General features: G+C 61.8%; 45 protein-coding genes (2 of these 45 running past the window's edge). 20 read left to right on the forward strand and 25 right to left on the reverse strand.

What is annotated here, in order from left to right:
- Positions 1-956, forward strand: partial view of an SLC13 family permease gene (locus AERO9A_RS15270; RefSeq protein ID WP_159972794.1) — the 3' portion only. It extends 346 nt beyond the left edge of the window; only the last 956 of its 1,302 coding nucleotides appear in the window; the start codon falls outside the window, past its left edge; it ends in the stop codon at positions 954-956.
- A gap of 45 nt (positions 957-1,001) precedes the next feature.
- Here AERO9A_RS15270 and AERO9A_RS15275 read toward each other — a convergent pair whose 3' ends face one another.
- The 3 genes from AERO9A_RS15275 to AERO9A_RS15285 form a co-directional block, all read right to left on the reverse strand.
- On the reverse strand, positions 1,002-1,559 hold the full coding sequence (locus AERO9A_RS15275) for a hypothetical protein (protein WP_159972795.1): 558 nt from the start codon (positions 1,557-1,559) through the stop codon (positions 1,002-1,004).
- A 64-nt stretch (positions 1,560-1,623) separates the two neighbouring features.
- Positions 1,624-2,823, reverse strand: coding sequence for an MFS transporter (locus tag AERO9A_RS15280; RefSeq protein WP_159972796.1), 1,200 nt, complete (start codon positions 2,821-2,823; stop codon positions 1,624-1,626).
- A gap of 84 nt (positions 2,824-2,907) precedes the next feature.
- Positions 2,908-3,816: a LysR family transcriptional regulator gene (locus AERO9A_RS15285; RefSeq protein WP_159972797.1), complete on the reverse strand. Its 909-nt coding sequence runs from the start codon at positions 3,814-3,816 to the stop codon at positions 2,908-2,910.
- 442 nt (positions 3,817-4,258) lie between these two features.
- On the opposite strand from AERO9A_RS15285, the gene AERO9A_RS15290 reads away from it, so the two are divergent.
- Together AERO9A_RS15290 and AERO9A_RS15295 are read left to right on the forward strand one after the other, a co-directional pair.
- Positions 4,259-5,311, forward strand: coding sequence for an SDR family oxidoreductase (locus AERO9A_RS15290; RefSeq protein ID WP_159972798.1), 1,053 nt, complete (start codon positions 4,259-4,261; stop codon positions 5,309-5,311).
- A gap of 45 nt (positions 5,312-5,356) precedes the next feature.
- Positions 5,357-6,667 carry an NTP/NDP exchange transporter gene (locus AERO9A_RS15295; protein WP_159972799.1) on the forward strand — a complete coding sequence of 437 codons (1,311 nt, stop codon included), beginning with the start codon at positions 5,357-5,359 and terminating at the stop codon, positions 6,665-6,667.
- A gap of 43 nt (positions 6,668-6,710) precedes the next feature.
- On the opposite strand, the gene AERO9A_RS15300 is transcribed toward AERO9A_RS15295, so the two are convergent.
- The gene (locus AERO9A_RS15300) at positions 6,711-7,412 is read right to left on the reverse strand and encodes a glutathione S-transferase N-terminal domain-containing protein (RefSeq protein WP_159972800.1); all 702 of its coding nucleotides are present in this window, start codon (positions 7,410-7,412) and stop codon (positions 6,711-6,713) included.
- A 105-nt stretch (positions 7,413-7,517) separates the two neighbouring features.
- On the opposite strand from AERO9A_RS15300, the gene AERO9A_RS15305 reads away from it, so the two are divergent.
- A complete protein-coding gene (locus AERO9A_RS15305) occupies positions 7,518-7,955 on the forward strand; it encodes an HIT family protein (protein ID WP_159972801.1) in 438 nt (145 codons plus the stop codon).
- 39 nt (positions 7,956-7,994) lie between these two features.
- On the opposite strand, the gene AERO9A_RS15310 is transcribed toward AERO9A_RS15305, so the two are convergent.
- Positions 7,995-8,261 carry a DUF2790 domain-containing protein gene (locus AERO9A_RS15310; protein ID WP_159972802.1) on the reverse strand — a complete coding sequence of 89 codons (267 nt, stop codon included), beginning with the start codon at positions 8,259-8,261 and terminating at the stop codon, positions 7,995-7,997.
- 190 nt (positions 8,262-8,451) lie between these two features.
- Here AERO9A_RS15310 and AERO9A_RS15315 point away from each other — a divergent pair, with 190 nt between their 5' ends.
- Positions 8,452-8,886, forward strand: coding sequence for a 3-isopropylmalate dehydratase (locus AERO9A_RS15315; protein ID WP_159972803.1), 435 nt, complete (start codon positions 8,452-8,454; stop codon positions 8,884-8,886).
- Here AERO9A_RS15315 and AERO9A_RS15320 read toward each other — a convergent pair.
- Positions 8,883-9,527 carry a TetR/AcrR family transcriptional regulator gene (locus tag AERO9A_RS15320; protein WP_159972804.1) on the reverse strand — a complete coding sequence of 215 codons (645 nt, stop codon included), beginning with the start codon at positions 9,525-9,527 and terminating at the stop codon, positions 8,883-8,885. The genes AERO9A_RS15315 and AERO9A_RS15320 overlap by 4 nt on opposite strands.
- Positions 9,528-9,741: 214 nt before the next feature.
- Here AERO9A_RS15320 and moaA point away from each other — a divergent pair, with 214 nt between their 5' ends.
- Complete coding sequence (gene moaA / locus AERO9A_RS15325) at positions 9,742-10,737, forward strand: GTP 3',8-cyclase MoaA (RefSeq protein ID WP_159972805.1); 996 nt, start codon at positions 9,742-9,744, stop codon at positions 10,735-10,737.
- A 32-nt stretch (positions 10,738-10,769) separates the two neighbouring features.
- On the opposite strand, the gene AERO9A_RS15330 is transcribed toward moaA, so the two are convergent.
- The 8 genes from AERO9A_RS15330 to AERO9A_RS15365 form a co-directional block, all read right to left on the reverse strand.
- Complete coding sequence (locus AERO9A_RS15330) at positions 10,770-12,236, reverse strand: NCS1 family nucleobase:cation symporter-1 (protein WP_159972806.1); 1,467 nt, start codon at positions 12,234-12,236, stop codon at positions 10,770-10,772.
- Between the two features lie 314 nt (positions 12,237-12,550).
- A complete protein-coding gene (locus AERO9A_RS15335) occupies positions 12,551-14,242 on the reverse strand; it encodes a BatD family protein (RefSeq protein WP_159972807.1) in 1,692 nt (563 codons plus the stop codon).
- On the reverse strand, positions 14,239-15,999 hold the full coding sequence (locus tag AERO9A_RS15340; RefSeq protein ID WP_159972808.1) for a VWA domain-containing protein: 1,761 nt from the start codon (positions 15,997-15,999) through the stop codon (positions 14,239-14,241). Before AERO9A_RS15340 ends, AERO9A_RS15335 begins: the two co-directional genes overlap by 4 nt.
- Complete coding sequence (locus AERO9A_RS15345) at positions 15,996-17,003, reverse strand: VWA domain-containing protein (RefSeq protein ID WP_159972809.1); 1,008 nt, start codon at positions 17,001-17,003, stop codon at positions 15,996-15,998. Before AERO9A_RS15345 ends, AERO9A_RS15340 begins: the two co-directional genes overlap by 4 nt.
- On the reverse strand, positions 16,996-17,490 hold the full coding sequence (locus AERO9A_RS15350; RefSeq protein WP_159972810.1) for a DUF4381 domain-containing protein: 495 nt from the start codon (positions 17,488-17,490) through the stop codon (positions 16,996-16,998). The genes AERO9A_RS15345 and AERO9A_RS15350 overlap by 8 nt, the downstream gene beginning before the upstream one ends.
- Entirely contained in the window at positions 17,487-18,446 is a 960-nt protein-coding gene (locus AERO9A_RS15355) for a DUF58 domain-containing protein (protein WP_159972811.1), read from the reverse strand. The genes AERO9A_RS15350 and AERO9A_RS15355 overlap by 4 nt, the downstream gene beginning before the upstream one ends.
- Complete coding sequence (locus tag AERO9A_RS15360) at positions 18,447-19,406, reverse strand: MoxR family ATPase (protein ID WP_159972812.1); 960 nt, start codon at positions 19,404-19,406, stop codon at positions 18,447-18,449.
- 241 nt (positions 19,407-19,647) lie between these two features.
- Positions 19,648-21,531 (reverse strand): methyl-accepting chemotaxis protein, encoded by a 1,884-nt coding sequence (locus AERO9A_RS15365; RefSeq protein ID WP_159972813.1) that lies wholly within the window; start codon positions 21,529-21,531, stop codon positions 19,648-19,650.
- 532 nt (positions 21,532-22,063) lie between these two features.
- Between AERO9A_RS15365 and AERO9A_RS15370 the strand changes: the two genes are divergently transcribed.
- A complete protein-coding gene (locus AERO9A_RS15370) occupies positions 22,064-26,905 on the forward strand; it encodes an NAD-glutamate dehydrogenase (RefSeq protein ID WP_159972814.1) in 4,842 nt (1,613 codons plus the stop codon).
- A 70-nt stretch (positions 26,906-26,975) separates the two neighbouring features.
- Here the strand turns inward: AERO9A_RS15370 and AERO9A_RS15375 are convergent, their stop codons facing one another.
- Genes AERO9A_RS15375 through puuE form a run of 4 tightly spaced genes read right to left on the reverse strand, consistent with a single transcriptional unit; the run spans position 26,976 to position 30,283 of the window.
- Positions 26,976-28,250, reverse strand: coding sequence for a urate hydroxylase PuuD (locus AERO9A_RS15375; protein ID WP_159972815.1), 1,275 nt, complete (start codon positions 28,248-28,250; stop codon positions 26,976-26,978).
- Positions 28,251-28,295: 45 nt separating this feature from the next.
- The gene (locus tag AERO9A_RS15380; RefSeq protein ID WP_159972816.1) at positions 28,296-28,799 is read right to left on the reverse strand and encodes an ureidoglycolate lyase; all 504 of its coding nucleotides are present in this window, start codon (positions 28,797-28,799) and stop codon (positions 28,296-28,298) included.
- Between the two features lie 39 nt (positions 28,800-28,838).
- Positions 28,839-29,354, reverse strand: a complete 516-nt coding sequence (uraD, locus tag AERO9A_RS15385) for a 2-oxo-4-hydroxy-4-carboxy-5-ureidoimidazoline decarboxylase (protein ID WP_159972817.1) — start codon at positions 29,352-29,354, stop codon at positions 28,839-28,841.
- Positions 29,351-30,283, reverse strand: coding sequence for an allantoinase PuuE (gene puuE / locus AERO9A_RS15390; protein ID WP_159972818.1), 933 nt, complete (start codon positions 30,281-30,283; stop codon positions 29,351-29,353). Before puuE ends, uraD begins: the two co-directional genes overlap by 4 nt.
- Before the next feature lie 347 nt (positions 30,284-30,630).
- Between puuE and uraH the strand changes: the two genes are divergently transcribed.
- Together uraH and AERO9A_RS15400 are read left to right on the forward strand one after the other, a co-directional pair.
- A complete protein-coding gene (gene uraH, locus AERO9A_RS15395; protein WP_159972819.1) occupies positions 30,631-30,984 on the forward strand; it encodes a hydroxyisourate hydrolase in 354 nt (117 codons plus the stop codon).
- 250 nt (positions 30,985-31,234) lie between these two features.
- Positions 31,235-31,996, forward strand: coding sequence for a GntR family transcriptional regulator (locus AERO9A_RS15400; protein ID WP_159972820.1), 762 nt, complete (start codon positions 31,235-31,237; stop codon positions 31,994-31,996).
- 27 nt (positions 31,997-32,023) lie between these two features.
- Here AERO9A_RS15400 and guaD read toward each other — a convergent pair whose 3' ends face one another.
- The 4 genes from guaD to xdhA form a co-directional block, all read right to left on the reverse strand.
- Complete coding sequence (gene guaD, locus AERO9A_RS15405) at positions 32,024-33,322, reverse strand: guanine deaminase (RefSeq protein WP_159972821.1); 1,299 nt, start codon at positions 33,320-33,322, stop codon at positions 32,024-32,026.
- Between the two features lie 12 nt (positions 33,323-33,334).
- The gene (gene xdhC / locus AERO9A_RS15410; RefSeq protein ID WP_159972822.1) at positions 33,335-34,159 is read right to left on the reverse strand and encodes a xanthine dehydrogenase accessory protein XdhC; all 825 of its coding nucleotides are present in this window, start codon (positions 34,157-34,159) and stop codon (positions 33,335-33,337) included.
- Between the two features lie 173 nt (positions 34,160-34,332).
- Positions 34,333-36,696 (reverse strand): xanthine dehydrogenase molybdopterin binding subunit, encoded by a 2,364-nt coding sequence (xdhB, locus tag AERO9A_RS15415; RefSeq protein ID WP_159972823.1) that lies wholly within the window; start codon positions 36,694-36,696, stop codon positions 34,333-34,335.
- Between the two features lie 25 nt (positions 36,697-36,721).
- A complete protein-coding gene (gene xdhA / locus AERO9A_RS15420) occupies positions 36,722-38,161 on the reverse strand; it encodes a xanthine dehydrogenase small subunit (protein WP_159972824.1) in 1,440 nt (479 codons plus the stop codon).
- A 395-nt stretch (positions 38,162-38,556) separates the two neighbouring features.
- On the opposite strand from xdhA, the gene AERO9A_RS15425 reads away from it, so the two are divergent.
- From AERO9A_RS15425 to AERO9A_RS15445, 5 genes are all read left to right on the forward strand, one after another.
- A complete protein-coding gene (locus AERO9A_RS15425; RefSeq protein ID WP_159972825.1) occupies positions 38,557-39,216 on the forward strand; it encodes a GntR family transcriptional regulator in 660 nt (219 codons plus the stop codon).
- A gap of 6 nt (positions 39,217-39,222) precedes the next feature.
- Complete coding sequence (gene smc, locus AERO9A_RS15430; RefSeq protein WP_159972826.1) at positions 39,223-42,711, forward strand: chromosome segregation protein SMC; 3,489 nt, start codon at positions 39,223-39,225, stop codon at positions 42,709-42,711.
- A gap of 210 nt (positions 42,712-42,921) precedes the next feature.
- A complete protein-coding gene (zipA, locus tag AERO9A_RS15435) occupies positions 42,922-43,740 on the forward strand; it encodes a cell division protein ZipA (protein WP_159972827.1) in 819 nt (272 codons plus the stop codon).
- Between the two features lie 271 nt (positions 43,741-44,011).
- Positions 44,012-46,405: an NAD-dependent DNA ligase LigA gene (ligA, locus tag AERO9A_RS15440; RefSeq protein WP_159972828.1), complete on the forward strand. Its 2,394-nt coding sequence runs from the start codon at positions 44,012-44,014 to the stop codon at positions 46,403-46,405.
- A 262-nt stretch (positions 46,406-46,667) separates the two neighbouring features.
- Positions 46,668-47,009 (forward strand): tryptophan synthase subunit beta, encoded by a 342-nt coding sequence (locus AERO9A_RS15445; RefSeq protein ID WP_159972829.1) that lies wholly within the window; start codon positions 46,668-46,670, stop codon positions 47,007-47,009.
- A 48-nt stretch (positions 47,010-47,057) separates the two neighbouring features.
- On the opposite strand, the gene AERO9A_RS15450 is transcribed toward AERO9A_RS15445, so the two are convergent.
- Complete coding sequence (locus AERO9A_RS15450; RefSeq protein WP_159972830.1) at positions 47,058-47,456, reverse strand: YbaN family protein; 399 nt, start codon at positions 47,454-47,456, stop codon at positions 47,058-47,060.
- A 16-nt stretch (positions 47,457-47,472) separates the two neighbouring features.
- Positions 47,473-48,057: a YecA family protein gene (locus AERO9A_RS15455; protein WP_159972831.1), complete on the reverse strand. Its 585-nt coding sequence runs from the start codon at positions 48,055-48,057 to the stop codon at positions 47,473-47,475.
- A 191-nt stretch (positions 48,058-48,248) separates the two neighbouring features.
- On the opposite strand from AERO9A_RS15455, the gene recQ reads away from it, so the two are divergent.
- The 4 genes from recQ (at position 48,249) to AERO9A_RS15475 (ending at position 54,623) form a co-directional block, all read left to right on the forward strand.
- The gene (recQ, locus tag AERO9A_RS15460) at positions 48,249-50,387 is read left to right on the forward strand and encodes a DNA helicase RecQ (RefSeq protein ID WP_159972832.1); all 2,139 of its coding nucleotides are present in this window, start codon (positions 48,249-48,251) and stop codon (positions 50,385-50,387) included.
- A 65-nt stretch (positions 50,388-50,452) separates the two neighbouring features.
- Positions 50,453-51,610 carry a diguanylate cyclase gene (locus AERO9A_RS15465; protein ID WP_159972833.1) on the forward strand — a complete coding sequence of 386 codons (1,158 nt, stop codon included), beginning with the start codon at positions 50,453-50,455 and terminating at the stop codon, positions 51,608-51,610.
- Positions 51,611-51,707: 97 nt separating this feature from the next.
- A complete protein-coding gene (locus tag AERO9A_RS15470) occupies positions 51,708-52,139 on the forward strand; it encodes a MarR family transcriptional regulator (protein WP_159972834.1) in 432 nt (143 codons plus the stop codon).
- Positions 52,140-52,418: 279 nt separating this feature from the next.
- Positions 52,419-54,623: a FimV/HubP family polar landmark protein gene (locus tag AERO9A_RS15475; RefSeq protein ID WP_218580145.1), complete on the forward strand. Its 2,205-nt coding sequence runs from the start codon at positions 52,419-52,421 to the stop codon at positions 54,621-54,623.
- A gap of 55 nt (positions 54,624-54,678) precedes the next feature.
- On the opposite strand, the gene AERO9A_RS15480 is transcribed toward AERO9A_RS15475, so the two are convergent.
- A complete protein-coding gene (locus tag AERO9A_RS15480) occupies positions 54,679-56,865 on the reverse strand; it encodes a patatin-like phospholipase family protein (RefSeq protein ID WP_159972836.1) in 2,187 nt (728 codons plus the stop codon).
- Between the two features lie 71 nt (positions 56,866-56,936).
- Between AERO9A_RS15480 and AERO9A_RS15485 the strand changes: the two genes are divergently transcribed.
- Together AERO9A_RS15485 and AERO9A_RS15490 are read left to right on the forward strand one after the other, a co-directional pair.
- Entirely contained in the window at positions 56,937-57,221 is a 285-nt protein-coding gene (locus AERO9A_RS15485) for a SelT/SelW/SelH family protein (RefSeq protein ID WP_159972837.1), read from the forward strand.
- 145 nt (positions 57,222-57,366) lie between these two features.
- Positions 57,367-57,671: the start of a UDP-2,3-diacylglucosamine diphosphatase gene (locus AERO9A_RS15490; protein ID WP_159972838.1), read on the forward strand. Its footprint extends 517 nt past the window's final position; the window shows 305 of its 822 coding nt (coding positions 1-305); the start codon lies at positions 57,367-57,369; the stop codon falls past the right edge of the window.

Genomic DNA, 57,671 nt, shown 5'->3' on the forward strand with positions numbered 1-57,671 from the left:
CATTCATGGCGCCGCTGACCCTGCTGCTGTGCCAGCGCACCGGCATGAGCATGATTCTCGGCGGCATGGCGGTGAACTACGGTGCTCTGGCCGGCGCCAACTTCGTCTCCAGCCAGAGCGGCATCATCTTCCGTGGCCTGATGACCAGCGCCGGCATGCCTGAAAGCGAAGCCTTCATCAATGCGCTGGCGATCTTCGCCAGTACGGCGATCATTCCGCTGCTGGTGATTAGTGCTTTCGTTTTCCTCGGTGGCCATGGCCGCAACCTGAAGAATGCGGTGCTCAACGCCGATTTGCCGGAGGCCTTCAACCGTGAGCAGAAACTGACTCTGTTGCTGACCGTGCTGATGATGTTGCTGGTACTGGCTGCGCCGCTGGCGCTGCTGGCGTTCCCGGACAACGCCACGGTCAAGTTCATCAACAGCAAGGTGGATATCGGCCTGATCGCCAGCGTGTTCTCGGTGATCGCGCTGCTGCTCAAGCTCGGTGACGAGCGCAAGGCCATCGCCTCCGTGCCATGGGCCACGCTGATCATGATTTGTGGTGTCGGCATGCTGATTACTGTCGCCATCAAAGCGGGCACCATCGCCGCGCTGTCGTCCTGGATCAGCGGCAACATTGCGCCCGTGATGATCCCGGTGGCCTTCGGTGTGGTCGCGGCGCTGATGTCGATTTTCGCCAGCACACTGGGCGTGGTCACGCCAGCGTTGTTCCCGATGGTGTTGCCGCTGTCGGCCTCAATGTCGATCGACCCGATGATCCTGTTCGTCGCCATCGTGGTCGGTGCCCAGGCTACCTCGATCTCGCCGTTCTCCTCCGGTGGCAGCCTGCTGCTGGGTTCCTGCACGGGAGAGAAGGCACGTGCCACGCTGTTCTCGCAACTGCTGCTGCGCGCCGCGCCTATCGGCTTCGTCGCCGCCATGCTGTTCAACCTGGCGCTGACTTTCCTGTACTGATGTCGCCGCCCGACTGGCTTGCCAGTCGGGCGGCTCGCTACTGCCTCATTTCAAGCGATAGCGCGCCAAATCGTCTTGGCTCAGCAGGTGCAGGCGGCCTTCCGGTACGCGGTAAATGGCTTCGGCCAGGCTGACATTGACGCCCATCTCACGGAAATAGTTGGCCGGGCTCAGAGGTGCACGTGGGCTGGCTACTTGAGCCAGTGCCGAGTCGCCATTGGCGAAGGGCGGGCGACGCAGCGCCACGGCGCCTTTTACCGTGCGCTTGCTACCGGCTGCCAGCAGGTAAATGCAACTGCCCTGGCACAGGCCGTTGGACGGTACCAGTGCTTCGAAGCCGGTTTCACGCAGCAGCCGCCCCATTCGCATGGCTTCGGGCATGCTGCCGCCGAGGCTGTCGAGCAGCATGATCTTGCGCGTGAACTTGCCTGGGTGGGCGCGCAGTGCCTTGAGCAGTGCCTCGTAATCGCCCGGCACGATCTCTTCGGACACCTTTGCCGCCAGCAAGCCATCGTGCACTTCGACCTCCACCTTGGCCGTGGCGTCGATGGCGGTAAGCAGGGCGGTAGCGATCAGGGCGAAGCGCAGCAGTTGGGCGATCATCGAGGGATTCGTGGCAGTGGCTCGGGAGGCAGAAGATACCTGTCGGCGCACTGCCACGCACCTCTCACGTTCGTGGGGTCTTCTGCTGCACGTGCCAGGCCCAGGCGAACAGTGCCAATCCGCACAATGCCGTCGCGGCGCCGATGTAGCCGGTGATCGTCCAGCCCATGCCGGCGCTGATGGCTAGGCCACCGAGCCAGGGACCAAGGGCATTGGCGACATTGAAGGCGGCGTGGTTGGATGCTGCCGCCAGGGTTTGCGCGCCGGTGGCGACATCCATCAGGTGAGTTTGCAGGGCTGGGCCGAGGGCGATCATGGTGCCGAGGACGAAAATCGCCGGCAGGATCGTCCACAGGTTATTGGCCGCCAGGGGGAAGAGCAGTAGAACCAGTGTGCTCCAGGCCAGGATCCAGGCGACTGCACGTAATTGCAGGCGGTCGAACAGCCAGCCGCCAGCACTGTTGCCGATGATGCAGCCGGCACCGAACACGCCCATGGCCAGCGGGATCCAGCCTGCGCTGACCCGAGTGACTTCCAGCAGGGTTGGCGCCATGTAACTGAACACGCAAAACATCCCGGCGAAACCAATCGCACCGATAGCCAGGGCCAGCCAGATTGGCGCGCGGTTGAAGGCGCGCAACTCACCCATCGGGCTGCTGCGTACTTCATCGGGGTCTTTCGGCAGGAAGATCGCCACCATGGCGATGGTGGTGATGGCAATGATGCCGACCAGGGCAAAGGCGTAGCGCCAGCTCATGAACTGGCCGAGCCAGGTGGCCAGCGGGTTGCCGATCAGGATGGCCACGGTCAGACCAGCCAGTACCCGGCTCACGGCTTTGGCGCGTTTGTGTGGTGGCGCCATGGAGGCGGCCAGCAGCATGGCGATGCCGAAGTAGGCACCGTGCGGCAGGCCTGCAATGAAGCGGAAGATCAACAGAGGCTCGTAGCTGGGGGCCAGGGCGCTGGCGAAGTTGCCGAGGGCGAAGCAGCCCATCAACAGCAGAAGCAGGGTGCGCCTGGGCAAGCGCGCGCCGAGCAGGGCCAGTAAGGGGGCGCCGACCACCACGCCGAGGGCGTAGGCGCTGATCACATGGCCGACTTGTGGTTCGCTGACGCCAAGATCAGCAGCGACGTTGGGCATCAGGCCCATGATGGCGAACTCACCGGTGCCGATGGCAAAGCCGCCAAGCGCCAGTGCAAGTTGAATGAGTAAGATCGCGCCAGGCGACAGGGCTGTGGCGGCGCTGGGAGAGTGCTGGTTCATGAAGGACCTGGAGGGAAAAACAGGCGGCGCATTATATTCCCCCAGGCCTGTGCGTTGGTATCGCCAAGCCTTGTGTTGCGGGCTTTATGACGAGTGGTGGGCGTGATTGAAGGCTTTGATGTAATCGACGAATGCGCGCAGTGGCGCCGGTACATGGCGCCGGTTGTGGTAGTAGAGGTAGGGCCCTTCGAAATGCTTCCACCAGTCCTGCAAGAAGGGCTGCAGCTCGCCGCTTTCCAGTTGTGGGCGGATGTACTCTTCGAAGGTGTAAAGAATGCCATGGCCCGCGCATGCGGCAGCGAGCAGCAAATCCGGCGAAGAGCTGATCAGCGGCCCCTTGGGGGTGATGCGCAAGGCATCGTCACCTTGCACGAATACCCAGGTCGCGAGTTTGCCGCTGGCAAAGCGGTTACCGAGCAGTCGATGTGCGTTGAGTTCGCTCGGGTGCTGCGGCGTGCCATGGCGCTCCAGGTAGGAGGGCGCGGCAACGGCCATGAAGCACTGCCGACGCGGCCCGATGGCAATGGCGATCATGTCCTTGTCCAGGCTTTCCTCATAGCGAATCCCGGCGTCATAACCGGCCGCGACCACGTCGACGAAGGTGTTGTCCAGGTTGATTTCCAGGGTGACGCCCGGGTAACGGGTGAGAAAACCATCCAGTAGCGTTGGCAGGATGTGCCGGGCGATGCCTGGTACGTGCAGGCGCAGCGAGCCTACCGGGTGTTGGGGGTCTTCCTGCAGGTCGTTGAGCGCGCTATTGATTTCATCCAGTGCCGGGCGCAGCCGCTCCAGCAGCCGCGCGCCAACCTCGGTGGGGGTCAGGCTGCGGGTGGTACGGTTGAGTAGGCGCACGTCCAGTTCCTCCTCCAGCCTGCGGATGCCGTCGCTCAGTGATGATGGCGACATGCCCAGGCGTTTGGCCGCTCTGCGGAAGCCACCGGCTTCGACCACTGCGGCGAACAGGGCAATATCGGAGAGATTGGGCTGGCGCATGGAGGTGAACCGATTGATGAGCAAACGCCCGATGATGCGTGGCGGTAATCTGTTTGCCAAGCCAGAGGGCACGGTGGCCGACGTGCATGTGTTGCATAACAAGTCGGCGCAATAAGCTTGGGTAATCGTGATGGTGATTTTGCGCTGCACGGGGTTTGTATGCGTGCCTATTGGCTTAGCGCGATTGCCGCGCAGCATCACCGATTGCTTACAAGGCCCCGTGCTCTGTCGCAGCCAGTGCAGCGCATCCGCCAGTGAACTCCAGGGCTGTGTAATGTGAGCGCTGGTTGGGGCGTTGTGTAATACCCGGTAACTGTCCGCCTGAACGTATGCACTGTTCGGTTGGGGGTGGCTTATCCAAAAAAGTTTCTGTCCGCACCTTATATCCCGGCGTCGGCGTTTGGCTCGGCGCAACGAGCTAACGGATATGAGGAAATCCCCGATGAGTAAACACCATGAGAGCAGACAAGGGCATACGCGTCGCGAGACTTTGAAGCTGTTTGGGGTAGTAGGTGGCGGGCTGGCTCTGCACGGTGTGATGGGCGCAATACCGTCGCTGGCCTGGGCAAGTGAAGGTGATATTGCAAACTGGCAAGCTGCGGATATGCCGTCGCTCAAGGGTAAGCGGATGCTGGTCACTGGTGGCAGCAGTGGTATTGGCTTTGAAACCGCACTGGGGCTGAGCCGCGCCAGTGCGCAGGTGATTATCGCGGCACGTAACCCGCAGCGTGGTGCGCAGAGCATCGAGCAGATCCGCGCGCAGGTGCCGGGTGCCAACCTGCGTTTCGAGCCGTTGGATCTGGCCGACTTGGCGTCGGTGCGGGCATTGGCGCAGCGCCTGAACGACGAAGGCGAGCCTATTGATGTGTTGGTCAATAACGCCGCGATCATGGCGGTGCCGCAGCGTGAGGTGTCGCGTGATGGCTTCGAGATGCAGTTGGCAACCAACTATCTCGGTCATTTTGCGCTGACTGGGCAGCTTCTGCCGACACTGCGCAAGTCTTCCGATGCGCGTGTGGTGAGCCTGGCCAGTATTGCCGTGCACCGTGGGCGTATGGACTTCTCTGACTTGCAGGCTGAACGCAACTACAACCCGCTTGCTGTCTATGCCCAATCGAAGTTGGCTTGCCTGATGATGGCCATGGAACTGCAGCGGCGTAGCACCGCCAATAATTGGGGCGTGCTCAGTGTCGCTGCGCATCCGGGGGTGGCGGTGACTGAACTGGTCGAGCGTGGCCCAGGGTTGGAGAGTGAGTTCGGCCGTCAGTGGGCGAAGGATCTTGAGGTCTATCATTCCGCTGCGCAGGGGGCATTGTCGTCGCTGTACACGGCGTCGATGCCAGGTGTTGAGGGTGGTCGCTACTATGGCCCGACCGGTGCCGATGAAAAACGTGGCCCTCTGGGGCTGGCCAAGGTGCCAGCGACGGCCAATGCTGATGACGCTGCCCGCTTGTGGGCAGAGGCAGAGCGCCTGACCGGCGTTCGTTACGGCTGAGTGTGACGGTGCGCCGTCAAGGCGCACCCCTTTGAGGTAGTTCTGATGTCATCGTTGACCCTGTCGCAGCGTGTGGCCATAGCCATCAACGCGCAAGGCCACGAGCTATGGCCGGCTATTGCCGGCTTTGGCTTGTTCTTCAGCCTGTTCTCAGGCTATTTCATGCTGCGACCGATTCGTGAGTCGATGGGCATTATGGCCGGGGTGGAACACCTGCAGTGGTTGTTCACCGCGACCTTCGTGGTGATGCTGCTGGCGGTTCCGCTGTTCGCCTGGCTCAACTCGCGGGTGCCGCGTCTGCATTTCATTGACTGGGTGTACGGTTTTTTCGCCCTGAATCTGCTGCTCTTCGCTGTCTTGTTTCTCGCTCGTGATGAGAGCGTATGGCTCGCGCGCGGCTTCTATGTGTGGATTTCGGTCTACAACCTGTTCGTGGTTTCGGTGGCCTGGAGTTTGATGGCCGATGTCTTCGACAGTGAGCAGTCCAAGCGTCTGTTCGCCTTCATCGCTGCGGGCGCCAGTGTCGGTGGTCTGGCCGGGCCTGCGCTCAGTGCGCTGCTGGTAGGCGTAGTTGGCCCCTCGGGTTTGATGTTGCTGGCAGCACTTTTGCTGGCTGCGGCATTGCTGCTCAAGCAGGTGTTGATGCGCTGGCGCGAGCAGGGCGGTGCTGGGCGTGCAGGTGCTGCGCGTACAGAAAGCCCACGGCAACCGGTGCCGGGCAATCCCTTCAGTGGTATGACCCGTGTACTGGCCTCGCCGTACCTGTTGGGCATCGCTGGTTTCGTGATTTTGTTGGCCACGGCCAGCACCTTTCTCTACTTCGAGCAGGCGCGTCTGGTCGCCGAGTTGTTCCCGCAGCGCGATGATCAGGTGCGTGTATTTGGCGTGATCGATTTCGTGGTGCAGGCCGGTGCGTTGTTGTCACAGTTATTCATCACCGGGCGTATTGCCCGGCGCATGGGGATCCGGGTGCTACTGGCCTGTGTGCCGCTGTTGGTGTGCGTGGGCTTTGTCGGTTTGGCGCTGATGCCGACCTTCGCCATGCTGGCTGCGCTGATGATCGTGCGTCGGGTGGGGGAATATGCCTTCGTCCGTCCTGGACGCGAGATGCTATTCGCCCCGCTGGATGCCGAGAGTAAATACAAGGCGAAGAACTTCATCGATACCGTGGTCTATCGCGCTGGCGATGCCATGAGCGGCTGGCTCAAGAGTCTGCTGGACATGGTGGCCCAAGGCGCCTGGTTGGTGGCGCTGGTTGGCGCCGCGTGCGCGGCGCTGTGGGGGTTGCTTGGCTGGTATCTGGGCGCTCAGGCCGATGACAAGGCCAGCGCCCGGCAGGGTGTCGCACAAACCTAGTCAAAAGGCGCAGGAGCGAAGTGTTCGGCTCCTGCGCGGGCGTTCAGGTGCGGGCGGGGATGTTCAGCCCGCGCTGTACCGCCGGGCGGGCGAGGAAAGCATCGAGCACGCGGCGTACATTGCCGAAGCGTTCGAACTGCACCAACTCGTCGGCTTTGTAGAAATCCACCAGGCAACGTACCCAGGGCAGCACGGCGATATCGGCGATGCTGTAGTCACCCATGATCCAGTCGCGGCCCTGCAGGCGCTGATCGAGTACGCCGAGCAGGCGCGCCGATTCGGCGACATAGCGATCACGCGGGCGCTTGTCCTCGTATTCGGCACCGGCGAATTTATGGAAGAAGCCCAACTGGCCGAACATCGGCCCGACTCCGCCCATCTGCCACATCAGCCACTGCAGGGTTTCGTAGCGTGCCGCTGGTTCTTCGGCGAGCAACTGGCCGGTTTTCTCCGCCAGGTAGACGAGGATGGCACCTGACTCGAACAGCGCCAGCGGCTGACCGCCGGGGCCGTTCGGATCGAGGATGGCGGGAATTTTGTTGTTCGGCGTCAGCGAGAGAAATTCCGGGCTGAACTGCTCGTTGCGCTCGAAACTGACCAGATGCGGCTCGTAGGCCAGGCCGGTTTCCTCAAGCATGATCGAAACCTTGACCCCATTGGGTGTCGGCAGCGAGTAGAGCTGCAGGCGTTCGGGATCGGTTGCTGGCCATTTGTGGGTGATGGGGTAGCTGGAGAGATCGGTCATGGGATGTCCTTGAGTGCAGTTTCGCTTAACTATGGGGGCAGTGGCGTTGTCGGTTCCCATCGGGGTATGTTGCGCCCCTCAGAACCACGCACAGGGAGCGCCTTCATGAGCCTGATCGGCCAGTACGATACCGACAACATCTTCGCCAAGATCATCCGTGGCGAAGCGCCCTGCTTCAAGATCTATGAGGACGAAGACGTTTTGGCGTTCCTCGACCTGTTTCCGCAATCCTATGGCCATAGCCTGGTGATTCCCAAGCGCGCTGCGGCACGCAACATTCTCGAAATCGACTCGGACAATCTGGCCAAGGTCACAGCAGCGGTGCAGAAGGTGGCGCGCGCGCTGGTCGACGAGCTGCAGCCGGCCGGTGTTCAGGTGGCGCAGTTCAACGGTGCGCCGGCTGGGCAGACCGTCTTTCACCTGCACATGCATGTGATCCCGCGCTTCGACGGCGAGGGGCTCGGCATTCATGCGGCGAACAAGGCCGACCCGGTAGAGTTGGAAAAACTTCAGGCGCGCCTGAGCAAGCGACTCCAGGGTTAAATGGAACGGGCGCCTTTTAAGGCGCCCGTTTCATTCGGCTCAACCATTCTGGCTGCTCTTGCCGCCCCATTCGAGATAACGCACTTTGTGCAGTTCGCCTTGGCTGTCGCGGTACACCATGATGGTCGGCACTACACCGCTCTTGCCGGAGTTGTCGGTACGTTCCAGTACGCTGGCGACATCCAGTTGCATGCCGTAGTGATAGTTCTCCACGGGGATACCGTGGCCAGCCTTGCCGACGTCTTCGGCAAACGCCATGGGAGCCAAGCTGGAAATGACAGCGGAAACGACGGTTGCGATTTTCATGAGTGAGACTCCAATCGATTACGCCGCGGTCTTGGGTGTGCGGCGGGTACGGGACAGATGAAACCACCGCGTTGCACAGGGCAGAAATCGAAGCGCCTGCTAGTTGGCATCAGTGACATCGATGGCACTTGCTCTGTGCATTGCGTACGCCAATACTCAGGGCGCACTTGAGATGCCCTTGGAGGGCTACATGCGTTCCTTTCTTTTCGCTGTACCGCTGCTGCTGTTGGCGGGTTGTTCTTCGTTTCGCGCCGACCCTGAGCATGTTCGCCCCGTGCCGGAAGATCGCCTGCTGGCTTTCCAGCAGGCTGAGGCAAGTGGCGCGCATATCGTGGTTACGCGTGATTTTGGTCTGATGGGTGGCGGCTGCTATGTCGCCATCGAGGTCGACCGCAAGGTCGCCGCGCGTATCGGGGTTGGCGAAGAGGCGCGCTTTGAGGTGCCGCCGGGTACGCGCGTGGTCGGTATTACCCCTGATCGCATGGATGACACCCTGTGTGGCATGGGGCGTCTGCTGCGTGAGGTGGCCGTACCGATTGAGGCTGGGCAAACCCAGCAATTGCGAATCGTCAGCCAGAACAAGGGCGGTTTCGACATCCTGCTCGATGACCCGAGCAAGCGCTAGTCGCCGCTGACCCGCTCGCTGTGTGGGGCGCTGATGGGCGCCACTTCGCAGCCTTTGAGCACCAGACGGATGATGGTCTGTGCGGCGGTTTCGTAGTCGGCGTCATCCAGTGTGGCCTTGCCGGTGACTGCGGAAATCTGCCAGTCGAAGTCGGCGTAGGTCTGCGTCGCCGCCCAGATGCTGAACAGCAGATGGTGTGGATCAACCTTGGCCATCAGGCCCTGGTCGATCCAGCGCTGGATGCACGCAATGTTGTGGCTGGCCTGCGCGTTCAATTGCTCGGTTTGTTGTGCCGAGAGGTGCGGTGCGCCGTGCATGATTTCGCTGGCGAAGACCTTGGAGGCATGTGGCAATTCACGGGAAATGCGGATCTTGGTGCGGATATAGGCGGTAAGCACCTCAGCCGGATGGCCGGGCGAGTTGAATGGCGCGGAGGCGGCGAGCAAGGGCTCGACGATGCTTTCCAGCACCTCGCGGTAGAGGTTTTCCTTGGACTTAAAGTAGTAATAGACGTTGGGCTTGGGCAGGCCTGCCTTGGCGGCAATATCGCTGGTCTTGCTGGCGGCGAAGCCTTTGTCGGCGAATTCTTCGCTGGCTGCGCGTAGAATCAGCTCTTTGTTACGCTCGCGAATACTGGTCATAAGCCCTTGCGTGTCGATCTGCCATCCGCCGGTCAGCGAAGGGTCGGCATGGTAGCACCGGCCTCGCGCGCCGCTCAAGCGAGCGGCCATGGGGCTTTGGCGGCTTCTTTGACCTTTGGGTCAGATGCCGATGTACAGGAAATCGCATTTCTGTTTCCATCGCACATTTTGCCGTGCGTGCGCGCTAGGCCTTCGAACCGAACGGAGATTTTTCATGACCACCCCCCAGCTTGTCGATCCGTTCGGCCGCCACATCACGTACTTGCGTTTATCGGTTACCGATCGTTGTGATTTTCGCTGCACCTACTGCATGAGCGAGGACATGGTGTTCGCCCCGCGTGCGCAGATCCTCAGCTTGGAAGAGCTCTATACCGTGGCCGATGCCTTTATCGGCCTGGGTGTGAAGCGTATTCGTGTCACTGGTGGTGAGCCTTTGGTGCGCAAGAACCTGCTCAGCCTGCTGCAGCGTCTGGGGCAGCGTGAAGAGCTGGAGGATCTGGCCATTACCACCAATGGTTCGCAGTTGGCCGAGCTGGCGCCGCAGTTGCGTGCTGCGGGGGTCAAGCGGCTGAACATCAGCCTGGACTCTTTGCAGCGTGAGCGCTTCGCCGCGTTCACCCGTCGCGATCGCCTGGATCAGGTGCTGGCCGGTATCGAGGCGGCGCGTACGGCGGGCTTTGCCCGGATCAAGCTCAACTGCGTGGTGCAGAGCGGGCGCAACGATGATGAAGTGCTGGATATGGTCGAGTTCGCCATGGCGCGCGGCTTGGATGTCAGCTTTATCGAAGAGATGCCCCTGGGTGGCGTGGTCAGTCATAGCCGCGAGCAAACCTTCTGCAGCAGCGACGAAGTGCGTCAGCGTATCGAGCAGCGTCATGCACTGGTGCGTAGCAGCGCCACCACAGGCGGCCCGTCGCGTTATTGGCAGGTGGCTGGCAGCGATACGCGTATCGGGTTCATCTCACCGCACAGCCATAACTTCTGTGGCGACTGCAACCGGGTGCGGGTCACCGCCGAGGGTAAACTAGTGCTGTGCCTGGGGCATGACGACGCGCTGGATCTCAAACGTCTGCTGCGCGCTCATCCGGGCGATACCGAGCGCCTGCGTCAGGCGTTGATTGATGCACTGCGTCTCAAGCCGCAGCAGCACCACTTCTCTACCGACGAACAGGTGCAGGTGGTGCGCTTCATGAGTGTGACCGGCGGCTGAGGCAGCCGCCGCTTGCGCGTCGGTGCTTGGTTTTACACCGTGGCATCAGCGCCTTTCAGCGCTCGTGCCTGGCCACGCATCAGACCATAGTGCAGCAGCGCGCCGAGCAGTGCGCCGAGTAGCCAGGCATAGCCAGACAGTTGGCCGAGTGCCGGTACCCAGACGGTGGCAACGGAAAACACCGAGGCGATGACGAAGGCCAGCAGTGCCTTGCGGTTCCAGCCGCCATCGAAGTAGTAGGCGCTGCCGACTTCGGCACTGAACAGTTGCTGCAGATCGAGCTGGCGGCGACGTACCAGGTAGTAGTCGGCGACGATGATGCCGTACAGCGGCGCAAGCACGGCGCCCAGGGTGTCGACGAAGGCGGCGATGCCGACGTTGCTGATGAAGGCTACCCACAGCGCGCCGATGAAAAAGGCGATGGCAGCCGTGATGAAGCCGCCGGTGCGAGCGCTGATATGCGCCGGTGCCAGATTGGCCAGGTCATAGGCTGGCGGAATGAAGTTGGCCACCAGATTGATGCCCACGGTGGCGGCGAAGAAGGTCAGTGCGGCGATGATGGTCAGGCTCAGGTTATCCACGCGCGCCACGATATCGGTGGGATTGGTCAGCGTCTCGCCGAATACCACCACGGTGCCGGCAGTGATGACCAGGGCGATCAGCGAGAAGAACGCCAGGCTTACCGGCAGGCCGAGAAAGTTGCCGATGGTCATTTGCTTTTCGCTTTTGACGAAGCGGGCAAAGTCGCCGTAGTTGATCACCACTGCTGCGAAGTAGGCCACCATGGTGCCGACCACGGCGAAGAACGCGGCCACTGGGCCGGCCTTGTACTCACCCGTACCGCTGAAGATATTGCCCAGCTCACTGAGCAGGCTCGGCCCGGCCTGATACCAGATGATGCCCATGAGCGCGATCATCACCACGTACACCAGTGGCCCGGCCCAGTTGAGGAAGCGGGTGATCCAGCTCATGCCGCAGATGAACAGCCCGACTTGAAACAGGCAGACCAGTGCATACGACAGCCAGCCGATGGCGGTCAGGCCCAGGTATAGCTGCGGTGCTTCGGGTTGCAGCAGCGAATTAAGCAAGAGGGCGACGGCGGTTGAGGCGAAGTAGGTCTGCACGCCGTACCAGAAAATAGCGACGATGCCGCGTACCAGGGCTGGGAAGTTGGCGCCGCGTACGCCCATGCTGGCGCGAGCGAAGACGGGGAAGGGAATGCCGTACTTGACGCTCGGTTTACCGGTCAGTTGCACCAGACCCATGACGATGAAGCCGGCCAGGATGATGCCCGCCAGCACCGCCCAGCCATTGAGGCCGTAAGAGATGAACAAGGTTGCAGCGAGGGTGTAGCCGAACAGGCTCTGGATGTCGTTGGACCAGACGTTGAAGATCTCGAACCAGCCCCAGGTGCGTTTTTCCGGCGCCAGGGGAGCGAGATCTTCGTTATGCAGCGTAGGGTCGATGTGCGTGATGCGAAACTCTTCGGCGGTGGACATAGACAGCTCCCTGATGGCTCTTGTGCCGCAACGGCGTGAGGAGCTTTGGTTGCAGGTTTTGTTCCATTTGTTGTGAGTCATTGAATTTTTGTTTGTATACAATTTTTATGGCGTATGAAGAGCAATAAACTTCTGTATTTGATGCAGTTTCTCTGCTCACACGTGCGGCTGGCAGACTGCGCTGCACATCATTTGGCAGGCGGGATGGGTGTTACGGAGAGCATTTTTGCGCTTTTACGGAGCACAGCAGGTGTTACTGCATCCGGCTAGTGCAGGCTGGATGCCCGCACCATGAGGTACGGGCAGGCGGGGGGTCAGCGGGGGTAGAGCGGTGGCAGCGGCGTGCTTTCCTGAGGTGTGCTGCTGGGCTCCTGCGCGGTGGGCAGGCTGCGGATCGCCTTCCACAGTTCCTCTCCTTGCCACTGCTGGCTGGTTTCGCTGTATAGCGCGCCGTTGAGGCCATCGAGGGCATCGGACAGCGGCACGTAGCGAGCCGCCATGTCGGCCAGGGTTTCCGGCTGCTGGCGAGCCCAGGCATCGAGGGCATGGCGGGTGGCCTGGGCATCACCGGCCAGGCAGGCGCGTTTGAGATCGTCGAGCAGGGTGCGTGGGCTAGGGCCGCTCTGTGCGGCGCGTTGAATGGCCGGTTGCCGCCGTGCATGCCACCACAGGCCGAAGCCGAGAAGGGTAGTCAGAGCAAGCAGGGCTGAGGTCAGTTGCCATGGCCACAGTAGCGGACTTTCAGCTTGATCGTGCTCGACCGGGATGGCGCTGACCGGCTCGTCTGGCTGTAGGGCTGGGTTGTCCTTGACCTGCAGCGTCCGGGCGGCGAGGGTGGTGCGCTCCAGGCTGTCGGTCTGGGTGTTCCACCACACCACCTGCAGGGCCGGCAGTTCGACGGTACCGCTGCGGCTTGGTACCAGCGCTTCGCGATCCTCACGGCTGCCGAGCATGCCGTTGTCGCTGGGCTGGTCATTGAGCTGTGGTTGATCCGGGTAGCGTCGCAGACCATCGACCTGGGTAGCTGGCAGTGGTGGGAGCTGTGCGCTGGACAGGCCGTCGACCTTGAGGATCAGGCGGCGGGTCAGCGAATTGCCGACTTCGGCCTGATCTGGTTGTGGGTTCCAGCTTTCGGCCAGACCCAGCGCCCGCGCGGGCAGCCAGGGTGCGTCAGCCGGGTAGTCAGCAGGTTTGGGGCGAACCTGCAAGGGGATATCCGGCGATTTGACGCGTGAGATGCGTCCGGGGCGCGGGCCGAATGGATTGAAGTCATTGTCGTTGCCGCGCTGGGCCAGCGTGGCGCTGAATACCTGGCCGGGAATGGTTAGCTTGCCGCTGCGCTGCGGGTAGATCGCATAGCGCACCTCGATCACCCCATGGCGTACGCCGCCGATATCTTTCTCGTAGGTACGTGGCTCGCCCAGGCGCTCGACACGGGCATCGCTGATCTGCAGCGGGGTCAGGCTGCTGTCGTCATATAGCGAGACGGAGTGGTAGATGCGCAGGGTGAGCACGGCTTGCGCCTGCACGTAGACGCTTTCCTGATCGAGGCTGGCGTCGATGAATACCGGTGCCAGCTTCTCGCCTTGGCCTGCTTTGTTCGCGGCTTCGATCTGCAGGGTAATGGGCAGGGTTTCGGCGTCTTCCAGGCGTATCGGAGGGATCTGTACCTGGCCGCTGCGCTTGGGTTGTAGGGTCAGAATCCAGCGGGTGGCGGCGCGCGGTGTATCGCCGAGGGTGGTCAGGCGATTGACCTGGCGGCTACCGAGGATCTCGAAGTCAGCTTCCAGTGGGGTGAAATCGGGGCGCCCGAAACGGGTCGGGTCGGTGGACTCCAGGGTCAGCACGACCGTTTCACCTTCGCTTAGGTGAGTCCGGTCAACGCTGGCGAAGAAGGCATCGGCGCGAGCTGCTGTGGCTAGCAGCATGAGCAATAGCAAGGTGAGAAGCGGTTGCAGGGCGCCTCTGAAGATTGCTGCGCTGAGATTTTTAGCCGGGCCCTTCATCGGGGTCGCTCCTGACGCTGTTGCTGTTCGTACCAGAATTTACGCCGTAGCAGCTCGCCCGGATCGTCCGGGATCTGCCGTAGCCATTGCTCCATCGCTTGGCGGCGCTCCTGTGCCGTGCCCAGTTCCTCCTCGCTCAGTTGTTGCGCGGGGCCTTGCTCGGCGGTTGATGTGTCCGGGCTGAGCTGAGCCTGTTGGCCTGGTGTGTCCTCGGTGCTCTGTGTGGCGCTGTTGCTGTCTGCAGTGTTGTCGTTCTTGGCCGGGGTGTCGGACGGCTTGGGCGGTGCGTCTGGGCTGTTCGTATCCTGGCTGGCTGCGCTTTGGTTCGGCTGTTCTTGGGGCGCTGCTGGTTGTTGCTGCGCTTCACTGCCCTTGGACTCCGAGGGCGATGCCTGGCGTTGGCGCAGGGCTTGTTCGACCAGTGTTTTGTTGTGTTGGGCCACGGCCAGATCGGGCTGGCGTTCCAGGGCCTGATCATAGGCGTCCAGCGCGGCTTCCAGCTCTCCAGACTTGGCCAGGGCGTTGCCGCGGTTGTAGTGGTCTTGGGCGGTATCGCCTTTGGCGAAGCGCTCGGCTGCAGCGGCGTAATCACCAGCCTCGAACAGGGCCTTGCCTTGCCATTGCGGATTCTCGAAGTGTTGCGCCGCTTCTTGCGCTCGTTGTGCCTCAAGCAAGCGCGCCCCTTGCTGATCCGGGCGCAGCCAGAGGTCATCGAAGTCGAAGGCGTAGCTCGTCTGTGGCGGCAGTAGGAAGAGCAACGGCAGCACCAGTAGCCAGCCGCGTCTGCTGGCGCAGGCTGCGAGCAGTAATAGCGGCAGGAGCAGCCAGTAACCCTGATCGATGCGGGCGTCGAGCTGCGTGGATTCACTGGCGTCGTGCATCGTCTGCGGGCTGTCGAGTAGGCCAAGGCGGCGTAGGTCGTCGTCATCCAGGCGGATTTGCGTGTAGCGGCCTGCGTTGTTCGCTGCGAATTGGCGCAGGCCTCGGGCGTCGAGGCGCGGAATGATAATGGCGCCGCGTTCATCCTTGAGAAAACTGCCGCCTTCTTGTACCACCGGCCCACCTTCGCGGGTGCCGACGCCGAGAATCAGCAGCGGAGTAGGGCGTTGGCTGAGAGCGTCGGTTATGCCTTCACGCTCCTGTTCACTCAGGCTGCTGGTAATCAGCAGCAGGCGGCCTTTACCCAGTTGCGCTTGTTCCAGCAGTTGCAGGGCGCGCTCTACGGCCAGATCAGCACGTTGTCCGGCTTCGGGCATCAAGGAAGGTTTGAGTGCTTCGAGCAGGTTATTGCTGGTCGCTAGATCGTCGGAAAGTGGCACCAGGCTGTGTGCGCTGCCGGCATAGACGACGATCGCTGTCTGCGCATCGCGGCGTGCTTCGAGCAAATCCAGCAGCTTGCGCCGTGCGTGTTCCAGGCGCGTTGGCGGGGTGTCGCTGGCGAGCATGCGCGGGGTCAGTTCGAGCACTACGACCAGCGGGTCAGCCGGTTTTTGATTGCTTTGCTGCGCCTGTTGCCAGCTCGGGCCGACCAGGGCCAGCACGGCGAGCAACCAGGCTAGGCCAAGGAGTATCCAGGGCAGACGGCTACCGCGCCCGTTGCCGCCTTGCAGCAGCACAGCATGGAAGGCCGCCGGTAGCAATTGCTGCCAACGTCCGCTTTGGCGTTCGCGGTGCCATAGGCGCCAGAGCAGCCAGGCAAGCAGGGGCAGGGCGAGCAGCCATAGGGGGCGCAACCATTCGGGCCAGAGCAGGCTCATCGGCGCCACCGTAAATGTTGTTGCCAGTCGGGCCAGAGCGTGCGGCTGGCCAGTAGCAGGCTGCCGAGCAGCGCCAGCGTCAGCGGCCAGGTGTACAGGGCCAGGGCTGGGCGGGCGAGGATGGGTTGCTGAGCGACGGGCTCAAGGCGGTCGAGGGACGCTTCGATTTGCTCCAGCTCGCTCTGGCTACGTGCGCGGAAATACTCGCCGCCTGTGCTGTCGGCGATGCCGCGCAAGGTCGGTTCGTCGAGATCCAGCCCGCTGCTGAAGCCGAAGGTGCCGAGCACGCCGTTTTGCTGCGGGTCGGCGCCGATGCCGATGGTATAGATGCGTACGCCTGCCTCGGCGGCCAGGCGTGCAGCGGTCATCGGCTCCAATGCGCCGCCATTGCTGGCGCCATCCGTTACCAATACCAGCACGCGACTGTCGGCGGGGCGCTGACGCAGACGTTTGACGGCTAGGCCGATGGCATCACCAATGGCGGTGTTCTTGCCGGCAATGCCGATCAGCGCTTCGTCCAGCCAGGTGCGTACAGTGTGGCGGTCGAAGGTCAGCGGTGCTTGCAGGTAGGCTTGGCTGCCGAACAGGATCAGGCCGACGCGGTCGCCACGACGGCCTTCGATGAAGCCACCGAGCAAGCGCTTGACCAACTCCAGACGGCTGATGGGCTCGTCGTCCCATTGCATGTCGGCATAGTCCATGGAACCCGATACATCCACCGCCAGCAGCAGATCGCGGCCGCTGGCCGGCAATGGCAGTGGCTCGCCGACCCACTGCGGGCGTGCGGCGGCGCACAGCAACAGCAGCCAGATCGCCACCAGTGGTGCCTGCTGGCGCCAGCCTGGCAGGGCGGCGCGGGCGCGGCGGCCGCTCAAGGCTTGCAACTCGTCGAGAAAGCCGACACGCAGGGCCGCATCACCGCTGTCGGCGGCCGGCAACAGGTAGCGCAGCAGCCAGGGCAGCGGCGCGAGCAGGAAGATCCACGGCCAGGCGAACTCAAACATGCTTGCGAATCCAGGTGGCGATGGCCTGGTCGAGCTCGTCGACGGCCTTGTCGTTCAGGGTGCATTGCGGCTTGTAGGCGCCTTCGACGAGGATCATCCAGCGTGTCAGCCCAGCAGCCGGGCAGCGGTTGTCGAGGAAGGCCAACCAGGCGCGGCTGCTCAGCACATGGCTGGCGGCATCAGGGTAGCGTTCGCGGCACAGGCGCTTGAGCAGGCCGTTGAGCTGCTGCAGCCAGAGCCCGGCAGGCGCGCCGTCATAGGGTTTACGCAGTTGCTGCAGCTCCTGCAGGGCGGCCTGGCGCAGGCTGTCCAGCGGCTGTTGCGCGGCCACGCGCACTGGCCGTGCGCGCAGGCGTCGCAGCAGGCGCCAGGCGCCCCAGGCCAGTAGCGGCAGCAGGGCCGCGAGCAGCCACCAGCCTGGCGCAGGCGGCCACCAGGGCACCGGCGCAGGATCGATCAACGGCTGCAACTGGTCGAGTGGGTTCATGGCGCCTTTCTCGGGTGCTGGGCGCTCAGTTGCTCCTGCAACTGTTCGATCAGTTCGAACTGGGTGCTCAGCGGCAGCAAGGGCACGCCAAGCTTCTGCGCCAGGCGTTGCCAGCGTGCTTCGCGCGCCTGGGCTTGGCTTCGGTAATGCTGGCGCAGGCTGTCGTTGTGGCTGTCGACTTCCAGTTGCGCGCCGCCCTGGGTGAAACGCAGCAGGCCAGCGGCGGGCAGGGCGTGGTCGAGCGGGTCGGACAGTGGCAGCAACAGCAGGTCGGTGTGGCGGGCGAGCAGGCTCAGTTGCTGTTCGGCGTTGTCGTTCAGCGCGCGTTCGTCGCACAGCACGATCACCAGGCTGCCGGGGCGCAGCACTTCGCGGGCGCGGCGCAGGGCCAGGCCAAAGGTGTCGCGAGCCGTTGCAGCGCTGCCATCCGGGCTCAGCGCGTGGTTGGCGCGGGCCAGCAGGTTGAGCAGTTGCAGCAAGCTCTGCTTGCTGCGGCGAGGCTTGACCTCGTGGTGCTCGTTGTCGGCGAACACCAGGCCGCCGATGCGGTCGTTGTGGCCCAGCGCAGCCCAGCCGATCAGCGCGGCGGCGCGGGCCGCCAGTACCGACTTGAAGCACTGGCCGGAGCCGAAGAACAGGCGCTGGCTCTGTTCAGCGATGATGAAGATGGGGCGCTCGCGCTCCTCGTGGAACAGCTTGGTGTGTGGCTCCTGGGTGCGCGCGGTGACGCGCCAGTCGATGGTGCGTACGTCGTCGCCGGGCTGGTAGACACGCACCTGGTCGAAGTCCACGCCACGCCCGCGCAGGCGCGAGTGGTGCAGGCCGATCAGCGGGCTGCGCCGCGCCGGTGTGGAGAACAGTGGCACCTCATGCACCTTGTGGCGCATGTCGATCAACTCGGCGAGGGCGATATGGATGCCAGCTTGCAGCTTGTGGCTTGCCGCGTGCGGCTGCATCTAGGCCACCGCCACCACGTCGAGGATGCGCTGGATCACGCGATCCTGGTCGATACCCGAGGCTTCGGCCTCGAACGAGAGGATGATGCGGTGGCGCAGCACGTCGAACAGCACCGCCTGGATGTCCTCGGGGCTGACGAAGTCGCGCCCGGCCAGCCAGGCGTGCGCGCGCGCGCAGCGATCCAGCGAAATGGAGCCACGTGGGCTCGCGCCGTAGGCGATCCATTCGGCCAGCTCGGCATCGAACTTGGCTGGGGTGCGGCTGGCCATCACCAGTTGCACCAGGTATTCCTCCACGGCATCGGCCATGTACAGGCCGAGGGTTTCCTTGCGTGCGGCGAAGATCGCCTGCTGGCTGACCCGGTGCTCGGGTTTGGCCTCACCGTTGAGCGCATCGCCACGGGCCTGAGCGAGGATCTTGCGTTCCACGGCGGCATCGGGGAAACCGATCTTCACGTGCATCAGAAAGCGGTCGAGCTGCGCTTCGGGCAGCGGGTAGGTGCCCTCCTGCTCGATGGGGTTCTGCGTGGCCATGACTAGGAACAGCGGCGACAAATCATAAGTCGAGCGACCTACCGAGACCTGGCGCTCGGCCATGGCTTCGAGCAGCGCTGATTGCACCTTGGCCGGAGCGCGGTTGATTTCGTCAGCCAGCACCAGGTTGTGGAAGATCGGTCCCTGCTGGAACACGAAACTGCCGGTTTCCGGCCGATAGATCTCGGTGCCGGTGATGTCCGCCGGAAGCAGATCCGGGGTGAACTGGATACGGTGGAATTCACCTTCGATGCCTTCGGCCAGCTCCTTGATTGCTTTGGTTTTGGCCAGGCCGGGCGCACCCTCGACCAGCAAGTGGCCGTCGGCGAGCAGCGCCACCAGCAAGCGGTCGATCAGGCGATCCTGACCGAGAATCTGAGTGGAGAGAAATTGGCGTAACGCGACCAGCGCTTCACGGTGTTCCATCGTCGGACTCTTGTGGGATGGGCAAGGGCGGTTGCCATCTTGCAGGCAGGCCGACGACTTTAATCCATTTGCCGCGTCAGCCGCTATGCATGGTGCTGTCAGAGCGGGGCAGGCGCTTGCAATTTGTGTCGCGGCTGACGCCATGCCCAGGCTTTAGCTGCATGGCGCTCAATTAAGTCTCGCCGCCATAGCAAGGCGCCCGCTACTTGCCAGCGCCTGCTATCGCCACATTCGACGTGGCTCAGGCCAGGCGGAACTGGCTGGCACTGCGCCCCAGGGCGTCGACCTGAGACGACAGCCCCTCGGTATGACCGCCCAGAGCATGGCGGATGTTCTTGCTTTGCGTGGTGTGCTCGTTGATGGTTTCCATCTTGTCAGCGATGTCGTCGGTGGTCGCGGAAACCTCTTCGATGGCTACGACCACTTGGTTCATCTCACCCGTTAGGCGCTCCATGGCCGAAGTGATCGAGCCGATGGCGCTGGCGACCTGGGCCGCATGACGCTCGCCATCGGCGGCCAGACCGATACCGTTGCTCATCAGTTCGTGCATCTGCCGTGTTTGCTGCTGGAACTCGCCGACGATGGTACTGATGTCGGTAGTGGCCGCGACGGTTTTTTGCGCCAGTGAGCGTACTTCGTCGGCTACCACTGAAAAACCGCGCCCGGCCTCGCCAGCGCGTGCCGCTTCAATGGCGGCGTTAAGCGCGAGCAAGTTGGTTTGGTCGGCCAGGCTGTTGATGACGTCGACGATGCCATTGACCCGTGCGCTGCTCTGGCCGAGGGCATCGACTTGGCTGTGGGTGGCCTGGATCAACTGCGCCAGGCGGCTCATGCTATCGACGCTGGCGGCTATTACCTTGCCGCCATCACGCGCGGCATCGTAAGCGCTGGTGGTGGCGGTACCGACTTCTGCAGTGCGTTGCGCCATGTCGTTGAGGGTGGTGCTGATCTGATGCGAGGCCGAGACAGCCTGTTCAGTCTGCATTTCAACCTGCGTGCTGTTTTCACCCAGTTGGCGCATGGTGTCGCCCAGGTGATGGTGCAGGCGATTGAGTTCGGTATTGGCGTGCAACACCTGAGTGACGATGCCGCCGATGCCCTGAATCATGCGGTTGGCGGCGTCGGCAAGCTGGTTGAATTCATCGCACGGGTTGCTGCCCACCGGTAGTTTGCCGGACAGATCACCAGAAGCCACCCGGCTGAGCATTTCGGTGGCGTTGCTCAGGCGTGTCACCAGTGTGCGCGAGGCTTGCATGAGGGTCAGCGAGAGTAGCGCCGAGACGGCCAGGAAACTCAGGCCCATGGCATAAAGCGCTGACATGCGGGCTTGCTCGGCCTCTTCTGAGCGTTGCTGCAACAAGCCGCTCTGTAAGTCCTGGGCTTGTTTTTCGAGGGTGGCTTGCAATTGCTCAGCGAGCTGATCGAGGCGCTGGTTGGTCGCGCTGATCTCTTCGATGCTGGCGTGGGCGTCGGCGAACGCCTGGGCGAAACCGTCGACGCTTTTACCAATCGGTGTGCTCTGCCATTCGAGGTCGGCAATCTGCGCCTGCAACTTGATGATGGCTGCCTGAGTGATCTGAGCGAAGCCTGCATCGAATGATGACAGGTAGTCGCGTTGGCCACTGATCGCGGCGCTGATGAAGGGTTTGATCAGTTCGAAACTGATGGCTTCCAGCGCCTTACCCTTTTCGCTAAGGCTCTTGCGCTGGCCTTCGAAGGGGGTCAGACCGAGCGCCTGATTAAGTACCAGCCACTTGCGTTGTTGGGCGATTTCTTCCTGCAACACGCCCTTGATCTCTTCGGCATGCTGCAAGGTCGTGGCGTCGTCCAGAGTGCGTGCCTCAGCGACCAACTGCTCGGCATGCTTCTGCAGTCCATCCAGACCGGCGTTGTATACCTCGAGTTTTTCTGGGGCCAATTGCTGGCGCAGGGTATTTTGTTGCCACCAGTAGTTCATCAGCTGTGTGCTAGCGCTAGCATAGGCAGCAGCGCTTTCCCTTGCCTGCAGGGCCGCGCTGATGCGCTGGCTGGCCCATAACGAGGCCGCAGCCATCAGCGCCAGGCTGATCAGGGTGAGCGCAATAAGGGCTCTGAATTTTTGTTGCCAGGACAGTAGAAAGTTCACCTTAACGCCTCGCCATCTTCTAATGGATGATCATTGTTTGTCGGCAGGTTGTCATATGACTTGACCAGGAGTCTATGGGCATCTTGTGCCTGAGAGGCGCGATGGGTCGCGAACGCCCCTGTCCCAAGCGTGCAGGGTATTGCTGGCAATCAAGCGCAGTGCGTCGCAAGTGTGTGCATGCTGGCGGCGCTCAAGGCGATTCGGGACGGTGCGTGGTCAACGAGTTGTAAGGGCAATGCCTGGCAACGGGGTTGCACCTTATAGGTGCAACCGTGAACGAAAATGTCGCAGCGCCGCAAGCGGTGTGGTGATAACCCTCGTTAAGCTGACCCGCCATATGTGACCGAACGGTCGCCTGTCTTCGCCATGGTTCTGCTGCAGCCAGTCGGTGTCATTGTCGCTTCATGGGCTAAGGTTGAACTAATGCGTGGATGGCGTGATCAAGACCCGCGATTGCCCAGGGCGCCTGTAAAAACGTGAGTGGTTTTTACAGGCGCCTTCTGACGAACCACCAGCCCAATGGAGCATTACCATGGCGTTCTTTACGGCGGCCAGCAAAGCTGACTTCCAGCACCAACTGCAAGCAGCCCTGGCGCAGCACGTGAGCGAACAGGCGTTGCCACACGTGACCTCGTTCGCTGACCAATTCTTTGGCATCGTCGCCCTCGAAGAGCTGACGCAGCGGCGTCTGTCCGATCTGGTCGGCTGCACCCTGTCGGCCTGGCGCATGCTGGAGAGCTTCGATCAGGCCAAGCCGCAAGTGCGGGCATTCAACCCCGACTACGAGAAACATGGTTGGCAATCAACCCACACGGCAGTGGAAATCCTCCACGGTGACATACCGTTTTTGGTCGACTCGGTCCGCATGGAGCTCAACCGCCGTGGTTTCAGCATCCATACCCTGCAAAACAGCGTATTCAGCGTGCGTCGTGACAAGAACGGCGCGCTACAGGAAATCCTGCCCAAGGGCACTCAAGGGGACGACGTACTGCAAGAAGCGCTGATGTTCCTGGAGATCGACCGCTGCTCCAGCAGCAGCGAGCTGAAAACCCTGGAGAAGGCCATCGAGGAGGTGTTCAGCGATGTGCGCCTGGCAGTGACCGACTTCCAACCGATGAAAACCAAGGCGCGCGAGCTGTTGGCCTGGTTGGATCGCGCCAAACTCAACGTCGACAAGGCCGAGCTGGACGAGATCAAGGTGTTTCTCGGCTGGCTGCTGGACAACCATTTCACCTTCCTCGGTTATGAGGAATTCAAGGTGGCCGATGATGCCGAGGGCGGGCGTCTGCAGTACGACGAGTCGTCTCTGCTTGGCTTGTCCAAGCGCCTGCGTGCAGGGTTGAGTGGCGAGGAATTGCAGATCGAGGCACAGGCCCTGGCTTACCTGCGTGAACCGCAGTTGTTGTCCTTCGCCAAGGCTGCCGTACCGAGTCGCGTGCATCGCCCGGCGTACCCGGATTTCGTCTCGATACGCGAGCTCGATGCTAAGGGCAAGGTGGTCAAGGAATGCCGCTTCATGGGCCTGTACACCTCGGCGGTGTACGCCGAGAGCGTGTGGAACATTCCCTACATCCGCCGCAAGGTTGAGGTGATCAAGCGCCGCTCCGGTTTCGAGAGCAGCGCACACCTGGGTAAGGAGCTGGCGCAGGTGCTGGAAGTGCTGCCGCGCGATGACCTGTTCCAGACGCCGGTGGACGATCTGCTCAGCACCGCCATCTCCATCGTGCAGATTCAGGAGCGCAACAAGATCCGCGTGTTCCTGCGCCGTGACCCCTACGGTCGCTTCTGCTACTGCCTGGCCTACGTGCCGCGCGATGTGTATTCCACAGAAACCCGCATGAAGATCCAGCAGGTGCTGATGGAGCGCCTGCAAGCCACCGATTGTGAGTTCTGGACCTTCTTCTCCGAGTCGGTGCTGGCACGGGTGCAATTCATCCTGCGCGTCGACCCGAAGAACGAGGTACAGATCGACCCCGTACGTCTGGAGAAGGAAGTTATCCAGGCCTGCCGTTCGTGGAAGGACGACTATGTCGGGCTGATGGTCGAAAGCCTGGGTGAGGCTCAGGGCACACGTGTACTGGCTGAATTCCCGGAAGGTTTCCCGGCGGGTTACCGCGAGCGCTTCGCCGCCCATTCGGCGGTGGTCGACATGCAGCACCTGCTCAGCCTGAGTGCGGACAAGCCGCTGGTGATGAGCTTCTACCAGCCGCTGGCGCAGAACGAGCAGCAGTTGCACTGCAAGCTGTACCACGCCGATACGCCGCTGCCGCTGTCCGACGTGCTGCCGATTCTGGAGAACCTCGGCCTGCGCGTGCTTGGCGAGTTCCCCTACAAACTGCGCCGTGCCGATGGTCGCGAGTTCTGGATTCACGATTTCGCCTTTACCTACGCCGAAGGCCTGGATGTCGACATCCAGCAGCTCAACGACACCCTGCAGGACGCCTTCATCCACATTGTCGGTGGCGATGCCGAGAATGACGCTTTCAACCGCTTGGTGCTGACCGCCGCCATGCCCTGGCGCGACGTGGCGCTGCTGCGCGCCTATGCGCGTTACCTCAAGCAGATTCGCCTGGGCTTCTCGCTGAGCTACATCGCCGCCACCCTGGTCAACCACGCCGATATTGCCAAGGAGCTGGTGCGCCTGTTCCGCACGCGCTTCTACCTGGCGCGCAAGCTCACCGCCGAAGACCTCGACGACAAGCAGCAGAAGCTCGAGCAGGCCATCCTCGCCGCGCTGGACAATGTTGCGGTACTCAACGAAGACCGCATCCTGCGGCGCTACCTCGACCTGATCAAGGCGACCTTGCGCACCAACTTCTTCCAGCCGGGCGAGAACGGCCAGAACAAGAGTTACTTCAGCTTCAAGCTCAGCCCACGGCTGATCCCGGACATCCCGCGCCCGGTGCCGAAGTTCGAAATCTTCGTCTACAGCCCGCGCGTCGAAGGCGTGCACCTGCGCTTCGGCGACGTTGCTCGTGGCGGCCTGCGCTGGTCGGATCGCGAAGAGGACTTCCGCACCGAGGTGCTCGGCCTGGTCAAGGCACAGCAGGTGAAGAACGCGGTGATCGTGCCGATGGGCGCCAAGGGCGGCTTCGTACCGCGCAAGATGCCGCTCGGCGGTTCGCGTGACGAGGTGATGGCCGAGGGCATCGCCTGCTACCGCATCTTCATCAGCGGCCTGCTCGACATTACCGACAACCTCAAGGAAGGCGAGGTGGTGCCGCCGGTAGGCGTGGTGCGCCACGACGCCGACGACCCCTATCTGGTAGTGGCGGCGGACAAGGGCACCGCGACCTTCTCCGACATCGCCAACGGCATCGCTGCCGAGTACGGCTTCTGGCTCGGCGACGCCTTCGCCTCCGGCGGCTCGGCCGGTTACGACCACAAGGGCATGGGCATCACCGCCAAGGGCGGCTGGGTTTCCGTGCAACGGCATTTCCGCGAGCGCGGCATCGACGTGCAGAAGGACAACGTCACTGTCATCGGTATCGGCGACATGGCCGGCGATGTATTCGGTAATGGCCTGCTGCTGTCGGAAAGCCTGCAACTGGTGGCGGCGTTCAACCACCTGCATATCTTTATCGACCCCAACCCCGATGCGGCCAAAAGCTTTGCCGAGCGCAAGCGCCTGTTCGACCTGCCGCGTTCCTCCTGGGCCGACTATGACAGCAAGCTGATCTCCGAAGGCGGCGGCATCTTCCTGCGCAGCGCCAAGAGCATCGCCATCAGCCCGCAAATGAAGGCGCGCTTCGACATCGCTGCCGACAAGCTGGCGCCCACCGAGCTACTCAATGCGCTGCTCAAGGCGCCGGTCGACCTGCTGTGGAACGGCGGCATCGGCACCTATGTGAAATCCAGCAAGGAGAGCCACGCTGACGTCGGTGACAAGGCCAACGACGCCCTGCGTGTCGATGGCTGCGAGCTGCGCGCCAAGGTGGTGGGCGAGGGCGGCAATCTGGGCATGACCCAGCTTGGCCGCGTCGAGTTTGGCCTGCATGGCGGTGCCAGTAACACCGACTTCATCGACAACGCTGGCGGTGTGGACTGCTCCGACCACGAGGTGAACATCAAGATCCTGCTCGGTGAAATCGTCGCAGGCGGCGACATGACCGAGAAGCAGCGCAACAAGCTCTTGGCCGAGATGACCGAGGACGTGTCCGAGCTGGTGCTGGGCAACAACTACAAGCAGACCCAGGCGCTGTCGCTGGCCGAACGCCGCGCCCGCGAACGCATCGGCGAGTACAAGCGCCTGATGAACGCCCTGGAAAGCGCCGGCAAGCTCGACCGCGCCCTGGAGTTCCTGCCGACTGACGAGGCGCTCAACGAGCGTGTCGCCAGTGGTCGCGGCCTGACCCGCCCGGAGCTGTCGGTGCTGATCTCCTACAGCAAGATCGACCTCAAGGAATCGCTGCTCAAATCCCAGGTGCCGGATGACGACTACCTGGCGCGCGAGATGGAAACCGCCTTCCCGGCGATTCTCACCGAGAAGTTCGGCGACGCCATGCGCCGTCATCGCCTCAAGCGCGAGATCGTTAGCACGCAGATCGCCAACGATCTGGTCAACCACATGGGCATCACCTTCGTGCAGCGCCTGAAGGAGTCCACCGGTATGAGCGCGGCCAATGTCGCCGGTGCCTACGTGATCGTGCGTGACCTGTTCCGCCTGCCACATTGGTGGGCGCAGATCGAGGCGCTGGACTACAAGGTGCCGGCCGAGCTGCAACTGCAACTGATGGACGAACTGATGCGCCTGGGCCGCCGTGCCACCCGCTGGTTCCTGCGCAGCCGCCGCAACGAGCTGGACGCCGCGCGTGACGTGGCGCACTTCGCCCCGCGTATCGAAGCGCTGGTCGGTCGCCTGGATGAGTTGCTCGAAGGCCCGGCCCGCGAGCAGTGGCTGGCGCGCTACCAGAGCTTCGTCGAGGCCGGCACGCCCGAGGAGTTGGCGCGCGTAGTGGCTGGCACCAGCCATCTGTATACGCTGCTGCCGATCATCGAAGCGGCGGACGTTACCGGCAAGGACGCCAGTGACGTGGCGGCGGCCTACTTCGCCGTTGGCGGTGCGCTGGATCTGTCCTGGTATCTGCAGCAGATCACCGGTCTGGCAGTGGAGAGCAACTGGCAGGCCCTGGCCCGCGAAGCCTTCCGCGATGACCTGGACTGGCAGCAGCGCGCGATCACCGTGTCGGTGCTGCAGATGGCCGACGGCCCGCAGGAGATCGAGGCGCGCCTGGCGCTGTGGCTGGAGCAGCATCAGCGCCTGGTGGATCGCTGGAAAGTGATGCTCAGCGAACTGCGTGCAGCCACCGGCAGCGACTACGCCATGTACGCCGTGGCTAACCGCGAGCTGATGGATCTGGCGCAAAGCGCCTGATAGCACTCGATAGCGCTAGAAACGACCAGGCCCCGCAACTGCGGGGCCTGGTCGTTTCTGCTGCCAATATTTAGCGGGCGATATGCGCGCCCTGTGCGATCCAGCGGCCGATCAGGTCGCGTTCATCCTGGGTCATCTGGGTGATGTTGCCCAGTGGCATGATCTGCGAGGCCACGGCCTGGGCCTGGATTTTCGCAGCTTGGGTCTGCATCTGCTCGGGTGTATCGAGCATGAAACCGGCTGGTGCGGCGCTGAACAGCGGGCTGGTCGGGTTGGCTGAATGGCACACGCTGCAGCGGGTGTGGATCACCTGTTCAACCTGAGCGAAGTCGACCGTGTCAGTCGGTGGTGTTGCGGCTGGTTCAGCAGGCTGTGCGCTCGCTGCCTGTTCGGCTGTGGCTGCGCTTGCGATGGCCGGTGGCTGAGCTTGCGCTGCCGTGGCTGGAGTGTGTGGTGTCGGCTTGGTAACGTAAGCCAGGCAGACCATGCCCAGCGCTGCTGCGGGGAGTGCCCAGGCGAAGCGTTGGCTGTTGTGGCGGGTGTTGAAATAGTGACGTACCAATACCGCCAGCACTGCGATGCCTGCGAGGATCAGCCAGTTGTACGGGCTGCCATAGGTGCTTGGGAAGTGGTTGCTGATCATGATGAACAGCACTGGCAGGGTGAAATAGTTGTTATGCCGCGAGCGTAGCAGGCCTTTGGCCGGTAGCGACGGGTCAGGGGTGGTGTGGGTTTCGATGGCCTTCACCAGTGCGCGCTGGGCCGGCATGATGGTGAAGAATACGTTACCGACCATGATGCTGCCGATGATGGCGCCGACGTGAATGTAGGCCGCCCGGCCACTGAAAATCTGGCTGAAACCATAGGCCGCAGCGATGATCGTCACGAATAGCACGGCGCCAAGCAGAGCGGGGCGTTTGCCCAGTGGCGAGTCGCAGAGCAGGTGGTAGATCAGGTAGCTGGCAACGATGGAGCCGAGGCCGATGGCGATAGCGGCGCTTGGCGCTAGATCGACTCCTGGTTTGAGCAGGTACAGGCTGGGGTTGAGGTAGTACACCACCAGCAGCAGCGCGACGCCCGACAGCCAAGTGCTATAGGCTTCCCATTTGAACCAGTGCAGGTTCTCCGGCATTTTCGGTGGTGCCAGTTTGTACTTTTCCAGGTGGTAGATGCCGCCGCCGTGAATGGCCCAGAGATCACCTGACAAGCCATCGCGCGGGTTGCGCCGGTCGAGGTTGTTCTCCAGCCAGACGAAATAAAAGGATGCACCGATCCAGGCGATGCCGACGATCATGTGCACCCAGCGGATGCTCAGGTTTAGCCATTCGGTGAAATGTGCTTCCACGTTCTTTACCTCTTCCCGCCGCCGTGAAGTGGTTGCGGGCTTCTCTTATCGGTGGGGAGTGAGGAGGAGAAGCTCGCCCTCATTGAAGAAATGCTCATCGCAGTTGTTGCCTGAACCACTGCGATCAACCACCAGGAAGTCATCCCGCTTTTCGATCGCCAGCACCGGATGGTGCCAGACGCCGCGATGGTAATTGATGCCCTGCCTGCCGTTGCTGAGGAAGGCGCGGACGGAACCTGATACAGGCGCATCGCCAGGTGGCGCGACCACGATCAGAAAGGGGTTGCCGAGCAGCGGGATGAAGGCCTGGCTGCCCAGTGGATGGCGTTCCAGCATGCCGATGGTCAGCGGCATCTCAAGCGCTTCGGCGCGAAAGATGCTGATGATGGCCTGATCCTCCGGCTGCGCGGTCTGCACCGTGGCCAGCTTGTGATAGCGACGAGTAGAGCCGTTGTTGATCATGAAGAAATCGCTGCCGTCGGTTTCGATCACGTCACCGAAAGGGGCGAAGGCTTCTTTGCTCAGGGGCTCGATGGTCAGGCTACGCATGGCTGTTCTGCTTGTTCTGTACGGTAAACATTAAGCGCCTTACAGCGCTTGCAGGCGAAAGAGGGCGATCTTGTTGATTTCCGCCAGGGCGGTGGCGAACTCCTGCTCAGGTGCGTTGTGAATGCGCTCTTCGAAGGCGGCGAGAATTTGATGGCGGTTGCTGCCTTTGACCGCCTTGATAAAGGGGAAGCCGAACTTGGCCTTGTAGGCGTGGTTGAGTTCAGTGAAGCGGGTGAACTCCTCGGCGCTGCACTCATGAATGCCCGCTCCGGCCTGCTCGCTGGTGCTGGAGGCGGTCAGTTCGCCGCGGATGGCGGCTTTGCCAGCCAGATCCGGGTGGGCGTTGATCAGCGCTAACTGCGCCTCGCGATCTGCGGCCAGGAGTATTTCGGCCATGCGCTGGTGCAGCGCTTGGATTTCATCGTGCGAGGTGTTCAAGCCGAGGTCATAAGCCTGTTGGGCAATCCAGGGCGAGTGCTCGTAGATGTCGGCGAAGGCTTGGATGAAAGCGGCGCGGCTCAGTGAGGAGGGCGTCAGGGTTTGGAAGCGGCTCATGGCTGGATCTTCGGCTGTAAGGGGTGGGTGGCGTGCCAATGGCGGGCGATGTCGACACGGCGGGCGCACCAGACCTTGTCATGGCTCTGCACGTAGTCGAGAAAACGCGCCAGCGAGGCCAGGCGCGCCGGGCGCCCCAGCAGGCGGCAGTGCATGCCGATGGAGAGCATCTTAGGTGCACCGGCTTGACCTTCGGCATAAAGCACGTCGAAGGCATCCTTGAGGTACTCGAAGAAGTCATCGCCTTTGTTGAAGCCCTGCACCTGAGTGAAGCGCATGTCGTTGGTGTCCAGGGTGTAGGGGATCACCAGGTGCGGTTTGTCTGCACTGCTGGCCGGATCCCAGTAGGGCAGATCGTCGTCGTAGGTGTCTGAATCGTAGAGAAAACCGCCTTCTTCGCGCACCAGGCGGCGGGTGTTCGGGCCCAGACGACCGGTGTACCAACCCAGCGGGCGCTCGCCGGTCAGCTCGGTGAGGATGCGGATGGCTTCAAGCAGATGCTCGCGCTCGGTAGCTTCGTCGACGTTCTGATAGTCGATCCAGCGCAGGCCATGGCTGCAGATTTCATGACCGGCGGCGGCCATCTGGCGAATCACTTCGGGATGACGTTGGGCGGCCATGGCCACGGCGAAAATAGTCAGTGGGATGCTGTGCTTGTCGAACAGGCGTAGCAGGCGCCAGACCCCAGCGCGGCTGCCGTATTCGTAGAGCGACTCCATGCACAGGTTGCGCTGGCCTTGCAGTGGTTGCGCGGCAACCATCTCGGAGAGGAAGGCCTCGGACTCCTTGTCACCATGCAGGATATTGCGTTCACCGCCTTCCTCGTAATTGAGTACGAAGGACAGCGCAATACGCGCATCACCCGGCCAATGCGGGTGCACGGGGGTCGCCCCATAGCCGATCAGGTCGCGTGGGTAGTCAGCGTTCACAGCAGTCTTCCTGTTTGAATCGTGGGCTTATGCGCTATGGCAAAACTGCCACGCGAAAAGAATTGTATACAAAGCATGATTCAATCTCTAAGCCGTTTGCTTGTCCAGACCTATGTTTAAAAGCAAGCAAAAAACCTGCCCGTTTGGTCAGGTAGTTTCTATTGGCATTCGGCTATTGCTGACGTATGAGAAAAATGGGAAAAGTCATCCAGAGGCTTCAAGAATATTCAGGCTGATTATTTGTATACAATTTTAGTGTTATTTTGTTTTTCAGGTTCTAGGCGCTGTTTGCTGCTGGCGTCAGCCTTGAAGCCCTTTTGGCTCAATCACTTAACGATGAGGTATGCATGGGACGTTTGACCACCCACGTGCTGGACGCCGCTCACGGTTGTCCCGGCAGCGACATCATGATCGAGCTGTATCGTGTTGACGGTGCACAATTGGAGCTGATCGGCACTGCCAGAACCAATCAGGACGGCCGCTGTGAGGCGCCACTACTCCAGGGTGAGGCTTATCGCAGTGGTACTTACCAACTGCATTTCCATGCTGGCGACTACTACCGTGCGCGTGGTGTGATGCTGGCCGAGCCGGCCTTTCTGGATGTGGTGGTGCTGCGCTTTGGTATCGACGCGGCGCAGCAGCACTATCATGTGCCTCTGCTGATTTCCCCCTACAGTTACTCCACTTATCGGGGGAGTTGAGGGCACCTCTACATCGTCGCCTGTTCTGCGGGGTTGCCTCGGTATTGTGCTGACTGCCTCGCCTACGTTTTTAGAGGCGCCCTTGAGGGGGCTCGCGTATAGGGAACCTGGCTGTAGAAGCGATGTTGGTGGGTGAGGTTTGTGTACAATCGCCCCGATATTTGCTGCGTGAATGTGCAGGTCAGTGTCTTCCTAGACCGATAGAACCCAGTAGAGTCGCGCTATTGCCGTCTCACCCATGCGAGCCAGAATGAACGATCAATTGCAGCCTCTCAAGAAGCCGTCGCGCGCGAGCCAGACCCGCCGCAGCGGGACTCAGGACGATGTCGTATACGCGCATATCTTCGATGCGATCCTCGAGCAACGTCTGGCGCCTGGCACCAAGCTCAGCGAAGAGGCGTTGGGTGAGATCTTTGGTGTCAGCCGTACCATCATTCGCCGCGCGCTGCTGCGTTTGGGGCATGAGGGTGTGGTTTTGCTGCGACCCAATCGTGGTGCGGTGGTGGCCAGCCCAAGCGTCGCCGAGGCGCGGCAGATCTTCTACGCGCGCCGCCTGGTCGAGCGCGCCATCACCGAATTGGCTGTCGAACACGCCACTGCCGAGCAGTTGGCCGAGCTGCGCCAGATGGTCAAGGACGAGCAGGAGAGCTTCTCCCGTGGTGATCGTGGCGCTGGTATTCGCCTGTCCGGTGAGTTTCACCTCAAGCTGGCCGAGGCAGCGCGCAATGCGCCGCTGGTGAGTTTTCAGCGCAGCCTGGTGTCGCAGACTTCGCTGATCATTGCCCAGTATGAGAGCGGCAACCGCTCGCATTGCTCCTATGACGAGCACAACCGGCTGATCGATGCCATCGAGTCGCGTGATGCGGCCAAGGCCGTGGAGCTGATGATGCATCACATGGATCACATCGACAGCAAGCTCAATCTCGACGAAGACGGCGCTTCGGATGACCTGCATGCGGTGTTCTCGCATTTGTTGCAGGGCAAGAAGCCCAAGGGGGGCGCCAAGCGCTGATGGTGTTGGCCGCCCCTGGCTGTTTGCTTAGTGATCGCGACGGTGCACTGAGCGGCCGGCGGCGAAGGTTTCCTTCACCGCGCGGTCATCACCTAGCATCATCAGGGCGAAAAGTTTTTCTTTCAGGTTGCGCGCCTGGCTCAGGCGGAAATCCATCAATGGCGTGGCCTTGTAGTCGAGTACGACGAAGTCCGCGTCCTTGCCTGTCGCGAAGTTGCCGATACGTTCGTCCAGATAGAGTGCGCGGGCGCCGCCGAGGGTTGCCAGGTACAGCGCCTTGAAGGGATCGAGGTTCTTGCCCTGCAATTGCAGCACCTTGTAGGCCTCGGACAGGGTGGTCAGTTGCGAGAAGCTGGTGCCGCCGCCGACGTCGGTGCCAAGACCCACGCGTACGCCGAAGCCTTCTACGCGCGGTAGGTCGAACAGGCCGCTGCCGATGAACAGGTTTGAGGTCGGGCAGAACGCCACCGCCGAGCCGCTTTCGCCGAGGCGCTGGCATTCCTCGTCACACAGGTGCACGCCGTGGGCGAATACCGCGCGCGGGCCGATCAGCTTGTGGTGGTCGTAGACGTCCAGATAGCCCTTGCGCTCGGGAAACAGCGCCTTGACCCACTCGATCTCCTTGAGGTTCTCGGACAGATGGGTGTGCATGTACAGGTCGGGGTATTCACCGAACAGCTTGCCTGCCAGTTCCAGTTGCTCGGGGCTGCTGGTGGGGGCGAAGCGCGGGGTTACTGCATAGTGCAAGCGGCCTTTGCCGTGCCAGCGTTCGATCAGCGCACGGCTGTCGGCGTAGCCGGACTCCGGGGTGTCGGTGAGGTAGTCCGGGGCGTTGCGATCCATCAGCACCTTGCCGGCGATCATGCGCAGGTCGCGCGCCAGCGCTGCTTCGAAGAAGGCATCCACCGATTGCCGATGCACGCTGCCGAATACCAGGGCGGTGGTTGTGCCATTGCGCAGTAGCTCGTCGAGAAAGCGCTCGGCGATGTCGCGGGCGTGCTCGGCGTCGGCGAAGCGGCCCTCGGCGGGGAAGGTGTAAGTCTCCAGCCACTCCAGCAATTGGGTGCCGTAGGAGCCGATTACGCCGAGCTGCGGATAGTGGATGTGGGTATCGATGAAGCCGGGGGTGATCAGCGCATCGCGATACTCGTTGATGGCGATGTTGGGGTAGCGCGGCAGCAGTTCGCTAGCATCGCCAGCGGCGAGAATCTTGCCATCTGCGACCACCAGCAGGCCGTCTTCGAAATAGGCATAGGCTTCGTCGACGGGCACCTGAGTGGGGTCGGCAAGGCAGTGGAGCAGGGCGGCACGGTAAGCGTGGAGCATCGAGAAGTCTCGTCAGGCGTGGGTTCGGCGCGAGGTGGGCAAAAGCCGGGTGAGCGGCTCGGACTGTTCGCCGAAATGGGCGTTGTAGTGGGCGACGATCTCGCCGGCGATGGACAGCGCGATCTCCATGGGCAGCTTGCCTTTGACCTCCGGCAGGCCCATGGGGCAGCGCATGCGTGCCAGGCTTTCGGCGGCGACGCCGCGTTCGCGCAGGCGGTGTTCGAACTTGGCACGCTTGGTGTTTGAGCCGATCAGGCCGAAGTAGGCGAAATCGCTGCGGTCGAGGATGGCTGTAGTCAGTTGCAGGTCGAGTTGATGGTCGTGGGTCATAACGATGTAGTAACTGCCGGCTGGCATCTCACGCACCTGATCCACGGGCTCTTCTTCCAGCACGCGGACGACCCCGGCCGGGATGCGTGCGGGAAATTCCGCCGCGCGTGAGTCGATCCAGCGCACTCGGCACGGCAACGCAGCGAGTAGCGGCACCAGTGCGCGGCCCACATGCCCGGCGCCGAATACGGCGATCTGTGCCTGCGCTTGGCCCATGGGCTCGAACAGCAGCACGGTGGCGCCGCCGCAGCACTGGCCGAGGCTGGCGCCGAGAGCGAAGCGCTCCAGGCGCGTCTGCTGGCTGCGTTCGGCGAGCATTTGGCGGGCGATCTGCATGGCCTTGTATTCCAGATGACCGCCGCCGATGGTCTCGAACAGGTGCTCGGCGGTGACGACCATTTTTGCGCCGGCATTACGCGGGGTGGAGCCCTTTTCCTCGATGATGGTCACCAGCACGCAGGCTTCACCTGTGTCTTGCAGCTCGGCGAGGGCGTTGATCCAGCTCATTTGCTCAGCCTCCAGAAAGGCGTGGTCTGTTTCGGTCGCGGCAGGTTCGGCGACGGGTCGAGAATCGGTGCCGGGCGAGCGAGGCGGTGCTCGGCATGTGTTGTCATTGCTGGCGTAGGGTGGGCTTCAGCCCACCAATACACGTCATTGAAGTTGGTGGGCTGAAGCCCACCCTACGTTCGTTGTTGCAACTTGCGCATCTGCTCCACACCCCAGAGCACACGCTCGGGCGTGGCGGGGGCGTCGATCTGCGGCTGCACGCGGTAGTCCGCCAGGCTGGCCACGGCGTCCTTGATCGCGCACCAGGCGGCGATGCCGAGCATAAACGGCGGCTCGCCGACAGCTTTGGAGTGGAACACGGTGTCTTCCGGGTTCTTGCGGTTTTCCACCAGCTTCACGCGCAGGTCGATGGGCGTGTCGGCGATGGCCGGGATCTTGTAGCTGGCCGGGCCGTTGGTCAGCAGTTTGCCCTTGTCGTTCCACACCAGCTCTTCGCTGGTCAACCAGCCCATGCCCTGGATAAAGGCACCTTCGACCTGGCCGATGTCGATGGCCGGGTTCAGCGAGTCACCGACGTCATGCAGGAGGTCGGCGCGCAGCATGCGGTATTCGCCGGTCAGGGTATCGATCAGCGCCTCCACGCAGGCCACGCCGTAGGCGTAGTAGTAGAAGGGCCGACCGGCGGCTTTGTCGCGGTCGTAGTAGATCTTTGGCGTGCGGTAGAAGCCGGTGGACGACAGCGACACCTGGCCGATGTAGGCCTTGTGTATCACCTGCTCGAAGGTGAGGAATTGATCGCGTACGCGCACCTGGCCACCCTTGAACTCCACATCCTCGGCGTACACGCGGTACTCGTGGGCAAGGAAATCCACCAGGCGTTGCTTGATGGTTTCGGCTGCGTTCTTCGCCGCCATGCCGTTGAGGTCGGTGCCGCTGCTGGCGGCGGTCGGCGAGGTGTTGGGCACCTTGTCGGTGTTGGTGGCGGTGATCTGGATGCGCGCGATATCCACCTGGAACACTTCGGCAACGATCTGCGCCACCTTGGTGTTGAGCCCCTGGCCCATCTCGGTGCCGCCGTGGTTGAGGTGGATCGAACCGTCGGTGTAAATGTGGATCAGCGCGCCAGCCTGGTTGAGAAAGCTGGAGGTGAAGCTGATGCCGAATTTTACCGGGGTCATGGCCAGGCCTTTCTTCAGCACCGGACTGTCGGCGTTGAAGGCGCGAATCGCTTCGCGGCGCGCGGCGTACTCGCAGCTTTGCTCCAATTCGGCGGTCATCTCGTGGATGACGTTGTGCTCCACCGTCTGGTGGTAATGGGTGACGTTGCGCTCGGTCTTGCCGTAGTAGTTGAGCTTGCGTACCTCCAGCGGATCCTTGCCGAGGTGGCGCGCTACGGCGTCCATCACCTCCTCGATGGCGAGCATGCCTTGCGGGCCGCCAAAACCACGGTAGGCGGTGTTCGAGGCGGTGTTGGTCTTGCAGCGATGGCCATTGATGGTGGCGTTGCCGAGAAAGTAGGCGTTGTCGGCATGGAACATGGCGCGGTCGACAATGGCGCCGGACAAATCCGGCGAGTAGCCGCAGTTGCCCGCCAGATCCATCTCGATGCCGTGCAGCAGGCCGTTGTCGTCGAAACCGACGTCGTACTCGACGTAGAAGGGATGACGCTTGCCGGTCATGCTCATGTCTTCCAGGCGTGGCAAGCGCATCTTGGTCGGGCGGCCGGTCAGGTGCGCGATCACCGCACACAGGCAGGCCGGGCCGGCGGCTTGGGTTTCCTTGCCGCCAAAGCCACCCCCCATGCGGCGCATGTCGATGACCACCTTGTTCATCGGCACGCCGAGCACTTCGGCCACCAGTTTTTGCACTTCGGTGGGGTTTTGCGTCGAGCTGTAGACCAGCATGCCGCCGTCTTCGCTGGGCATCACCGAGGCGATCTGGGTTTCCAGGTAGAAGTGCTCCTGGCCGCCGATATGCAGCGTGCCTTTAAGTCGACGCGGGGCGCTGCTCAATTGCTTGGGGGCGTCGCCGATGCGGTGGCTGTGGCTGTCGAGTACGAAATGCTTGTTGCGCAGTGCCTCGACCACATCGAGCACCGGCTCCAGATCCTCGTATTCGATGATCGCGGCCATGGCTGCCTTGCGTGCGGCCTCAAGGCTGTTGGCGGCTACGGCCAGCACCACCTGGCCCACGTACTCGACCTTGTCGTCGGCCAGTAGCGGGTCACCGCCGAAGATCGGGCCGATGTCCAACTGACCCGGTACGTCATCCTTGGTAATGGCGATGGCCACGCCTGGGACTGCGTAGCAGGGGCGGGTGTCGATGCTCAGGATGCGTGCGTGGGCGCGCTCCGATTGGCGCGCGTAGACGTGCAACTGGTTGGGAAATTCCAGGCGGTCGTCGACGTAGATCGCTTCGCCGGTTACGTGTTTGTCTGCGCTCTCGTGCTTGATGCTGCGCCCGACACCGGTGGTGATGCCTGCGCGGAACAGGGCGGCGAGTTCTGCCTGGGATGTGTGTTCAATAGGGCTGGACATCTGCGTCTCCAAAAAAACTGCGCGTTCAGGCGTAAGCCGTGACCCGTGTTGCGATGGCGGGCGACTGCTGTTCCAGAAAGAACTTGCGCAGCAGGTTCTGGGCGATGAGCAGGCGATATTCCTTGCTGGCGCGCAAATCCGACAGCGGGCTGAAGTCTTCAGCCAATGCCGCGCAGGCGCGCTCGATCACCTGCGCTGACCCACTCGTACCGAGCAGCGCCGCTTCACAGGCGCTGGCACGTTTTGCGGTGGCCGCCATGCCACCGAAGGCAATGCGCGCCTGCGTCACCACACCGTCTTCGATGCCCAGGTTGAAGGCCGCGCAGACGGCGGAGATGTCGTCGTCCACGCGCTTGGACACCTTGTAGGCGCGAAACACCTGATGCGCAGCGGCGCGTGGCACGATGATCTTCTCGATAAATTCGGCTGGCTGGCGGGCCGTTACCTTGTAGTCGAGGAAGTAGTCTTCCAACGGCAGGAGGCGCTGGCTGTTGCCCTGGCGCAGTGCAATCTGCGCGCCGAGGGCGATCAGCAGCGGCGGCGCGTCGCCGATGGGCGAGGCGTTGCCGATATTGCCGCCCAGGGTGCCTTGATTTCGGATCTGCAGGGAGGCGAAGCGGTGCAGCAGTTCGCCGAAGTCCGGGTATTCGTGCGACAGCGCCTCGTAGCAGTCACTCAATACGGCGGCGGCGCCGATTTCGATGGTGCTGTCGCTCACTTCGATGCGCTTCAGCTCTTCTATATGGCCGACATGGATCATCACCGGCAGTTCACGGTGGAACTGGGTGACTTCCAGAGCCAGGTCGGTGCCGCCGGCCAGCAGGCGCGCGTCCGGATTGGCCGCGTAGAGTTCGGCCAGGTCGGCCACGGTCAGCGGCACCAGGCAGCGCTTGTCGCCGCTGTTGAGTTCCGCCGTTTCACGCGGGGCGATGGCCTTGAGTCGGGCGATGGTTTCGCTTTCGAAGGCATCGAACTGATCCGGCTGCGGCTGGCAGCAGGCCTGCTCGGCGGCGTCGATGATCGGCCGGTAGCCGGTGCAGCGACACAAGTTGCCGGCCAGCGCTTCCAGGGTCTGGCCTTTGTCATAACCAGCCGAGTTCTTCTGCAGAGCGAACAACGACATGATGAAACCGGGGGTGCAGAAGCCGCACTGCGAGCCGTGGCAGTCGACCATCGCCTGCTGCACGCTGTGCAGCTTGCCCTGGTGCTTGAGGTCTTCGACGGTGATCAGTTGCTTGCCGTGCAGGCTGGCCACGAAGGTCAGGCAGGCGTTGAGGGTGCGATAGCGCACGCGCTCGCCATCAAGTTCACCGACTACCACGGTGCAGGCGCCGCAATCGCCGGAGGCGCAGCCCTCTTTGGTGCCGGTCTTGCCGAGGTGCTCGCGCAGATAGCCCAGTACCGTGATGTTAGGATCTAGGTCGTGCTCGGTGCGCAGCTCCCGGTTGAGTAAAAACTGGATCAAGGGCGACCTCCAGGCGACTTATTCTTATGCATCGGTGAGCTGGCCAGCGGCTGCGCGCAGCGGGTTGGCCGTAAGGGTTGATATCGCCGCAATCTAGGTTTTTATGACTTTAGGGTCAATTAAATATTGACCCTTGAGTCAATATTTTTGGGGCGGGGCTTGGGTCTGCGGCCAGATTAGCGTTTCTAGCTATCGGGCGCTCTAGTTCGGGTATTGCATTGGGGATCGCAATGGCGCCATCAGGCAAGCTCTGGCGCCTGAACTGGGCGCTGTGACGGCTCTTGGCCCGGTAACGCCCTGTGTTACACTCGCCGCCGGTTTTTCGTTTCCGCCCAGCCGTGGCGGGGCTCTCAGACTCGACCTCCCGCCCTGGTTCGCCGCAAATAAGGAATGTCATGACGTTCAAGGCCCCGGACAGCCTCGCCGAGCAAATTGCCCGCCATCTGGCCGAGCGCATCATTCGCGGTGAGCTCAAGGAGCGCGAGCGCATTCAGGAGCAGAAGGTCACCCAAGCGCTCAATGTCAGCCGGGGTTCGGTGCGCGAGGCGCTGCTGATTCTTGAACGTCGCCACCTGATCGTGATTCTGCCGCGCCGCGGCGCTCAGGTCAGCGAGCTGACCGCGCATCATGTCAGCAGTCTTTATGCTTTGAGCACCGAGCTTTACATCATGCTCGCCCGTGCGGTGATCGACCGCTGGCAAGAGCAGGCTGAACTGGTGCCCTTCATCGAGGTTCAGCAGCGCCTGTTGCAAAGTCTGCAGCGTGGCGACATCAGCGCCTTCGTCGAGAACAGTTTCGATGTCATGCGCGCCGCCTTTCCCTTCGCTGACAACCCCTATCTGCAGGAAACCCTGGAGAACCTGCTGCCAGCCATCAGTCGCACCTACCACCTGGCGCTGGAGCGGCGCAAAGGCGAGATGGGGCAGTTCATGGGGACTTTCGCCGGGCTGCTGCAGGCCGTCATCGCCCGTGATCATGGTCGTGCTCGCCAGGTGCTGGAGTCTTACGGTCAGCACAATTGCCAGCTCGTGCTGGCGACGTTGGCCGAGCGCTAAGCCCCAATGCGCCTGAAGAACATCAAGCTGGCGGGCTTCAAGTCCTTCGTCGATCCGACGACGGTGAGCTTTCCCAGCAATATGGCGGCGGTGGTCGGGCCCAACGGCTGCGGCAAGTCCAACATCATCGACGCCGTGCGCTGGGTGATGGGCGAGAGTTCGGCGAAGAACCTCCGTGGCGAGTCGATGACCGATGTGATCTTCAACGGCTCCAATACGCGCAAACCGGTGACTCAGGCCTCCATCGAGCTGATCTTCGACAACAGCGACAACTCGCTGGTGGGTGAGTACGCGGCCTTCGCTGAAATTTCCATCCGCCGCCGGGTGACCCGCGACGGGCAGAACACCTATTTCCTCAATGGCACCAAGTGTCGTCGCCGCGATATCACCGACATCTTCCTCGGCACAGGTCTGGGCCCGCGCAGCTACTCGATCATCGAGCAGGGCATGATCAGCAAGCTGATCGAGGCCAAGCCCGAGGAACTGCGCAATTTCATCGAGGAGGCGGCCGGCATCTCCAAGTACAAGGAGCGCCGCCGCGAAACCGAGAACCGTATCCGTCGCACCCAGGAGAACCTGGCGCGCCTGACTGACCTGCGCGATGAGTTGGAACGCCAGCTCGAACGTCTGCACCGCCAGGCCCAGGCCGCTGAGAAGTACCAGGAATACAAGGCCGAGGAACGTCAGCTCAAGGCGCAACTGCTGGCCCTGCGTTGGCAGGCGCTGAACCAGCAGGTTGGCAGCCGCGAACAGGTGATCGGTGATCAGGAAGTGGCCTTTGAGGCGCTGGTCGCTGAGCAGCGCAACGCCGACGCTAGCATCGAGCGCCTGCGCGATGGTCACCATGAGCTCTCCGAGCGTTTCAATCTGGTGCAGGGGCGCTTCTATTCGGTGGGCGGTGATATTGCCCGTGTCGAGCAAAACATCCAGCACGGTCAGCAGCGTCTGCGCCAGTTGCAGGACGACCTGCGTGAGGCAGAGAAGGCGCGCCAGGAAACCGAATCGCACCTTGGCCACGACCAGACCCTGCTGGCCACCCTGGGCGAAGAGCTGGAAATGCTCCTGCCCGAGCAGGAACTCACCGCCGCCGCGGCCGAAGAGTCCGCTGCCAGTCTGGAAGAGGCTGAAGCTGCCATGCACGGCTGGCAGGAGCAGTGGGACAGTTTCAATCAGCGCAGCGCCGAGCCACGGCGCCAGGCCGAGGTGCAGCAGTCGCGCATCGCTCAGCTTGAGCAGAGCCTGGAGCGCCTGGCCGAACGTCAGCGCCGCCTGAATGAAGAGCTGCAGCAACTGACGGCTGATCCCGAAGACGCGGCCATTGTCGAATTGAACGAACAACTGGCTGCAGGTGAACTGGAGCAAGAGGCGCTGCAGTTGGCTGAAGAACAACAGGCTGAACGCCTGCAGCACCTACGCGAAGAACTACAGCAGACCGGGCAGGCCCAGCAGCAGGCGCAGGGTGAACTGCAGCGTCTCAATGGCCGTCTGGCTTCGCTGGAGGCGCTGCAACAGGCGGCGCTGGATCCGGGGCAGGGCGCTGGCGAGTGGCTGCGCGATCAGGGCTTGCAGCAGCGCCCGCGTCTGGCCGAAGGGCTGCGTGTCGAGCCCGGCTGGGAGCTGGCGGTGGAAACCGTGCTCGGTGCCGATTTGCACGCGGTGCTGTTGGATGACTTCACCGGGCTGGATTTCAGCGCGCTGGAACAGGGTGAGCTGCGTTTGCTCAGCCCGTCTGCAGGGGGCGCACGCCGTGCCGGCAGCCTGCTGGACAAGGTGGAGTCGAGCCATGATCTGGCGCCTTGGCTGGCCAGCGTGCGCCCGGTCGAATCGCTGGAGCAGGCGCTGTCCGCCCGTGCGCAGTTGGCAGACGGCGAGAGCCTGATCAGCCGCGATGGCTACTGGGTTGGTCGGCACTTTCTGCGTGTGCGCCGCGCTGCCGAAGCGGACAGCGGCGTACTGGCGCGTGCCCAGGAGTTGGAGCGCCTGCAGCTTGAACGCGAGGAGCGCGAAGCGGCGCTGGCGCAACTGGATGAACGCCTGCTGGGGCTGCGAGATGAGCAGCACCGTCAGGAAGAGCAGCGTGAGCAACAGCGCCGCCAGGGCCAAGAGCTGGCGCGGCAATTGGCCGAGCTGAAGGCGCGTCTGTCTGCCAGCCAGGCTAAGGCCGAGCAATTGGGGCTGCGCCGTCGTCGTCTGCAGGACGAGTTGCAGGAGGCCGCCGAGCAGCGCGAGATCGAGCAGGAGCAACTGGGCGAAGCTCGTCTGCAACTGCAAGATGCGCTGGACACCATGGCGCTGGATACCGCGCAGCGTGAAAGCCTGCTGGCCAACCGCGACAGCCTGCGCGAACGCCTCGATCGCGTGCGCCAGGAAGCACGCCAGCACAAGGATCATGCTCATCAATTGGCGGTGCGCGTCGGTTCGCTCAAGGCTCAGCACGATTCCACCAGGCAGGCGCTGGAGCGCTTGCAGTCGCAAGCCGAGCGCCTGCACGAGCGGCGTGAGCAACTGTCGCTGAATCTGGAAGAGGGCGAGGCGCCCTTGGAAGAGCTGCGTATGAAGCTCGAAGAGTTGCTCGAACGGCGCATGGCGGTGGATGACGAGCTACGCCAGGCCCGTTTGGCACTGGAAGATGCCGACCGCGAACTGCGTGATGCCGAGAAGCGTCGCACCCAGGCCGAGCAGCAGGCGCAACTGCTGCGCAGCCAACTGGAGCAGCAGCGTTTGGATTGGCAATCGCTCAATGTGCGGCGCAAGGCGTTGGCCGATCAGCTCGCCGAGGACAACTACGACCTGCACGGGGTGATCGCCACGCTGCCGTCCGAAGCCACGGAAAGCGCCTGGGAGGAAGAGCTGGAGCGCATGGCCGCGCGTATCGCTCGCCTCGGGCCGATCAACCTGGCGGCCATCGATGAGTACCAGCAACAGTCCGAGCGCAAGCGTTATTTGGATGCGCAGGACGCCGATCTGGTTGAGGCCCTGGAAACTCTGGAGAACGTCATCCGCAAGATCGACAAGGAAACGCGCAACCGTTTCAAGGACACTTTCGATCAGATCAATGGCGGTTTGCAGGCACTGTTTCCAAAAGTTTTTGGCGGTGGCAGCGCTTATTTGGAACTCACCGGCGAAGATTTACTCGATACCGGTGTAACCATCATGGCGCGACCGCCGGGCAAGAAGAACAGCACCATCCATTTGCTCTCCGGTGGAGAGAAAGCGTTGACTGCTTTGGCGTTGGTGTTTTCCATCTTCCAGCTCAATCCGGCGCCGTTCTGTATGTTGGATGAAGTGGATGCGCCGCTGGACGATGCCAACGTGGGTCGCTATGCGCGATTGGTCAAGGAGATGTCTGCAACGGTGCAGTTTATTTATATCACCCACAATAAGATCGCCATGGAAATGGCTGATCAATTGATGGGCGTCACCATGCATGAGCCGGGTTGCTCACGCTTGGTGGCAGTGGATGTCGAGGAGGCGCTGGCAATGGTGGAGGCATAGTGCCATCAGCGTTGCGGTAAGGTGAACGCCAGCTCAACCTTGTGCGTGTGGCGGTGTAAAGTTGCCTTTCGTCGTGCTAGCTTATTGCCCTCTTTTGTTACACGCGGAAAACGTCGCTCAGACATACTGTTGACGCCGCGTTTTATAGTCGAGTTGCGATCCGTTTGATTGGATCTTTTTTTCACCAAAATTGTTAAGGGTCGGTACTTCATGGAATTCGGTCTGCGCGAATGGCTGATCGTTATTGGCATCATCGTTATCGCTGGGATTCTTTTCGATGGATGGCGCCGCATGCGCGGCGGTAAGGGCAAACTCAAGTTCAGGCTTGATCGCAGTTTCGCCAACATGCCCGATGACGACAGCGACCCCGATTTATTGAGTCCGCCGCGTGTGGTGCAGCGTGACCACGATATGCAGTTGGACGAAGACGACTTGCCGTCGATGAGTGCCAAGGATTTACCGCGTCGCCAGCGCAACGAGCCGCAGCAGGGTGACTTGAATCTGGCTGTCGACGAGCCCGTGCCGACACTGCTCAATCCGGTCGATGACGAACCCGCTGAGACGAAGAAAGCTGCCAAGTCGACTGCCGAAGCACCGGTCGAAGAAGTCCTGGTGATCAATGTGGTCGCGCGCGACGACATGGGTTTCAAAGGTCCGGCCCTGCTGCAGAACATCCTCGAAAGCGGCCTGCGCTTTGGTGAAATGGACATCTTCCATCGTCACGAAAGCATGGCCGGTAACGGTGAAGTGTTGTTCTCCATGGCCAACGCGCTCAAGCCTGGCACTTTCGATCTCGACGATATCGAAGGCTTCAGCACTCGCGCCGTGAGCTTCTTCCTCAGTCTGCCTGGCCCGCGTCATCCCAAGCAGGCCTTCGACGTGATGGTCGCAGCAGCCCGCAAGCTGTCCCACGAGCTGGGCGGCGAGCTAAAGGATGACCAGCGTAGCGTGATGACTGCACAAACCATCGAACATTATCGCCAGCGCATCGTCGAATTCGAGCGCCGGCAGTTGACCCAGAAACGCTAAAGAGCAGCGGCAAGCTACAAGCCTCAAGCTACAAGCCATGCGCTTGGCTTGGGGCTTTTTGTTTGGGCATATCCAGGTTGGATCGGGTTTCTGTAGGAGCGATTCATTCGCGATCTCGTCGCGGGCTTCGCGGATAAATCCGCTCCTACAGGCGTAACGGTGTGGCAATGGGGGAAGTCTCCCTGTGTCAGCTCTTTGCAGAGCCTCGTCGATCAGCGCGGTATGCCCTCGCGTTCTTGCCGCTTGAAGCTTGTCGCTTGAGGCTTATGTGATGACCGACGTTGCCCAACGTATCTCCGCGCTGCGCCAGGAACTGGACGCGCACAACTACCGTTACTACGTGCTGGACGAACCGAGCGTTCCCGATGCCGAGTACGACCGCCTGTTCCGTGAGTTGCAGGCGCTGGAAGCCGAGCATCCCGAACTGGTGACGCCGGATTCGCCGACTCAGCGTGTCGGTGGCGAAGCTCTCAGCGCTTTTGGCGAGGTGCGCCATGAGGTGCCGATGCTCAGCCTCGGCAACGCCTTCGAAGAGCAAGACCTGCAGGCCTTCGACCGCAGTGTGCAGAGTGGCTTGGGGTTGTCGGGTGGCGATCTGTTCGGCGGCGGCGCTGAAGTCGAATACAGTTGCGAGCCCAAGCTCGATGGCCTGGCTGTCAGCCTGCGCTACGAGAATGGTCAACTGGTACGCGGCGCCACCCGTGGTGATGGCGCCACCGGCGAGGACATCACCAGCAACGTGCGTACCATCCGCAACGTGCCGCTCAAGCTGCAAGGTGAGGGGTGGCCACAGGTTCTGGAGGTGCGTGGTGAGGTATTCATGCCCAAGGTCGGCTTCGAGGCGCTCAACGCGCGTCAGGCCGAGGCCGGTGGCAAGACTTTCGCCAACCCGCGTAACGCCGCTGCGGGCAGCTTGCGTCAGCTCGATCCGAAGATCACCGCCAGCCGTCCGCTGGAATTTTGCTGCTATGGCGTCGGTCAGGTCAGCGGCGAACTGCCCGGCACTCAGGTGGCCATGTTGCAACAGCTCAAGGCCTGGGGCATTCCGATTAGCCGCGAACTGAAGCTGGCCAAGGGCGTTGCAGACTGTCTGGCGTATTACCGTGATATCGGTGAGCGGCGCATGAGCCTGGCTTACGACATCGACGGCGTGGTGTTCAAGGTCAATAACATCGAAGACCAGCAACAACTGGGCTTCCGTGCACGCACGCCACATTGGGCCATTGCCCACAAATTTCCGGCGCAGGAAGAGCTGACCGAACTGCTCGGTGTGGAGTTCCAGGTCGGTCGTACTGGCGCGGTGACGCCCGTGGCGCGGCTTAAACCGGTCAAGGTGGCGGGTGTGATGGTGGCCAATGCCACCCTGCACAACATGGATGAGGTGGATCGTCTTGGTGTGAAAATCGGCGATACGGTAATCATTCGCCGCGCTGGCGATGTGATCCCGCAGATCATGGGGGTGGTGCCAGAGCGTCGTCCAGACGGTGCGCAAGATGTGAAAATTCCTGAGCACTGCCCGGTGTGCGGCTCGGCGGTGGAGCGCACGCAACTGATCAAGCGCAGCAAGGGCAAGGAGTCGGTCAGCGAAGGTTCGGTGTATCGCTGCGTCGGTCGTTTAAGCTGCCAGGCGCAGCTCAAACAGGCGATCATCCATTTCGTCTCGCGTCGCGCCATGGACATCGAAGGCCTTGGCGACAAGACCATCGAGCAACTGGTGGACGAGAAGCTGATCGGCTCGCCGGCTGACCTGTACAAACTGACCTTCGAGCAGATCATCGGCCTGGAAGGCTTCGCCGAGGTGTCCAGCAACAAGCTGTTGGCGGCCATCGCCGATAGCAAGCGACCGACCCTGGCGCGCTTTATCTATGCGCTGGGCATTCCCGATGTCGGCGAGGAAACCGCCAAGGTGCTGGCACGCTCGCTCGGGTCGCTGGAACGCATTAAGCAGGCGCTGCCCGAGGTACTGACCTACCTGCCGGATATCGGCCTGGAAGTGGCGCACGAGATTCACAGCTTCTTCGAAGATGACCACAACAAAGAGGTGATCAAGGCGCTGTTGGACGACTGCGGCCTGAAGTTGCAGGAGAAGGGCGAACTGAGCGCCGAGTTCAGTAAGGTCGCTACTCCGGGCGGCATGCTCGAAAAGCTGAACATCCCCAGCGTCGGCCCGGGCGCGGCGCAGAAGCTGGTCGAACGTTTCAAGAGCCTGGATGCCCTGATCGAGGTTTCCAGGCTGGCCGATAAGGATGCTGATGGACAATGGTTGAAGCTGAACAGCTTGGCCGGAGTCAATGAGAAGGCTAAGCAGTCGCTGCGGGCGTTCTTCGCCGATACTGCCAATCAGGCTCGTGCGCGCGCCATCGAGCAGCAACTGCGCGATTTTGGCATGCACTGGGAAAGCGAGAAGAAGGTCGCTGAAGGCCTGCCCCTGGCCGGCCAGACCTGGGTGCTGACAGGCTCGCTGACGGTCAATCGCGATGTGGCCAAGGGCAAGCTGGAAAGCTTGGGCGCTAAAGTGGCCGGTTCGGTGTCGGCTAAAACTCACTGTGTTGTGGCGGGGCCGGGGGCGGGCTCGAAGCTGGCCAAGGCCAGCGAGTTGGGTATCGCGGTGCTGGATGAAGCACAGTTTATCGAGCGTTTGCGGGCATTCGACATCGAGCTTTGAGGCTAATTGGATCAGGGGGTGTGAGATAGCGAAGTATCGAGCCTCTCCTGCGTTCGATTGCTGCTAGTCAGTTTTCACGAGAGGGTCTAAGTTGCCAGTCTCTGCGACATACGCTGGCGTGTGGCGGCATACAACATGACCTGAATCAAATCTAGATGCCTGAAAAACGCATCAGAGTTTTCTTAGTGCGCGCTCTCCACTAGAGTAAAGCTCGCTGCCTCTCCGGCAGTGTGCTTTTTAAGGGCTGTTTGCGGAGGCACCCATGGTTTATGTACAGCGCGACGCTGCCGGTCGCCTGCTGAGAGTTGAGCACGAGCCGTTCGAGGGCATGAGCGAAATGCTTGCGGTTGAAAGCAAGGAACTACATGCCTGGCTTGAGGCTCGCGAAGAGGTCAAGGCGCGCCTTGATAGTCTCAAACAGTCTGACCTGGAGCTTGTGCGGGTACTGGAGGATGTGGTCAGCGTTCTGGTCGAGCGGGGCGTGATCCGTTATACCGATTTGCCCGAAGCGGCACGGCTGAAGCTTGATCGGCGCGCCATTGCGCGGGCCGAAATCGAGGGGTTGAGCGGGTTGCTGGGCGATGATGAGCCCCATCAGGACTAGCGATTTACCCAGGCTGTTGACTGCCGGGCGCTGGCGACGGTTTGGCGCTCAGCGCGTGTGCAGTGTCTTCATGCGCAGTATGTAGAGGCTCACCAGAATGGCGCTGGTGAGCATGAACAGACGCGCCCAGAAGTGCGGCACCAGGTAGCAGGAGAGGGCGATACTCGACCACATCAGTGCCAGCGTATAGACCTTGGCTTTGCGTGGAATGCCCTGGCCGTCGAGGTAGTCGCGAATCCAGGGGCCGAGCTGCGGATGCGTCACCAGCCAGACATAAAAGCGCCGCGAGCTGCGCATGAAGCAGGCCGCAGCTAGCAGCAGGAAGGGTGTGGTCGGCAGCACCGGCAGGAAAATGCCGATAACGCCGAGTGCGATGCTTAGCCAGCCAACCGCCAGCAACGTATAACGCACGCTGCGGTGGCGACTCTCACGGACTTCTCGCGGCATGGCCGGGGCGGATGGCTCAGTGGCGCGGCTTGAGCAGGGCGGGCTTTTCTTCCGGGGCCTGGCACAGCAGGAACAGCGCGGTGAGCAGTTCAGGGATCTGATCGATCATGCTGTCTACCAGATCGTGGTCACGGGCGATCTCGGCGAACTCCTGCTGCTCGTCGAACAGGCCTGAGCCGACCATGATCGGCAGCAACAATTCGCTGACTTCGTCTTCGGCATCCTCGAACCACACGGCTTCGCGCAGAAACACGCCTTCCATAAAGCCGATGCACCAGCCACGCAGGTCGGAGTCGTCCGGCTCCTCTCCGAGGTCTAGGTCGCAGGGCAGCTCGGGTTCTTCCTCGCCTGCTAATTGGCGGGCAATGTGCGCCTTGAGGTGTACCAGAGTGCTTTCGATCTCTTCGCGTTCGGCGTCGCTGCGATAGTGCGGCGGTTCGGCGAACAGCGCGTCGATCCATTCGCGCTCGGGCACCTGTTCGGGGCAGATGGTCAACGCGGTCAGGTAGCCATGGGCGGCCACGTAGTCCAGCGCTTCTTCATGCAGCTCGTCGGCATCGAGGAAGGCTTGCAGGCGGGACAATTGCTCGGCGAAGGACATCGTGGAGTTACCTTGAGGCTGAATGCGAGGCCAGATTCTAGCAGGCTGGGGGCAAACTACCTACGCTGCGATGGGGGCAAGTGCATTGGTCAGTCTTCAGCAGGCTTTGCAGCGTTCCGCCGTGGCAATCGCTCGATGCCCTGCCTGGCGCCAGAGTGCGGCATAATGCGCGGCTCGATTCGGAGGCCTCCATGCTTGACCACGCGCAGCGCATTCTTAAAGACGTTTTCGGCTATGACGCCTTTCGCGGCAACCAGGCCGCGATCATCGAGCGCGTGGCCGCAGGCGGTGATGCCCTGGTACTGATGCCCACTGGTGGTGGCAAGTCGCTGTGCTTCCAGGTGCCGGCGCTGATGCGTGATGGCCTGGCAGTGGTGGTGTCACCGCTGATCGCGCTGATGGACGATCAGGTCGCGACACTTGACGAGCTGGGCGTGGCTGCCGTGGCACTGAACTCGACGCTGAGTGCAGACGAGCAGCGCGAGATTGCCGATCGCATCCGTCGTGGCGAGATCAAGATGCTTTACCTGGCCCCCGAGCGCCTGGTGCAGCCGCGCATGCTGAGCTTCCTGCAGGGGCTGGACATTGCCTTGTTCGCCATCGACGAGGCGCACTGCGTGTCGCAGTGGGGGCATGATTTTCGCCCCGAGTATTTGCAACTCGGCCAACTCGCCGAGCTGTTCCCCGAGGTGCCGCGCATCGCCCTGACCGCGACAGCGGACAAGCGCACTCGCGAGGAGATTGTCCAGCGCTTGCATCTGCAGAACGCTGAGCGCTTTTTGTCCAGCTTCGACCGGCCGAACATCTTCTATCGCATCCAGCCCAAGGATAATCCGCGCAAGCAACTGCTCAGTTTCCTCGCGCCGCGCAAGGGCGATGCCGGCATCGTTTATTGCTTGTCGCGCAAAAAAGTGGAGGAGGTGGCCGAGTTCCTCAGCAGCCAGGGCTACCCGGCGCTGCCGTATCACGCAGGCCTGGCCAACGACCTGCGCGCCTATCACCAGAAGCGCTTTCTCAACGAGGAAGGGCTGATCATGGTCGCCACCATCGCCTTCGGTATGGGCATCGACAAGCCCAACGTGCGCTTCGTCTGCCACCTCGACCTGCCCAAGTCGCTGGAAGCCTACTACCAGGAAACCGGCCGTGCCGGTCGTGACGGTCTGCCAGCCGATGCCTGGATGGCCTACGGCCTGCAGGACGTGATCTTCCTCAAACAGATGCTGGCCAACTCCGAGGGCGACGAGCGGCACAAGCGTATCGAGCAGCACAAGCTCGACGCCATGCTGGCGTTGTGCGAGGAGCCGCACTGCAGGCGCCAGGCGCTGCTGGCCTATTTCGACGAGGAACTGCCGCAGCCCTGCGGCCATTGCGACAATTGCATCGACGGCGTGCAGACCTGGGACGCCACCGAAGCCGCGCGCCAGGCGCTGTCGACCATCTACCGTAGCGGGCAGCGCTACGGCGTCGGCCACCTGGTGGACATCCTTCTGGGGCGCGATAACGAAAAGATCCGCAATGCCGGTCATCAGCATCTCGCCGTGTTCGGCATCGGCAAGGCGCACAACGAGAACGAATGGCGCACGCTGTTTCGCCAATTGGTGGCGCGTGGTCTGGCTGATGTCGACCTGGAAGGCTTCGGCGGTCTGCGTCTGACCGATGCCTGTAGGCCCTTACTGCGCGGTGAGGTGACTCTGCAACTGCGTCATGATCCCAAGCCAGCACAGAGCGCCAAGGCGTCGTCTTCCGGCAGCGCCGCCAGCCAACTGGTGCGTGGCCACGAGCGCGAGATGTGGGAGGCGCTGCGCAGCTTGCGGCGCAAGCTGGCCGAGGAGCATAGCGTGCCGCCTTATGTGATCTTCCCCGATGCCACGCTGCTGGAAATGCTGCGTAGCCAGCCGGAGTCGCTCGGTGACATGGCTCAGGTGAGCGGCGTTGGCGCGCGCAAGCTGGAACGCTACGGTCAGGCCTTTCTCGACGTACTCAATGGCGGCGCCGAAACGGTTTCGCCCGCACCGGTTGCCGATCTGCGCCATGAACTGGTCAGCCTGGCGCGTGCCGGGATGACGCCTGCGCAAATCGCCAGTCAACTGAGCTGCAGTGAACGCAACGTCTATAGTTTGTTGGCTGAGGCCATCGCCAAGCAGCAGCTAAGCCTGGAGCAGGCGCTGGATCTGCCCGAAGCGTTACTCGGTGACATTCAGGATGCCTTTCTCGATGGCGAAGGCGAGTTGCCGAGCGTGAGCGAGATCGCGCCGTTGTTCGCTGGCCGAGTCGATGAGGCTGTGCTGTACTGCGTGCGCGCGGCGCTACAGGCTGAGTTCGAGGGTTGATATGCACTGGCAGGCCGTGAAGGTCGCCCCTGCGTAAGGCGTAGGTGGTGGGCCGAGGAGGTAGGTTGTCGACTTATCATGCGTGGCTCAAGGATGTGCTTCCCAACCGTTATGCCGAACAACTGGATCAGGGGTTTCGGCGCTTGTCCTTCTGCGGCGCGCTGGAGAGTGAATATCGCGCCTACCTGATTGAAGACCGCTTCGAAATCAAGCGCATCGCGCTGATCGTTGCCGTCCTGATCTGGTCGGCATTCGCCGTGCTGGATGTCCTGCTCATGGGCGCGCCTCAGCTCGGCTGGATCCTCGCTATTCGTCTGGTTGTTCTGGCATTAGTGCTGGTGTTCGGCCGACTGATTCTCCAGCGGCTTTATCCGCGTTTGCTGCAAACGCTGAGCATGGCCTGCATCGTCGCGATTGGTTTAGGTGCGGCGTTAATTGTCGCGGTCGCACATGTGCACGATCCCAGCTACCCATACGAGGGGTTGCTGCTGATAAGCATTGCCGCTTACTTCCTGATTGGTCTGCGGCTCAGTGAAGCAATCATTTGCTCGCTGATTATCCTGTTGGTTTATATCGCGTTGGAGTGCTGGGCCGGTTTGCCGTTGTCGCGGTTGGTCAACAACGTCATGTTTCTGCTGTTCGGTAACCTGCTTGGCGCTGTGGGCTGCTACCTGCTGGAGTACAAGTCACGCGAGCATTTTCTGGTCAGTAATCTCATGCGCCTGCTGGCTGATCGCGACAGTCTCACGGGGCTGCATAACCGGCGCAGTTTCAATCGTCAGCTCGAGCGTCTCTGGCGTCAGGCGCAAGGTCATGATGAGTCGTTGGCACTGCTGCTGTGCGATGCCGACCACTTCAAACTCTACAACGACCGTTACGGCCATCAGGCCGGTGACTTGGCGTTGCAGCAGATCGCCCGTTTGCTGGAGCGGGTCGCCCAGCGTCCACTCGATTGTGCCGTACGCCTGGGCGGTGAGGAGTTCGCCGTGTTGCTGTTTGATACCCCGCTAGAGCAAGCCCGGCAGGTTGCCGAGTCAATACGTGAGGCCATGGTGGCGCTGGCTTTGCCCCATGAGGCGACTGCAACCGCAGTGCTGACGTTATCTTTGGGGGTGGCTGTCATGCAGCCACGTGAAGGTGACGAATTTAGCCAGCTATACATTCAGGCTGACCGTGCGTTGTACGAGGCCAAAGCAGGGGGGCGAAATCGTGTCGGCGGCTAAGTGGAAATAGGGCGCGACAATCTACGGGGTTGCTCTGAGCGAAGGGTTATGGCTAGCTAGCTAATAATTAGTTTTTGACCTTTGTAAGAGCCCGTTCATGTCTTACCCCGATCAACACCGCTTTGCCATGCAGGTCGCGCAATTGTCGCGAGCCTGGCGCTCTGAACTCGACCGTCGCCTGGTCGGTCTGGGGCTTTCCCAGGCGCGCTGGTTGGTGCTGCTGCACCTGGCGCGCTTTTCTGAAATGCCGACTCAGCGCGAGTTGGCGCAAAGCGTTGGTGTCGAGGGGCCGACATTGGCCCGACTGCTCGACAGCCTGGAAGCCCAGGAACTGGTAACGCGTGTTGCTGTACCAGAAGATCGGCGTGCCAAGAAAATTGCCCTGCAACCTAAGGCGCAACCGCTGATCGAGAAGATCGAAGCCATTTCCACGCAATTGCGCCAGGAGGTTTTCGCCGGTATCGACGAAGACGACCTGCGCCGCAGCCAGCTTGTGCATGCTCGTGTCCTCGCGAATTTGACCAAGTGACGGGCAAAAGTGGGCGTTTGCGTGGCAAACGCTGCTGTCCGTCGCTATGGCGCCCGTTTTTTGACTGAAAGCGCTTGCTGGCTTTGGGCCTTCGTCGGCAAACTGGCGTCCTTGGCTGCTTTGTGAGGCAGTCGTCATAAGTGTGGAGTGGTTCGGCGTTAAACCGACATCATTTCTCTTGAGGCGTGGATCTATCGCTTCGTGCGCTAATCTTTTGGCAAGGGTATGCCCGGACACGATGCTGAAGGCGCCGTGCAATGCGCAAAATGTGGAGGTCACATGGCTCGGATGCGTAAATTGGTTTTGGCAGTGGCCTCGGGTTCGGCTCTTTACTCCGGTATGGCGCCCGCGCTGGGGTTGGGGGAGATTACCCTGCATTCGGCACTGAGCCAGCCACTTGATGCAGAAATCGAGCTGTTGCAGGTTGGCGACTTGGCCACATCGGATATGCATATTCGTTTGGCTCCGGCTGACGTTTTTGCACGCTCGGGCGTGGAGCGTTTCTACTTTCTCAATGACTTGCGTTTCACCCCTATCCTGCGTGGGTCGCGTAGCGTGATTCGCGTGGCGTCTAGCAAGCCCGTACGCGAGCCTTACCTGAATTTCATCGTCGAAGTGGCGCGTCCAGGTGGCCAGCTTTATCGCGAATACACGGTGCTCCTAGATCCGCCGGGCTCGACTGCCTACAGCACCAGTGCCGCGCCTATCGTTGCGCCTGCCAGTGCACGGCAGCAAGCGGTTGCCTCGATGCCAGCGAAGAGCCCGCCAGTGCCCACGCGCCGACCGCCAGCCGCTTTAGGGCAGCGCTACAGTGTGCAGCGTGGCGACAGTCTCTGGCGCATTGCCGGGCATCTCATCGCCTCTGGCAGCCCTGCCAGTCGCGAGTCCTTGATGGCGGATATCTTTGCGTTGAACCCGACGGCCTTCGTGGGGGGGGATCGCCACCGTCTACGGGTTGATCAAAACTTGTTGTTGCCGGATTCTGCTGCACCTGCTGCACCTGCTGCACCTGCTGCACCTGCTGCACCTGCTGCACCTGCTGCACCTGCTGCACCTGCTGCACCTGCTGCACCTGCTGCACCTGTTGTGACAGATGTTGCGTCGCCAGTTTCCAGCGAGCAGGCTGCTCCGGCTGCTCCGGCTGCTCCGGCTGCTCCGGCTGCTCCGGCTGCTCCGGCTGCTCCGGCTGCTCCGGCTGCTCCGGCTGTCGAGGCAGCGGCTGCGCCTTCTAGCGTGTCGACACCAGCCTCGAACGAGGTGGCAAACACACCCGTGTTGCCCGATGCGTTGGGAGCTGAGACGCCTGCACCTGCGCCGCTTAGTGAAGAGGTTGCGCAGGTCAACGCGCAATTGCAGAGCGTGACTGACCAGAATGCTCAATTGCAGTCGGCGCTTAGTCAGATGCAGAGCCAACTGGATGAACTGCGTCAGCAGATGGCAGAGAAAGATCGCCAACTCGCGGTGATTTCTCAGGAAATGGCGCAGCGACCAGCAGGTGAGGAGGGTGCGGCGCCGAACGAAACGGCCCCAAGTTCATCCTTTGGCTGGAGCTTTTGGCTGGTGGCGGGGCTGCCTTTGCTTGGGCTAGCACTGTTCGGCTTGTTGGTTGCGTACCGCCGTCGAGCCGAGGAGCAGTCGCTTGAGCCGCAGGATGATATCCCGGTCGCGCCGCCTGCTGCCGAGCCCGCTATGGTCAGCCGTCCAGTGGTCGTCGAACCCGCGGCTGAGCCCGATCCGTTGGAAGGCGCTAACGTCTACATCGCCTATGGCCGTTTTGCCGAGGCAGCCAGTGCTCTGCGCCGCTCCGTCGAGCGTTATCCGCAGCGTGCCGATTTGCGCCTGCGCCTGAGTGAGGTTTATGGCGAACTCGGTGACGAGTCTGCGTTTCTTGAGCAGGAGAAAGCGTTGCTGGAGTTGGGAGTGCCGCCGGCTCGCCTCGAACCGATCAAGGCTCGTTACTTTGCTGATCGTCGTGATACTGCCGTGCGGCAGCCAGCATTCGTAGAGCCGGAAGCGGCCGAGCCGTTGGTCGACAGTGATTTCCAGCTAAATCTGGACGATTTGTCGCTCGATGCCGACTGGGATCTGGTCAGCCCATTCAAGGCCGAGACGCCAGCCCGTCTGAAAAAGAAGGAAGAAGAGGCTGCGCATGACGAGCATTTCGCCAGCAACCTGCAAGAGCTGCCGGAAGTTTTCGAAATGGACATGGATCAAAGCACACCACCTGTCGCCGAGGTGGATGAGTATGTGCTCGACGAGCAGTTCCTCGATGCTTTCGCTGATGAGCTTGAGCAACCTCAGCAGCCAATCGACCTCGATCATCTGGCTGGCAACCCCGAGCATATGACCAAGCTGAATCAGGCTTTGGCCTATATCAAGCAGGGCAATATCGCCGAGGCTTGCGACATCCTCAATGAAGTCATCGACGAGGGCGATGAGCAAGAGAAGCAGGCCGCGCGCCTGCTGCTCGCGGAGATTGCCTGAGCTAGAGCGCTTGGGTTCAACGACAAGGCCGCGCACTCTGCGCGGCCTTGTCGTTTCAGAAGCTCCTGCCCAGATTTAGGTACAACGCCTTTTCCCGCTCGTCGTTGAGGCCGTAGCTGAAGTTCAGCGGGCCGAGCGGCGTATCGAGTCCGAGGAAGATGCTGGCGGCATTGATGTAGCCGCTGTCGAATGCGTTGTCATTGTTCCAGGCGCGCCCGCGCTCCAGCGACATGCCCAGATACAGCGGGAAGTCCAGCGGCAGCAGCGAGTGCTGAGTCAGGCGGCGGTAGTAGATCATTCGCGCCAGGGCTATGTTCTGTCCGCTCAGTGCATCCTGACGGAAGCCCGACAATTGTTGGGCACCGCCGAGGGTGAAGCCGGATGTAACCACGTCGGCTTCGTCCAGAGTACGGCCATAGAGACCGCCGAGAATCCAGGAGTTGCTTTCATGGCTGAAGGCTTTGTTCAACTCCACTTGCCAGCGGCGATAGTCCTGATCCGAGTCGAGCCCCTTGTCGTATTTGCGCAGTTGCAGATTGATCTCTTCACCCTGGCGCGGGAAGTCGACGTTATCCAGGGTGTCGAAGGAGTACTTCAATTCGTAGTAGCCCTCGTTAAAGCTGAAGCTCGGCAGGTCGCGCTCACCAACGCGAACGTCCGCTTCGCCCCAGGCCTGGCCGATGCCGAAACGAATTTCACCGTTGTTGGCGATCTGCCGCCCTAGGTTGATGCCGTAGCCGTAGCGTTCCAGGCGATATTCGGCGATGGGGTCGTTATCGAGAATGGACTCGATGTTACGTGCCTCGCCCGACAGGTAAGGGGCGACGAAGTAGCGCGAGCCAGAGTCCAGCGGCTGATAGAACTCGCTGTACAGCTCCTGGCGGTCGCCCAGTTGCAGGCGGGTCAGCCATTCGGCGCCGAGTTCGTTGATGCCGTTGATGCGATAGCTGGCGCCGATGTTGAAGGCGCTGTCGCCGCGCATATCATCGGCCAGGTTCAGGCCTATGCGCAGGTAGTCGGTGCCGGTGCGCCGACCGCGCGCATCGATCACCAGAGCGCTGCCGTGTTCGTCCAGTGGGGTGATGCGGTATTGCACGCGCTCGAAATAGTCCAGGCCATAGAGCGTGCCCATGTCCTTTTGCAGGCGTCCGAGATCCAGCGGTTTGTTCAGCGGTTGACGGATGTGGCTGAGGATCACCGCATCGCCGACCTTGGAGTCGTTCTCCACGCGGATTTCGCGGATCAGCGGATTACGCTGCTCGCGTGAGCGCGCCACGGCCAGCGCCGGGCTACCGCCGCCTGGCTGGACAAGGCGTGCCAGGGCGGCGCTGAGCGCCTCGGTGGCGCGGTAACCGGCGTCGATCATCTGCTCGGCGCGGTTGAAGTCGGCTACACCATAACCGGCCAGCGGTGGGGTGATAAGCACATCATTCGGGGTCAGGGTCTTGAGTTGTTCTTCCGAGTTCTTGCGCGTCATCAGGGTGATCGACTGGTTCATCACATCGACCACCGTGGTTAACTCGTCCACGGGGCGCAACGGGGTGCCGAGATCGACCACGATGACCCGGTCGACGCCCATCTGCCGGGCTACATCGATGGGAATGTTGTTGACCATGCCGCCATCGACCAGCAGGCGGCCATCGAGCGCCACCGGCGCGAATACCGCCGGAATCGACATGCTGGCGCGCATCGCCTGAGGGAGGTGGCCGCTACGCAGGATCACCTCTTCACCGGTGGCGATATCGGTGGCTACGGCATGGAAGGGGATCGGCAGGCGGTCGAAGTTGCGCGTGTCGCTGCGGTGCACCAGCAGGGTTTCCAGCAGCATGGCCAGATTCTGCCCCTGAATTACGCCCAGTGGCAGACCGAGGCTGCCGTCATCACGGAAGCTGAGTTTCTGCTTGATCAGAAAGTCGCGATCATCCTGCTTGCGGCGAAAGGGAATGTCTTCGCGCGGTGGCGAATCGGAAAGTGCCTGTTGCCAATCCAACTGCAGCGCCAGTTGTTCCAGTTCTTCGACCCGGTAACCGGCTGCGTAGAGCCCGCCGATGATGGCTCCCATGCTGGTGCCGGCGATGGCGTCGATGCGAATGCCCTGGCGCTCCAGTGACTTGAGTACGCCGATGTGCGCCAGGCCGCGAGCGGCGCCACCGGAGAGCACCAGGCCGATTCTTTCCTCGGCATAAGTTGGCAGACTGAGCAGAGCAAGGAAAACGAGCAGCAGGTTGAGCAGGCGAGGCATGACGAATACCGGATGAGGCAGACACAAAGGTCGCTATTATAGGCACCCGCTTCGCCCATCAGAGCCTGTTTATGTCAGATCCCAAACCGGAAATCGTCATCACCTATTGCACCCAGTGCCAGTGGCTGCTGCGTGCCGCCTGGTTGGCTCAGGAGCTGCTCAGCACTTTCGCCGACGACCTGGGCCGGGTCAGCCTAGAGCCGGGCTCCGGCGGGGTGTTCCGTATCTTCTGCAATGATGTACAGGTCTGGGAGCGCAAGGCGGATGGCGGCTTTCCCGAGGCCAAGGTGCTCAAGCAGCGTGTGCGCGACCTCATCGACCCGGACCGTGATCTGGGGCATAACGACCGCCCTTGAGGCTCTGCCTGGCAGCGTATGAATGATCCGTTGCGAATCGTAGGCGTTGTTCTACGATCGTGCATGTCATTCGATGGTCTTTTACTTGTCACATAGCGTTCACCGCTAAGCCTCAAGCTTGTCTAAAACCAGCCGGAGGCCGCCTATGACCAGCGCCCAGCTCGCCAAGCCCAGCCGTAAGCAACGGGTCCGTACCTTGTGGATCTCCGACGTGCATCTCGGCACGCGGGATTGCCAGGCCGAACACTTGTCGGCCTTTCTCAAGCGCTATCACGCCGACCGCATCTATCTGGTCGGCGATATCATCGACGGCTGGAAGCTGCGCGGCGGTATCTACTGGCCGCAGGCGCACACCAACGTGATTCGTCGTCTGCTGACCATGAGCAAGCGCGGCACCGAGGTGGTCTACGTCACCGGCAACCATGATGAGTTCCTGCGCCGCTATTCCAG

Origin of the sequence: Pseudomonas sp. 8Z, assembly GCF_902506535.1 — a bacterium.
Taxonomy (GTDB): Bacteria; Pseudomonadota; Gammaproteobacteria; order Pseudomonadales; family Pseudomonadaceae; genus Aquipseudomonas.

Coding starts and splice junctions, on each gene's coding strand:
- AERO9A_RS15340 (WP_159972808.1), bottom strand. CDS start 15,999: ATGAGCCTGCTCTGGCCCGAATGGTTGCGCCCCCTATGGCTGCTCGCC.
- xdhC (WP_159972822.1), bottom strand. CDS start 34,159: ATGAGCTGGATCAACGCCCTCGCCGAGCTGCAAGACACAGGTGAAGCC.
- uraD (WP_159972817.1), bottom strand. CDS start 29,354: ATGAGCCGCTTCCAAACCCTGACGCCCTCCTCACTGAGCCGCGCCGCT.
- moaA (WP_159972805.1), top strand. CDS start 9,742: ATGACCACCCCCCAGCTTGTCGATCCGTTCGGCCGCCACATCACGTAC.
- AERO9A_RS15285 (WP_159972797.1), bottom strand. CDS start 3,816: ATGCGCCAGCCCAATCTCTCCGATATTGCCCTGTTCGCCGCAGTGGTC.
- AERO9A_RS15300 (WP_159972800.1), bottom strand. CDS start 7,412: ATGACCGATCTCTCCAGCTACCCCATCACCCACAAATGGCCAGCAACC.
- AERO9A_RS15290 (WP_159972798.1), top strand. CDS start 4,259: ATGAGTAAACACCATGAGAGCAGACAAGGGCATACGCGTCGCGAGACT.
- AERO9A_RS15295 (WP_159972799.1), top strand. CDS start 5,357: ATGTCATCGTTGACCCTGTCGCAGCGTGTGGCCATAGCCATCAACGCG.
- AERO9A_RS15320 (WP_159972804.1), bottom strand. CDS start 9,527: ATGACCAGTATTCGCGAGCGTAACAAAGAGCTGATTCTACGCGCAGCC.
- smc (WP_159972826.1), top strand. CDS start 39,223: ATGCGCCTGAAGAACATCAAGCTGGCGGGCTTCAAGTCCTTCGTCGAT.
- AERO9A_RS15445 (WP_159972829.1), top strand. CDS start 46,668: ATGGTTTATGTACAGCGCGACGCTGCCGGTCGCCTGCTGAGAGTTGAG.
- uraH (WP_159972819.1), top strand. CDS start 30,631: ATGGGACGTTTGACCACCCACGTGCTGGACGCCGCTCACGGTTGTCCC.
- xdhB (WP_159972823.1), bottom strand. CDS start 36,696: ATGTCCAGCCCTATTGAACACACATCCCAGGCAGAACTCGCCGCCCTG.
- ligA (WP_159972828.1), top strand. CDS start 44,012: ATGACCGACGTTGCCCAACGTATCTCCGCGCTGCGCCAGGAACTGGAC.
- AERO9A_RS15345 (WP_159972809.1), bottom strand. CDS start 17,003: ATGTTTGAGTTCGCCTGGCCGTGGATCTTCCTGCTCGCGCCGCTGCCC.
- AERO9A_RS15330 (WP_159972806.1), bottom strand. CDS start 12,236: ATGTCCACCGCCGAAGAGTTTCGCATCACGCACATCGACCCTACGCTG.
- AERO9A_RS15280 (WP_159972796.1), bottom strand. CDS start 2,823: ATGAACCAGCACTCTCCCAGCGCCGCCACAGCCCTGTCGCCTGGCGCG.
- recQ (WP_159972832.1), top strand. CDS start 48,249: ATGCTTGACCACGCGCAGCGCATTCTTAAAGACGTTTTCGGCTATGAC.
- AERO9A_RS15310 (WP_159972802.1), bottom strand. CDS start 8,261: ATGAAAATCGCAACCGTCGTTTCCGCTGTCATTTCCAGCTTGGCTCCC.
- AERO9A_RS15485 (WP_159972837.1), top strand. CDS start 56,937: ATGTCAGATCCCAAACCGGAAATCGTCATCACCTATTGCACCCAGTGC.
- AERO9A_RS15370 (WP_159972814.1), top strand. CDS start 22,064: ATGGCGTTCTTTACGGCGGCCAGCAAAGCTGACTTCCAGCACCAACTG.
- AERO9A_RS15315 (WP_159972803.1), top strand. CDS start 8,452: ATGCGTTCCTTTCTTTTCGCTGTACCGCTGCTGCTGTTGGCGGGTTGT.
- AERO9A_RS15470 (WP_159972834.1), top strand. CDS start 51,708: ATGTCTTACCCCGATCAACACCGCTTTGCCATGCAGGTCGCGCAATTG.
- AERO9A_RS15450 (WP_159972830.1), bottom strand. CDS start 47,456: ATGCCGCGAGAAGTCCGTGAGAGTCGCCACCGCAGCGTGCGTTATACG.
- AERO9A_RS15360 (WP_159972812.1), bottom strand. CDS start 19,406: ATGGAACACCGTGAAGCGCTGGTCGCGTTACGCCAATTTCTCTCCACT.
- AERO9A_RS15335 (WP_159972807.1), bottom strand. CDS start 14,242: ATGAAGGGCCCGGCTAAAAATCTCAGCGCAGCAATCTTCAGAGGCGCC.
- AERO9A_RS15455 (WP_159972831.1), bottom strand. CDS start 48,057: ATGTCCTTCGCCGAGCAATTGTCCCGCCTGCAAGCCTTCCTCGATGCC.
- AERO9A_RS15480 (WP_159972836.1), bottom strand. CDS start 56,865: ATGCCTCGCCTGCTCAACCTGCTGCTCGTTTTCCTTGCTCTGCTCAGT.
- AERO9A_RS15275 (WP_159972795.1), bottom strand. CDS start 1,559: ATGATCGCCCAACTGCTGCGCTTCGCCCTGATCGCTACCGCCCTGCTT.
- AERO9A_RS15350 (WP_159972810.1), bottom strand. CDS start 17,490: ATGAACCCACTCGACCAGTTGCAGCCGTTGATCGATCCTGCGCCGGTG.
- AERO9A_RS15400 (WP_159972820.1), top strand. CDS start 31,235: ATGAACGATCAATTGCAGCCTCTCAAGAAGCCGTCGCGCGCGAGCCAG.
- AERO9A_RS15355 (WP_159972811.1), bottom strand. CDS start 18,446: ATGCAGCCGCACGCGGCAAGCCACAAGCTGCAAGCTGGCATCCATATC.
- zipA (WP_159972827.1), top strand. CDS start 42,922: ATGGAATTCGGTCTGCGCGAATGGCTGATCGTTATTGGCATCATCGTT.
- AERO9A_RS15475 (WP_218580145.1), top strand. CDS start 52,419: ATGGCTCGGATGCGTAAATTGGTTTTGGCAGTGGCCTCGGGTTCGGCT.
- AERO9A_RS15380 (WP_159972816.1), bottom strand. CDS start 28,799: ATGCGTAGCCTGACCATCGAGCCCCTGAGCAAAGAAGCCTTCGCCCCT.
- AERO9A_RS15305 (WP_159972801.1), top strand. CDS start 7,518: ATGAGCCTGATCGGCCAGTACGATACCGACAACATCTTCGCCAAGATC.
- AERO9A_RS15425 (WP_159972825.1), top strand. CDS start 38,557: ATGACGTTCAAGGCCCCGGACAGCCTCGCCGAGCAAATTGCCCGCCAT.
- guaD (WP_159972821.1), bottom strand. CDS start 33,322: ATGCTCCACGCTTACCGTGCCGCCCTGCTCCACTGCCTTGCCGACCCC.